Below are 57,671 nucleotides of genomic sequence, written 5' to 3' on the forward strand. Positions count from 1 at the left end.
TGTTTTCCCGGGAAGAGTTTCAGCATTGGTGTAAACTGAGTAATTACAAAATCCAATGTTTTCTTTCCAATCACCTCGTCCTTTACAGGGAATTTTAAAACATTCTTCAATGTTTCCTCAAATTCTCCCGGCTCGGCTAAATCAAAAGCACCTGCTTCACCAAACATTGCTGCAATGGCTTCTGCAAAAGTTGGACTACCTGCTTCTATTTTTATATTTACATGTGCAATAGTTTCGGGAGCCTCAAGCTTCACTATAACTTCCAACGGATTATCCTCGGTTACATCGTCACCTAAAATATAATCGAATTGTTTGCAAATAATTGCAGGTTTGCCTGCTTCCGGTTCCTCACCACCATTCGGGAAATCATCAATCCCCGGCTCTTCGGGACGAACGTTGCCATTTATATCTTCCACTTCACAACTACTATCTACTTTTATAGAAGCATCGGCACTTCCACCTGTATTCGGGTCACCGTCGGCATCATCCAAAGAATAAGCGACTGTTACGAGATAACCGATTGCAACATTTGAAACAGAACGTGTATTTTCAGTCTGTTCATCATCATCTTCAAGTGTACTCAAGAATTTAAAATCCACAATATTGCCAGTTTCTTCTGCAGGGAAATAAGCAGAACGAGTCTCGTCGTTTTTCTTAAAAGTCAGAGAATTATCTTTGTCCTTGTTCACAATGACTGTCACTTCCGTATCTTCTCCCAATATAGCCTTTAAGTCATCCGTGTAGCTAATATTCACCATAATACAATGGAGTTTACATTCTATTGTCGCAATATTAGTCACTTGGTCTTTTAAAATTTCAAATGTCTTGGAACCCTCACAATAAGGTTCGTCAAACACCGGCTTATTACTATTCGGAGCATGGGCTATAACTTTATACTTACCAACTTCCAATTGGAATATTTCAGGGATTTCACTGTATATCCATTCTGATACTAACGTTCCTTCTTCTGCCCTATAAATACCAACGATATATTTATTAATATCTACTGATGTAGCAGCACGACTCAGTGGAACGGCCTTTACATCTACATCCAAATTCAGTGAGGAAAGATTTAATTGTCCGTAGCCATTAGAGTCATTTCCAAAATCCATTTTTTCACGGTCGCAAGCGGAAAAGATAAAAAGGCTTACGATTAATGTTACTAATATATAAGTTATTTGTTTCATAATCATTGTATAACATTATTATTTTTCATATTCTAAACTAACGTCATCTATTGTCAAAATACTACCTATATGACGTGAATCACCATATCCTCCAAAAAGCCCCTTGTTACCTTTAACAGCTTTCACAGCAGGGGTATCTACTGTCGTAGATAAAAATTGAATCACTATAGAACTAGCTTTCTTTGTTGGTTCATCATACTTTATGGATATGCTTCCTTTTGTAAAACTGTCAACTGTACTATTAATCATTAATTCCCCACTACCTATTCTACTGCCATCAGATGCAAATACAATAACAGAAGGAACAGTATATTCATCATTATACGAATAATATTTATAAAAAAAGCACACGGATGTTGGACGTGAACAAAAATTCTTTCCTAGAATTTCTTTATGAGCATCTTCATCATATTCTCCTAGATATAATCCTCCAGCAGTTATTTGTTGCGGACTCGATCCTCCTCCTGGTCCCCAATTATTAAATCCCCATCCTATCGTAGCTATTTCCATTGCCGTATTTCCTCCATGTGACTCTATCACAAAATTCTTTTTATCATATTTATTCAAATGCCAAGTAGCAGTATGCAATTCTTCAGCATTCGTTGGTACAGTCCCTGGATAAGTAGCATAATACCAAGAATAATAGGTTCCGCTTAATTTCTGCGTTGTAGTCAAGTTTTGAGTATTCCACCATTGCTCAGCACTATTATAAGGGAAATAAGCATATATATCTTGCCCACCTAAAGAACTTCCTTCAGACCATCTCTTCTCCGCAAACCATTCTTCAAATCCTGAATTAGGAATTTGTATTTCTTCTTCTGTTTCAATATCCAACGGCTTAGAAGCCCCAATCACATCTCCTTCTCTATCCTTTTTTACAAACCGATATGTATATCCGATACCAGGAGTAAGTTTAGAAAGGGAAATTGTCGAACCTGACAAATTACACTCCTCTTTATTCCATACGCCTTCATTTCCATTCTTATCTTTTTTAGAACATTGAAAATCCCAGTCGTCAACACTGCCTGCTAACTGCAAAGTAGCCTGCTTTGTCCATACATCCCCCGGATACCGCAAACTCAAAGTCACCTCAGGTTCTCCCATCTCTGAAGCCAAAATATCTGTACGACGTAAATAACGAGCTTCAACCTGAATATCCGAATATTGAGATTCATCAAACTTAAATAGCAATTCATGAGAAATTCCCTCAGACTTAACATCGCTTGGCATCACTTGTTGCTCAGTTCCATCTTTCTTCAACCAATAAGTAACTTTAGTCGGATCACCATCAAGAGTCAATTTGGCTTTCATCTTCGTTGTTCCATATAGTACAGGCTCACCAGCACTCACTGCAAACTTATTATCACTACTGTGAACTCTAAATGTCAATGGCTCCTGATTTTCTTTTGCCAATTTATCAGTGGCTCTTAACTCAAAAACATGTTCGGCTTCTTCACTGTTATATTCCAGAAAAGGTATAACGTTTGTAAAGTCAATCTTCGCTATTTTATCTTTTTTTTCTCCTAATCCTACAATCTGCAAACCCAGTTTCTGCATAACACTCAATGTTTCCGCAGGAATATTAACCAAGTCTACCGTTTCAGGCCACCCTTGTTCTACCAACGAAGTTGAATGAGTAATTAAAGAGCAATTGGCTATTCCACCGGCAGCATGCAAATAAGCGTAGACTTCAGAAGCTTCGGCAGACTTGCCTTCTACAACAGTCATAACCTGATTCTCATTAAAACCGTTCGCCTGAAAATAAGGAGCAGGAGCACTTAATGCTTCATCTGAGATTTCAATGGTTACAGGCTTCTGATTAGGAATATCGTCACTAAATGAAATATTTAAAGATGGAGTGCCGGCATCTACGTCCAATGTGAGAATATAAGCGTGGCGTGCTTCAGCAGTGAAATCTTTTGCTTTTAATGTCACCTCTTGCGAATATCCCTCTTTCTTTCGGGCCTTTACACGGACAACCAAATTCCCCGGCTTGAAATAAGCATACCGCTCTTCGGAAGATGCATATTCTACAGTATTACCCAATGAAGTGGAAACTTCTGAGGTATAAGTAGCAAAATAATCCTTAAAAGCATCAGTATAAACAATTGCTAATTTAGCATTGGCCAAGTAGCAGGTAACTTCCACGTCCGTAGTTTTACCTTTAGTGATAGTAAAAGGCTGGTTTCCTTCATAATAGGGTAATTCAAACCCCTCACTATTCACATCACCGTATGCGGCTTTTGCCAGGTAATTGTTGCCAGAGCGAAGTGTAAGCTCATCATCAGACAGAAAATCTGCCAAAGTAGCCCATTGACCTCGAAGAGTTTCTCCCTTAAATATAGAAAAAGAGAAATCATTTACATCAGGAACTCCCAATTCTGTTCCATCATCCACCCGGGTATTGGTTCCCACTACCACCTCGGGATTTGCATTAACCTGTACATGTAATGTCCCACTTCCTTCACTACCTTCGTCACGTTCTGAAGAACAAGAAAAAAACAGAGGCAAAAGACATATACAAAAAGCTAGTTTCACTAGTTGTCTATTACTCATCTCTCTAGAATCTCTTAAATGTATAAAACCGAGCGCAAAAATACAGTTTTCCTTCTTTATAATAAAGTATCCAAAGAAAGTTTTATTCCTAAATATGAAAATAGGAACACAATTAGCATGTTATATCTAAAAAATAGACCATTTTAAAAGAGGCAAAACAGAAAAGTTCTGCCTTTCAGATGAAAAACAGAACTTTTCTTATTTGAGCGAACAATGTTAACAGAACTTTATTTATCAATGCCCGGCATCAGGACTACTCCGAGTTTTTTCTTTCCGTCCATCTTGACAATCATCGGTTTTTCGAAACGAACATGGCGAAGGAATTTGGTTTCCTCCACTGCCGGCTGTGCGTTGAGGAATTCCTGATTATAAACTCCATCATTCATAAAGGCGTTGATTGTGAAATACCCCACTCCAAAAGATGTCAGGTTCTGGAAGAAATGCGTACCCTGACTGGGGTCTACACGGTAGTTGGTCAATCCGGCTTCTACGATTACACGGGCGGCGGAGATATGCGGCCATTTTACCGGGATACCGAGCCATGTGTCACTGCTTCCCCAACGTCCCGGGCCTACGAGAACATAATTCTTACCTTCATTCAGGAATTGTTGGTTTATCTTCTCTATCTCCCAGGCAATGGTCTGGTTATTTGAAGCACTGTAACCGTCGGTCTTGACATAGATGACATCACAGATATCGTTCATAATCCCATGCCCTAACGAGTTATACGAACGAAGAAGAACGTCTTCATCCGGTATCTCGTTCAAGTCTTCGTCCAGCATTTCTTTACTATCCACGATAGGGCGGATTTGCAGGAGATAGAAAGTACCGGTTTTATCCTGTTCACGGCTCAACGTAGCTGCAAACTCTATTTCGACAGGACGGCGCATTTCCTGTTCACTATATTTCAATACCAATTGAAGAATACGCGCCAACGGGAAAACATCATGTTGCAGGATATTGGCGAAAGTTATCACTTTACGGCCACCCGGATAGAGTCCGTCACGGATAATCTGGTCATACGGATCGTATGTGGAAGCTATATATCGCAAAGCACCATCATTTTCCGCTTCTTTCACGTGAAGTTTCAACAGGTTGAAGCCGTCGTCGATAGAGAAATCGTGTCCTGCGTTCTTCAAGTCCAAAGCATAGAAACGGGTTTGGGTTTCTTTCAGGGCAATTTCCATTTCACTGGTTTGTAATACCTGGTTCGGGTGATAAGGAGAGAAACGGAGAGTCATGCCACCGTCTACAATATATTTACCTAATCCTAAAGCCAGGTTCACCGTTCCTTCTTCCGCTTTTTCATCACCTAGCGGATAATAATTCAATGACCGGGCTACACCGGACATGGAAGGATAATAACGGTCACCATACTGATTGCCAACTACTTCTTGCAGGATGACAGCCATTTTTTCCTGGTCGATTACATTGGAAGTAGCCTGCATATAAGCTTTACTGTCCCGGAAATATACCGAAGCATAAACACCTTTGATAGCGTCGGAAAGCATACGCAGCATTTCATAGCGGTCGTCCAGATAAGGTATCATATAGGTGTTATAGATTCCGGCAAAAGGCTGATAGTGAGAGTCCTCTAATAAAGAAGAAGAACGGATGGCAATCGGAGACTTCACTACATCGAAGAAAGTGAAGAAATCTTCTACCAGCCTGTCCGGCAATTTTGCTTTCAGGAAATATCTCAGAATCGTATCATCGTCCGCATCAGAAAGAGCTATCTGATACAAATTATTAGTATCCATAAATTCGTCGAATACATCGGTACAAAGCACTACCGTCTTGGGAATAGCCACCCGTGCATTTTCAAACTCGTCAAATTCAGGATAACGTTTCACCATATTGTCAATAAAAGCCAGTCCACGTCCCTTTCCGCCTAACGAACCATCACCAATACGGGCAAAATTGGAATAGCGGTCGAAACGGTCACGCTTAAAGACCGCAACGATACCCTGATTTTTCATCTTGCGATATTTCACGATAGCTTCGAAGATGATGCGGCGGTGAGCGTCCACATCTTGAAGGCTGCTCCAGGTGATTGGCTTCAAGAACTCTGCCACAGGGAACATAGCTCGCGAATAAAACCAGCGGGATACGTGATTACGGCTGATATGATATAAAAAAGATTCGGCAGGTACGGCAAATATGATATTCTGCAATTCTTTCAAGTTACGTACGTGAGCTATCTCCTCCCCCGTCTCGGGATTACGGAAAACAAAATCACCGAAACCGAAATTATCAGAAACGATACGTCGCAAATCGACGTCCATCTTCTTCGAGTTTTTATCAATAAAGCTCGCACCGTATTTCGCTGCATAAGAAGAGTTTTCCGATTCGGACGACTGGATAATCAAAGGTACAAACGGGTCGTTCTTACGAATTTCGGCACATAACTTGATACCTGCCAGACCGTCTTTCTCCCCCCGTTCCACTTTCGGGAAACGCACGTCTGTGATTACACCTAATATATTATTCTGATATTTGCGATAAATCTCCATCGCTTCCTGATACGTACGTGCCAATACAATTTTAGGACGTCCACGCATACGGAGCGTACGCTGATGCGCATTCAGGGCTTCCGTAGAGAATTCCTGACTTTGCTTCAAAACGAACTTATACAGGTTCGGAAGAATGGAAGAATAGAAACGGATACCGTCTTCCACCAAAAGAATCAACTGTACTCCTACTTCCTGCACATCATGCTCCAGATTCATCTTATCCTCCATCAACTTAATGATAGATACCAGCAAGTCGGTATTACCCAGCCAACAGAACACATATTCGAATGCACTCAAATCCTCATTGATGATTCGCTTTGTGATACCATGACTAAAAGGAGTCAGGATGACAATAGGAATATGTTCGTATTTCTCCTTGATATGCCGTCCGATATCGAAACTGTCGTTATCCCCCGTGCCCGGCATACAAATCACCAGGTCAAATGACATACTTTCCAACTGCGACAACGCTTCCTCTTCCGTAGACACCTGCGAGAATCGGGGCGGATAACGCAGAGATAATGAAGTATATTCATTAAAAATCTTCTCGTCAATGCGTCCGTCATCTTCGAGCATGAAAGCATCGTAAGGATTGGCTATTAACAACACGTTAAAAATCCGCCGGGTCATCAAATTGGCGAATTGCGTATCTTTGAAGTAAAGCTGGTTTAACTTATATTTACTGAGCATAAAATAATTCTCCTTTCTTATTCAAGTCGTCACTCTTCATTTGTTCAAGTCGTCATTCTTCAAAATCATATTTTGCAAAGTTAATTCTTTAAATCTCATTTTCCACCATACTTCTTTATAAAGTTTACTTGTTTATCTCCTATTATTTTGTAGATTTGTAACTTTAAGTTTATTCAAAAAGACTTTTTATTCACATGAAAAAAGTAACTTTATTAATGAGTGGAATCATGGTGATGTCATGCGCCCCCCAACAGAAAAAGGTGGTCTACCCCGAGACGGCAAAGGTAGACACAGTAGACGTGTACTTCGGTACACAAGTCCCCGATCCTTACAGATGGTTGGAAAATGACACTAGCGCAGCTACTACCGCCTGGGTAGAAGCACAGAACAGAGTAACAAACGAGTACCTGAGTCAAATTCCTTTCCGTGAAAACCTCTTGAAACGATTGACGGAACTGGCTGATTATGAAAAAATCAGTGCTCCGGTCAAGAAGCATGGGAAATATTATTTCAGCAAGAATAATGGTTTGCAGAATCAGAGTGTGTTCTACGTACAAGACTCCTTGGATGGCGAGCCCCGCGTATTCCTCGATCCGAACAAGCTGTCGGAAGACGGCACGGTAGCCCTCACGGGTCTTTACTTCTCCAACGACGGCAAGTACGCAGCTTACAGCATTTCACGCAGCGGTTCGGACTGGTCTGAAATCTACGTAATGGACACCGAAAGCGGAAAACTGCTTGAAGACCATATCGAATGGGCCAAATTCACCGGTGCCGCATGGCAGGAAGACGGCTTCTATTACAGCGCCTACGATGCTCCGAGCAAAGGAAAGGAATTCTCCAACGTGAACGAAAACCATAAAATCTATTACCATAAAATAGGCGAACCGCAATCGAAAGACAAACTGGTTTATCAGAATCCGGCTTATCCGAAACGCTTCTACACTTCCAGCACCAGTAAAGACGAACGTATCTTCTTCCTCACAGAATCCGGTGCCGGACGAGGAAACAACCTGTTTATCCGTGACTTGAAAAAGCCTGACTCTCCTTTCATCCAACTGACTACCGACCTTGACTACCAATATTATCCTATTGAAGTGATTGGTGACCAGATTTATATCTCCACTAACTACGGTGCACCGAAAAACAGAATCATGGTAGCCGACATCAACCGCCCGAAACTGGAAGACTGGAAAGAACTCGTCCCCGAATCGGAAGCTGTTCTTTCAAACGCAGAAGTGATTGGCGGCAAACTGTTCCTTACCTACGATAAGGACGCTTCCAACCACGCCTATGTTTACAACCTCGACGGCAAGCAATTGCAGGAAATCGAATTACCGTCGCTCGGCTCCGTAGGTTTCAGCGGCAACAAGGACGACAAGGAATGCTTCTTCGGATTCACTTCATTCACCATCCCCGGCGCTACCTATAAATATGACATGGACAACAATACCTACGAACTATACCGTGCTCCGAAAGTGCAATTCACCCCGGACGACTTCGTGACCGAACAAGTGTTCTATCCCAGCAAGGACGGCGTGAAAATCCCGATGTTCCTTACCTATAAGAAAGACCTGAAGAAAGACGGCAAGAACCCCGTATTCCTCTACGGTTACGGCGGCTTCGGCATCAGTCTCAATCCGGGCTTCAGCGCCACCCGCATCCCGTTCCTCGAAAACGGCGGAATCTACGCCCAGGTCAACCTTCGTGGCGGTAGCGAATACGGTGAAGACTGGCATGTAGCCGGAACCAAGATGCAGAAACAGAACGTATTCGACGACTTCATCTCGGCAGCCGAATACCTTATCGACCAGAAATATACCAATAAGGACAAGATAGCAATCGTAGGCGGCTCTAACGGCGGACTGTTGGTAGGCGCCTGCATGACGCAACGCCCTGACCTGTTTCGCGTTGCCATCCCGCAAGTAGGTGTGATGGACATGCTCCGCTACCACAAATTCACCATCGGCTGGAACTGGGCAAGCGATTACGGAACAAGTGAAGACAGCAAAGAGATGTTCGAATACCTAAAAGGTTACTCTCCGCTACACAACCTGAAACCGGGTACCAAATACCCTGCAACTCTTGTCACCACTGCCGATCACGACGACCGTGTAGTTCCCGCCCACTCATTCAAGTTTGCCGCTACCCTGCAAGCAGACAATGACGGCACGAACCCCACACTTATCCGTATCGACAGCAAGGCCGGACACGGCGCCGGCAAACCGATGGCGAAAGTACTGGAAGAACAAGCAGACATTTACGGATTTATTATGTATAACCTGGGAATGAAGCCGAAATTCTAAAGCACAACTTTCTATTTGTAAGCACATAGAAACCCCGTAGCCTGTTTTTTACATTACAGGTCACGGGGCTTTATGTTTTTCAGCAGAGAAATTTGACATTTTATCATTATTTAATCAAAATATCGGCTTGAAAATAATCGAATCTGAAAAATTTTCCTATATTTGCAGTGAGTTAGTTGACATTTTATCAGAATTAACCTTTTAAAATATAGTATCATGAACATCCAAAAAATCATGTCCTCTTTGGAGGCAAAGCATCCCGGTGAATCTGAATATCTTCAAGCAGTCAAAGAAGTCCTTCTCTCCATTGAAGATATATACAATCAACATCCTGAATTTGAAAAAGCCAAAATCATAGAAAGATTGGTAGAGCCCGACCGTATCTTTACTTTCCGTGTGACGTGGGTAGACGATAAAGGTGAAGTGCAAACCAACCTGGGCTACCGCGTACAGTTCAACAACGCTATCGGCCCGTACAAAGGTGGTATCCGTTTCCATGCTTCCGTGAATCTTTCCATCCTGAAATTCCTCGGTTTCGAACAGACATTCAAGAACGCACTGACTACCCTGCCTATGGGTGGCGGTAAAGGCGGTTCCGACTTCTCGCCACGTGGAAAGAGCGATGCTGAAATCATGCGTTTCTGCCAGGCATTCATGCTGGAATTATGGCGCCATCTCGGCCCGGATATGGATGTGCCTGCCGGCGACATCGGCGTAGGCGGACGCGAAGTAGGCTATATGTTCGGTATGTACAAGAAGCTGACCCGTGAATTTACAGGAACCTTCACCGGAAAAGGATTGGAATTCGGCGGTTCACTGATTCGTCCCGAAGCTACCGGTTTCGGTGGTCTGTACTTCGTTCATCAAATGTTGCAGGCAAAAAATATAGATATAAAAGGGAAGACAGTAGCCATCTCCGGATTTGGAAACGTTGCCTGGGGTGCAGCAACCAAAGCTACCGAACTGGGTGCGAAAGTAATCACCATCTCCGGCCCGGACGGATATATCTACGACCCAGATGGCATCAGCGGCGAAAAGATAGACTATATGCTTGAACTTCGTTCTTCGGCCAATGACATCGTTGCGCCTTACGCAGAAAAATATCCGAACGCAACCTTCGTAGAAGGCAAACGTCCCTGGGAAGTGAAAGCTGATATTGCGCTTCCTTGCGCGACTCAGAACGAATTAAATGGAGAAGATGCTCAAAATCTCATAAAAAATGACGTACTTTGCGTCGGAGAAATTTCCAACATGGGCTGTACGCCGGAAGCCATCGACCTCTTCATCGAACATAAGAAGATGTATGCCCCGGGCAAGGCAGTCAACGCAGGTGGTGTTGCCACTTCCGGACTGGAAATGTCTCAAAACGCCATGCACCTGAGCTGGAGTGCCGCCGAAGTGGACGAAAAACTCCACGCAATCATGCACGGTATCCATGCGCAATGCGTGAGGTACGGCACAGAACCCGACGGATACATTAATTATGTGAAGGGTGCCAACATTGCCGGATTCATGAAAGTAGCCCACGCAATGATGGGACAAGGCGTCATTTAGAAAGACTTTGTTTAGTTGTATTTGTATTTGTGGTTTGCGCTACTCGCCTCCTGTGACAGGACGCGGGTAGCGCTATTTTTTTGAAATTAACAATATTTTCAATGGAATTAATTATCTTTGTGGCATTGTAGGGTAAATAATAGATTGTGAAATTGTTATTCGGGATAATTAACTCACAACTAATAATTTATCACGCATAACTTTGTAAGAAATAATCATGTAACAAATAAATAAAGATGCTACAACCCGAATTAAAATTCCGCCGCGATAAAATTCGCAGTCTGATGGCGTTACAGGGCATTGACGCCGCGCTAATCACTTGTAATGCAAATTTAATTTATACCTATGGCTGCGTAGTCAGCGGTTATATTTATCTCCCTCTCCACTCACCTGCATTGCTGTTTTTCAAACGTCCCAATAATATCACAGGCGAACATGCGTTCCCTATCCGCAAACCCGAACAGATTGTCGATTTGCTGAAAGAACAAGGACTGCCATTGCCTGCAAAACTGATGCTGGAAGGCGACGAACTTCCCTACACGGAATATTGCCGTTTGGCAAGCCTGTTTCCTGAAGCGGAAGTTGTGAACGGAACCCCGTTAATCCGCCAGGCACGCAGTGTAAAAACCCCTGTTGAAATAGAAATGCTCCGCCGTTCGGGCATTGCCCACGCAAAGGCATATGACCTGATACCGAGCGTATATCGCCCCGGCATGACCGATGTCGAATTTTCTATCGAAATAGAACGCCTGATGCGTCTGCAAGGTTGCTTGGGCATTTTCCGCGTATTCGGACGCAGTATGGAAATATTCATGGGTAGCGTACTGACGGGAGACAACGCCGGCTATCCTTCTCCTTATGACTTTGCTTTAGGTGGTCAGGGACTTGACCCTGCCCTTCCGGGGGGAGCTAACAAGACTCCGCTGAAAGAAGGACAAAGCGTCATGGTAGATATAGGCGGTAACTTCAACGGATATATGGGCGATATGAGCCGCGTATTCTCCATCGGGAAACTATCGGAAGAAGCCTATGCGGCTCACCAAGTCTGTCTCGATATTCAGGAAAAGATTGCTGCCATGGCAAGACCGGGCGTTGCTTGTGAAAAACTATATGATGCTGCCATCGAAATAGTCACCGCAGCCGGATTCGCAGACAAATTCATGGGTACAGGTCAGCAAGCCAAGTTTATCGGTCACGGTATCGGTCTTGAAATCAATGAAGCCCCTGTCCTCGCCCCTCGCATCAAGCAGGAGTTGGAACCGGGAATGGTGTTTGCCCTCGAACCGAAAATCGTTCTTCCGGGTGTAGGCCCTGTCGGCATAGAAAACTCCTGGGTAGTCACTAATGAAGGAATCGAAAAGCTGACTAATTGCAATGAAGAAATTATCGAATTGAAATAATTCTTTCTCCCTATAAATGTGCTTGATTTTCAGTCAAGCACATTTTTTTGAAAAAAGAGACGCTTCGTGTACGGGTACTATTCTTTTCGATTGTATTTATTAATAGAAAGGTAAAACAGAAATTTATGGCAACAGAACCAACTAAGTTAACAAATACAATCAAAAAGATGCTGACCAAGGGATTGACAGCATCCGAGAAGATTGAACTGTCCGAAGAGAAACCCGTAACCCATTTGCAGAATAAACAATGGGAAAGCGATTCGTCTACCCATATCAAAGATCAGGTAGACCCCTCGGAAATATGGAACAACATAATCTCTACCTGTTGGCCGCACGAAAGAAAAGTTGCCCGTCGCAGACGTTATCTAAGAATCGGATACTCTGTTGCAGCAGTCTGCCTCGTACTCCTTATGGGAATGTGGACAGTCGATTATTTCACCAATCCCTATATTACCATTAACGCTTCTCTTGATAAGAAACTGACCGTAGCCACCTTACCGGACAATTCCAAAATATGGCTGAAAGAAGGAGCAAGCATACGCTATAAAAGCAAATTCATCAAAAATCGTGATGTAATACTCACAGGTGAGGCCTCTTTCGATGTCACGAAGTCCTCTCATCCTTTCCGCGTCCATTTTCAAGACGCTCAGATAGAAGTGAAAGGAACAGAGTTCAATATCAAATCAGGCAATAAACTCGCTGAAATCACCCTTTATACCGGAAGCATCGTATTCAGTGCCGAAGCACTTCAGAAAAGCATTGATATGAAACCTTCAGACCAAATCATCTACAACACGGTTACTCATGAAGTAACAAATAACGAAATAGATTTGGAAGACTACGACTGGCGTTCGGAAGAATACCGCTTTGTAGACAAACCAATGAGCGAACTTGTCGATTTGATTAATGAGTCTTATCACGCAAACATTAAAATACGCGATGCACAATGTGCCAGAAATCTTTTCTCGGGAACGATACGCAAAAGCGAGTCTCTGGAAGATGTATTGGACAAAATATGCATCTCCTTTAACTTAAAAATCAAAGCAGAAAAAGACAGTATCATTTTATACTAGTCAGTATCAGAACTATCTGAATTACATTTTTATTAACCCTTAAATATTTAATGCAATGAAAAAGACATTTTTCAATGCACTAATGCTATCGTTGTCACTATTAGCATTAGGCAGTTCGTGCAGTGACGGAGAAGAAACAGAAGCACTCCCGGTATTGGAAGTCGAAACCCAAACAATGAACTTTGAAACGAAAGCATCTTCGCAGGAGATTCAAATCACGACGAATATTCCTGATTTGAAAGTACAAGTGCAAGAAGATGCAAGAGACTGGTGTTCGGCAATCATTGACGGTGATAAACTGGTAGTATCCGTACTCGACAACCACAATGAAGGGGTACGCAGTACCACAGTCATTGTCTACCGGAAAGCTAAAAGCAGAAAAATCACAGTCAGCCAACTTGGTAACGGGCTGGCGATTTTGGTCGATCCGAAATTCTTTAAACTGGAAACCGGAGACGAAACCGAAATCAAATTCAAAGTCACGACCAATGTTGAAGGATTAGAAATTGCAAGTCCCAGTTGGGTTGTAGTGCCGGAAATTCACCCTGATGACAAAACTCGCGCAGCAGCCATGATAGACCATGAATATACGTACACAGTGGAAGGAAATATAACCACTGAGAAACGCCGTGGCACTATCGTAGTCAGTGCTGTTGATCCTGAATTAAATTTGAAAGTCGAGATTCCTGTCGAACAGGCAGGTCTGCCGGAATATGATCCGAGTGGAAGTGAAGATTTGGCGGAAGACATACAGATTACTCCTGACAGAGGATGGGCAAGTTCAAATAACGGAAGAAAGATAGAAGAAAGTTTTGATGGTAATACAAACGGGACTCGCTGGCACTGTGCTACCAACCAGCCATGTCCACATACCATTATTTATTACTTTAATAATCCTGTAGCCCTAGACTATATTAAATATTATTCCCGCCAGGATGGAAATAAAAACGGATATTTTGGTGAAACAGAAATATTATATTCCAACGACCCTGCCGCAAATGAAAACAGCCAATATACACATATCACCGATAAAGACTTTGGCGGAGAAGTATGTGTTGGGACACGTGTTGATTTCCCGCAAACAATAACGGCATGCGCTATCAAATTTATCATTAAGACAGGGAAAGGAAAAGGAAGCGGAAGCGGGAGCGAATTCGAAAACAATCTGGTAGCCTGTGAAGAAATGGAGTTCTTTCAAAAAGACACGAATATATTCGACTGGAGAATCTTATTCACAGACGAGACTTGTTCGGTACTAAAACCCGAAGCACAATCAGAAGACTATATCAACAATAATTGTCCATTCGATTTCTATAAAAATCTGGCACTTCACCTATTGAAAGGAACCTATGAGTCTGAATTCCGCATACAGACTTATAAAGCTTATCCCCATCCTGACATCCAGGCAGCGACCAACAAGACCAACCCTTACAGCCTGCTTGACAACCCTACGGGAATTGCAGTAGACGACAAAGAATCTTTAGTTGTGTTTGTAGGAGACATGCACGGCCAGGAAATAAGTCTGAAAGTGCAGAATTTGGATAAAGAGACGGAAGAGAAAGACGGATTCGGTGGTGATATCTACCCGTTAGTCAATGGATATAACAAACTAAAAATCAGCAACAAAGGCTTGGTATATGTAATGTACCACACTTCGACATTAGAAGAAGCTGAAACAGCCCAACCTGTTAAGATACACTTTGCATCGGGAAAAGTAAACGGTTACTTCGATTCGGGCAAACATACAGAAGATGACTGGTATAGATTAACAAATGCAGCCACTAACAAGCATTTTGACGTCTTAGGAAGATATGCTCACCTGACGTTTGAAACCCAACATTTCAGAAATACGACCAAAGAACTCATCGACCTCTATGATGATATCGTTTATGAAGAAATGAAATTTATGGGACTGGAAAAATACAATCGTATGTTCAGAAACAGAATGTATTTAAATGTCATGTATAAATCATATATGTATGCTACCAGTTACCATACAGCCTATAATAACAATACAATGGGACAGATAGGCTCAGCGGCCGCCCTCAAATCGAATGTATGGGGACCTGCGCACGAAATAGGACATTGCAATCAGACACGCCCCGGATTAAAATGGTTGAGCACCACAGAGGTTACCAATAATATCTGTGCCATGCATGTACAAACACTGTTTAGTGAGAAATATGGCTGCGAGATTCGTCTCCGCGATGAAAGTCTTGCCGGCAAAGGCTTTACTAACCGTTATGAAAAAGCAATGACCAGTACTTTCACCACTTCACAGGCACTAGTTACAGAATCCGACCCATTCTGCCGCCTTGTCCCTTTCTGGCAATTGGAGCTTTATATAAATAAGGTGTTAGGTCAAGAAGATTATTACAAAGACCTTTACGAACTACTTCGTACGGAAGACGATATCACATCCATTGGTGGTAATCAGATTGAATTTGTAAGGCGTGCGTCCCAAGTAACCAAGCTGGACTTGGCAGAGTTCTTCACCAAATGGGGATTCCTGAATCCGGTGAACCAGTTGGTAGAAGATTATGCTAAAGGACAGATGGTCATTACGCAAGAAGATGCCGACGCTATCCGTGCCAAGACAAGTACATATTCCAAACCGGCACATAACTTTGAATATATATGTGAGCACAATGTCGATATCTATAAGAAAGACGCTGCCATCCAAAGAGGAACGGCAACACGTACAGGCAACAAAATAACAATGACAGGCTGGCAGAATGTGGTAGCCTACGAAGTCTACCTGGGAAGCAAGCTGGTATTCGTTTCCCCCATGCAATCATTCACTGTCAGCACAGACTTGGCAACTTTGGACGGAACGACCAAAGTATATGCCATCCCCGCCAAAGGAAACAATAAAGTGGAAGTAACATTTTAAATAAAATAATAGCAGGAAAAGTAACATAAACACAAAACGACCGGCCTATTATCGCTTTTCTTAGGGGAAGTGGTAATAGGCTTTCTTTATTATATTATATTACATTATTGGGCTAAAAAGATAAGGAACAAAATTATATTCTTCTTCAAGTATTTCAGAGCACGAACAATATGCACTTCCACGGTACGTTCGCTAATACCCAGACGCTCTCCAATCTCACGGTAAGTCATTTTCTCAACCCTGCTAAGCATAAAACAATCACGCTGTCTTTCGGGCAAACTCTGAATCAAAGCATCTATGAACCTGCTTAGTTCCATAGCATACATCTTCTCTTCAGCTTCGCAAGCGTCATTAATGTTATCTTCCGTATAGGCATCTAATACGGAAGACTTGTAAAAATCCTCATTGAAACTCCTTCTTTTCTGATTGAATATAATATTGCGGGTAATAATAAAAAGATAACCTTTCAAACTTTCATTTTCCTTCAAGAAAGCACGGGTTTCCCATAATTTTACAAAAACGATTTGAACAATCTCTTTTGCATCTTCTATGGAAGAGATGTAAAGCCTGGCAAAGTTATACACTTTACTCCAGTACATCTCATACAGATAAGAGTATGCTTCATGATTATCTTCCTTGCTCAACAATGTTACAGCTTGCTCCTCAGTCATCATTAGTATTTATAAGATGCAGCTAAAGTACAAAAAAAATGCAAGAAAAGAAGAATAAGAAGAAAAAAAGATGGAAGTCGTGTACGGGACAAGGACAAATCAACTGTATTTATAACAGAGGCCTTTTAAAAATAGAATAGTTAAGTAAAATCATAATTAAGAAAAACACATGGAAAAAGAGAACTACCCTTAGAAATTAGAAAAGAGATAGAAGGAACAACACCTTCACCCTGTCATGATATTAATCTAATCTTGTATTAATCAATTTTTAAAACATGAAAAAAATACAATCCAGGAAATGGTACATGCGAATGACCATTTTATTCCTATTCATTATCCCGCTGTCGGTCAGTGCAGCACAGGAGAAAGTATCTGTAAAAGGAAAAGCTATCACTGTGAAAGAAGCAATTAAGCTTATTGAAAAGAACAGTACTTATTCTTTCTTTTTTAAGTCCACCGATTTGGATAACAATACCAAAAAAGACATCAATTGCGAAGGTAACCTTGACAAAGTATTGAGCGAAGTCTTAAAAGGTACTAACCTGAAGTATGTCATCAAAGGCAAAGACGTTATCTTATCGGTAAACGAATCGAAAAGCATTGCTCCACAGCAAAGTAAGAAAAAAGAAGAAATTATCGGTGTGGTTATAGACTATGCGACAAACGATCCGGTCATAGGAGCTACCGTTCAGATAAAAGGTGCCGGAACCGGAGTCATTACTGACATTGATGGTAAGTTTAAAGTCAATGCTTCTCCCGAAGATATCCTGATGGTATCTTATATCGGTTATCAGACAATGGAAAGAAAAGTCGGCAAACAAAAGTTGATCAATATAGAATTGAGAGAAGACAGCAAGGCCTTGGACGAAGTAGTTATCACCGCTTTTGGCGTGGGACAGAAAAAAGCCAGTATGGTAGGTTCCGTACAGCAGATCAAGCCAGCCGAATTACAAGTTCCGTCTTCCAGTTTAAGCAGTAGTTTTGCCGGACGTCTGGCAGGTGTTATCTCCGTACAGTCCAGTAGCGAACCAGGTGCTGACGGAGCAAATTTCTGGATTCGTGGTAAATCCAGTCTCAATAGTAATAGTGCTTTGATTGTATTGGATGGTGTAGAAATCAGCTCCAGCGATTTGAATGCATTGGATCCTGAAGTAATCGAAGGATTTTCCGTCTTGAAGGATGCTACCGCTACGGCATTATATGGTACTCGTGGAGCCAACGGTGTCATGATCGTGACAACCAAACGAGGCGAAGACGTATTGAAACCCATTATTAACATCCGCTTGGAAGGTTCCGTTCGTCAACTTACTAACGTACCGGAATTTGTAGATGGTGTAGAATATATGAGACTCTACAACGAAGCCAAGTTGACACGCGGTGACAATGAAGGTTTATATTCTGAAGATAAAATTGCGGGAACAATCGCCGGAACCGATCCGCTGAAATATCCGAATGTCAACTGGTATGACGAAATGTTCAACAAACTGGCTTTTTCAGAACGGGCAAACCTGAATATACGTGGAGGTAAAAAAGCGGTTCATTACTTTATGAGTGCAGCGATCAAGAGGGATGGCGGTAATATGAAGTCATTGAGCAAGGACTATTTCTCCTACAATAATAGCATCTCCGTTATTCGCTATGATTTCGTCAATAACTTGGATATTGACGTAACCAAAACGACTAAAGTATCTATGGGATTGAATGCCAGCATTCGTAACTGGAACGGCCCTACACAAGATGCCGATAATATTTTCAATTTAACACGCACCACATCTCCCGTTGATTTCCCTGTTCTATTTCCTGCGCAGGAAGGCGATACCTATATCCGTTGGGGTGGTATGAGTGGAGGCAGCAACGGCAGAGGTGGGTATAACAACCCTGTTGCCGAATATGTAAAAGGATATAAATCCAATGAATCGAGCACATTCCAAGCCAAATTGCGTCTGGAGCAAGACTTAAAATTTATTACTAAAGGATTAAAGGCCAAGGCGCTTGTTTCTTTCAAAAATTATTCAACTACTGTGGTATCACGTACTGCCAGCTACAACCAGTTTCAATACGCGACGAATAGCGATAATTTGGAAATGGTCGGTAGTGAACAGTCTACTAATCTAGATATTGAAGGCATAAAAAATTCCACCGGTACTCGCAAACTATACCTTCAAGCATATTTGGATTATACCCGCACTTTCGGCAACCATGATGTCAACGCCATGTTCTTGTATAATCAGGATGAAACATCGAATAACAAACCGACAACGTTGTTTGAATCCTTACCTCAAAGAAAACAAGGTATTGCAGGCCGTCTCTCCTATGGCTATGATAATAGATATCTGATTGAAGGGAACTTCGGTTACAACGGTTCAGAGAATTTTTCCAAGGGACACCGTTTCGGCTTTTTCCCTTCCATTGCCGTAGGCTACAATATTTCAGAAGAAAAATTCTGGAAACCACTGTCAAACATAGTGAATCATTTGAAATTGAAAGCTTCTTACGGACTTGTCGGTAACGACTATAGTTCATTGCGTTTCGCTTATTTGGAAACGATTGCTCTGAATGGAGCTCCCAAATACACTTTTGGAGACAAGATGAATCAAGGCACTGCCGGTCCGGTATGGACCCGATATTACAATCCGGATCTCCAATGGGAAGTAGGAAAGAAATTAAATGTAGGATTCGATATGAGTTTGTTCCATGATGTAAATATTTCATTGGACGTATTCAAAGAACGCCGTGAAAAGATTTATCTGTCACGCTCTAACAGTACTCCGGCTTTTATCGGCACAGGTTCGACTAGTATTTACGGCAATGTAGGAGAAGTTGATAATAGAGGGGTAGACTTCACGATAGATTACAACAAGCAAGTCAACAAGGATCTGTTTGTATCTGTCAAAGGAACATTTACCTATGCTCACAATGAAATCATATCCTATGACGATCCGCCTTATCAGACCTCACCCCAACTGTCAAGAGTGGGACATTCCATTGACCAATTAAAAATGTATGTAGCCGAAGGACTTTTCACACAAGAAGAATTAGACAGTCCGGATACGCCCGGACAAACGTTGGGATATATCCCGCGGGCAGGTGATATCAAATACAAAGACCTCAACGGAGACGGACAAATAGATACAGACGACCAAACTTATATAGGAAATACGACCACTCCGGAAATCATCTATGGCTTCGGTAGTTCTATCAAATACAAGAAATGGGATATGTCTTTCCTCTTCCAGGGAGCAGCCAGACGTTCATTGATGATGAACGGTTTCCATCCTTTCGGCAGCAATGCCAATAGAGGGGTAATGGACTTCATAGCCAAGGATCATTGGACAGAAGATAATCCGAACACGAACGCCACCTACCCTCGCCTGAGTGTAACCGACAATTCCAACAACAATGTAAATTCAACCTATTGGTTGCGCAATGGCGCTTTCCTGAAACTGAAGAATGCAGAAATCGGTTATACCCATAAATTCTTCCGCGTATACTTATCCGGAAGCAATTTGTTGACATTCTCTCCATTCAAATACTGGGATCCTGAAATGGGCGGTGGCTCCGGCATGAGCTACCCTACCGCACGCACTTTCAACATCGGTTTTCAATTTACCTTTAAATAATCAGTTATTATGAAAAGATTAAAAAACATATTAATAGCATTGTCTGTTGTATCATTGACCGGTTGTGACTACCTGGATATCGTTCCGGATGAACAAACAACCGAATACAACATGTACGACACTCCGACAAAAGCAAAGAATTATTTGAACGCTTGCTATGGATACATCCCCAACTCACGCGCTTCCGAAGCCCTTGATAAAATGACAGGAGGAGAAGTAGCCATCGCCAATGAAGAAAAGAATGACTGGTCTAAGTTTGCCAGGGGATATTATTCACCGGCTGCTCCCACCCTGGCAAAGACATATTGGGAATCATGTTATAATGGAATTCGTACTTGCTGGCAATTCTTGTCTGTCGTAGATAAAACGCCCAAGCTTCCGGAAGAAGATCTGACTTATTATAAAGCAGAAGCGCATCTGTTGATTGCATATTACCACTGGCTGATATTGCGGGCATTCGGTCCGGCTGTCATTATAGACCATGCGTATCCCGAAACGACGCCTTATACTGAATATCCCGAACGTTCCAGTTATGACGAGTGTGTGACGTTCATAGACAAACAAATTCAATTAGCAATAGATGGAGGCTTGAAAAATGACGGACAGTTTTTTGAGACTACCGACTATGGACGTCTCACCAAATGGTGTGCCTTGGCATTACGTTCACGTATGTACTTATATGCCGCTTCTCCCCTGTTCAACGGGAATAGCGAGTTTTACAGCAACTTTAAAAACAGCAAAGGCGAACATTTGATTTCTCAAGAATATAGCGTTGAGAAATGGAAAAAAGCGGCGGAAGTTACCAAAGACGCAATTGATCAGATGACAGCGGCCGGCTTCAGACTATACAATAAGGATGACGCAGGAAAAGCCGTAGCCGCCAGACCGGGAATGAATGACCCATATGAACGCGCTGTACGTTGGGCATTTATAGATAATGACGGAAATAACAATGAAGTGATATGGGGAGATACACGTCCGGAAACAGCCTATATGATTTCCAATCAATCGGCGCCTTATCAGCAGAAAAATGACAATGGATTCAAGAATGCCTGGAGCCTGATTGCTCCAACTATAGAGACCGTGAAACGATTCTACACAAAAAATGGACTGCCAATCGATGAAGATCCGGATTGGGAATATTCTGACAATTGGAATGAGACTAGCCTGCTGACAGCTAAAAACTACTCTCATGACCCGGACTATCTGGCAGGTTGTCCTGCTGCCGGTCTTAAGAAATATGCTGCAGGCGCACCATTACTGAATGATACCGTGTTAAATCTGAATCTCGGACGTGAACCTCGTTTCTATGCATGGATCGGTTTCCATAATGGTCCTTTTGAAATCAGTAACTTCTATGGAGTCGCCATTACAGGCAATCAAGCGAATCGAATAGTCAAGTTAGATCTCAAATATAAGCAAGAACAAGGTTGGGATGGCCGTTCTACCAATTATTCGATAAGCGGATATTTGAATAAAAAGTGCGTTAGTCCGCTATATGCGAAAGGTCCCGGAGCCGATAATTATCCATATCCGGTATTCAGAATGGCAGAAATGTATTTGAATTATGCGGAAGCCCTAATTGAAACACAAGATGAGACTAACTTCGCAGAAGCAAAGACATATATAAATCTAGTTCGCGCTCGTGCCGGCATAAAGGGGGTGGACGAAGCATGGAAAAACTCTAAATCAGGCGCAGCATACGCAAATTCTTATAAGGGTCTGCAAGCCATCGTTCGTCAAGAGCGCCAGATTGAATTTTATATGGAAAACCACCGCTTTTGGGATTTACGCCGCTGGAAAAATGCAGAAAGTCTGGGAGAAATACCGGAAGGTATGAATATCAGCGGAGCAACCGACGAACTATTTCTCGGCACAATCAAAAAACTGAACGTGATCCGCAACTTTGCACAAAAGAATTACCTGATGCCTATTCCTGTCAGCGAAACAGATAAAGTCCCTCAAGTCATTCAGAACCCGGGTTATTAAGAGCATATTTATCCTTATTACTCAAACTACAACAAACAACTTTATTATCCATGAAGCCATGTAGCAATCATATTAATGGATAATAAAGTTGTTTTTAACAAAATAGAATAATACATTTGCAATTCTATTAACCCTTTAATAAAAACTATAGAATGAAACACCCCCTATTATTCACAGTTTTATCTTCTACAGTCTGTGTCACTACAGCAACCGCAACGAACAAAACGCCGGAAAACACAACACCGACAAAGTCAAAAGCCCCTAACGTCGTATTCATCTACGCTGACGACCTCGGCTACGGAGACTTGCAATGCTACGGAGCCAAAAACGTAGAAACGCCCAACGTCAACCGGCTGGCCAAGTCGGGTATTCTTTTTACCAATGCCCACGCCACAGCCGCCACCAGTACTCCTTCCCGCTACTCCATGCTGACAGGAGAATACGCATGGCGTAAAAAAGGAACGGACGTAGCTGCCGGAAATGCCGGAATGATTATCCGTCCCGAGCAATACACGATGGCAGATATGTTCAAAAGTACGGGATACACTACCGCTGCCGTCGGCAAATGGCATCTCGGGCTCGGAGACAAGGCGGGAACACAGGACTGGAACGCTCCCCTGCCCTGCGCACTGGGCGATTTGGGCTTCGACTACCATTACATCATGGCTGCCACAGCCGACCGCGTTCCCTGCGTGTACATCGAAAACGGGAAAGTAGCCAACTACGACCCCAGCGCCCCTATCGAGGTGAGTTACCAGAAGAACTTTGAAGGTGAACCGACCGGAAAAAGCAATCCCGAAATGCTATATAATCTTAGACCCAGCCACGGACACGATATGTCCATCGTTAACGGAATTTCCCGTATCGGCTACATGAAAGGCGGCGGAAAGGCACTCTGGAAAGACGAGAATATAGCGGACTCACTAACCACCCACGCCATCCAATTCATTGAAGAAAACAAGGACAAGCCTTTTTTCCTTTACTTCGCAACAAATGACGTACACGTTCCCCGCTTCCCTCACGACCGTTTCAGAGGAAAGAATCCGATGGGGTTGAGAGGTGACGCCATCGTACAGTTCGACTATTGCGTCGGCGAAATACTGAACACACTGGAGAAACTGGGATTGAGGGAAAACACCCTCATCATCCTTTCAAGCGATAACGGCCCGGTAGTTGATGACGGATATGATGATAAAGCGGAAGAACTCCTCAACGGACACAGCCCCGCAGGCCCCCTGAGAGGTAACAAGTACAGTGCTTTCGAAGGCGGAACCCGTATCCCTGCCATCCTTAGCTGGCCTGCCGGAGTGAAAAAAGGCATGACTTCAGACCTGTTGGTTTCACAAATCGACTGGTTGGCTTCGCTCGCTTCACTGACGGGAGCCATTATGCCCAAAAACACCGCTCCGGACAGCTACAATTTCCTCGGAAGCTGGCTGGGCAAAGACAAGAAAGACCGTCCGTGGGTTATCGAGCAGGCTTCCAACCACACACTGTCCGTCCGCACCAAAGACTGGAAATACATCGAACCCAGTAACGGGCCGAAAATGATTCAGTGGGGACCGAAGATTGAAACCGGAAACTCCAAAGAACCTCAACTCTACAAAATGCAGGAAGTGAAAGAGGTGACCAACTATGCTTCCCAAATGCCTGAAAAAGTGACCGAACTGCAAAATATTCTCCAAAGTGTACGCGACGGAAAGGATATTATAGGCAAATAATTCCGGATACTCATACATTCAACCTTAAAAAACAGACATTCAACCTTTAAAAATAAAACAACCTAATGGATTATAAATCAATCTCAATAATTGGCGGCACACTGCTCTTATCCGCCCTATCCGCCAACGCACAGAAAAAGAATGCCCGACCTAATATTATATTTATCCTCTGCGATGACATGGGATACGGAGATTTGGGCTGCTACGGCCAGCCGTTCATACGCACTCCCCATATAGACGCTATGGCAAGCGAAGGCATACGTTTCACTCAAGCGTATGCGGGCAGTCCCGTCAGCGCTCCTTCGAGGGCTTCGTTCATGACAGGACAACACAGCGGTCACTGCGAAGTACGCGGCAACAAGGAATATTGGGGAAATTCCCCCATCATCATGTACGGAAACAACAAAGAATATTCCGTAGTGGGACAACATCCTTACGACCCCGACCACATCATCCTGCCGGAAATCATGAAAGACAACGGCTATACCACAGGTATGTTCGGCAAATGGGCGGGCGGCTACGAAGGCTCCTGCTCCACTCCCGACAAACGGGGCATAGACGAATATTACGGCTATATCTGCCAGTTCCAGGCTCACCTCTACTACCCCAACTTCCTGAACCGATACAGCAAAGCGCTGGGCGACACAGGCGTAGTACGCGTCATCATGGACGAAAACATCAAATATCCGATGTACGGTCCCGACTACCAGAAACGTCCGCAGTATTCCGCCGACATGATTCACGAGAAAGCAATGGAGTGGTTGGACAATCAGGACGGCAAGCAACCGTTCTTCGGGGTATTTACTTACACTTTGCCTCATGCGGAACTGGTTCAGCCGGAAGATTCTCTTCTGAACGAATATAAGGCAAAGTTCGACCCTGACAAAGTATTCAAAGGCAGTGAAGGCTCACGCTACAACGCCATCACGCATACACACGCCCAATTTGCAGCCATGATTACCCGCCTGGACTATTACGTGGGTGAGGTTCTGAAAAAGCTGAAAAAAAAAGGACTGGACGAGAATACATTAGTCATCTTCTCCAGTGACAACGGCCCTCACGAGGAAGGCGGAGCCGACCCTACTTTCTTCGGCAGAGATGGAAAACTGCGCGGACTGAAACGCCAGTGTCACGAAGGCGGCATACGTATTCCGTTTATCGCCCGTTGGCCGGGACGTGTACCCGCAGGTGAAGTAAACGACCATATCTGTGCTTTCTACGACTTAATGCCTACTTTCTGCGATGTAGCCGGCATCAAGAACTACGAAAAGAAATACCGCAACAAGGAAAAAGAGGTGGATTATTTCGACGGTATCTCTTTCGCCCCGACCTTGCTAGGCAAGAAGAAACAGAAACAGCATGACTTCCTGTATTGGGAATTCAATGAAACGAACCAGATAGCGGTACGCATGGGCGACTGGAAACTAATCGTCAAGAAGGGAAAGCCTTCCCTCTACAATCTGAAAACGGATATTCACGAGGACAACGATATAGCACTCCAACATCCTGAGATCGTGGAAAAGATGAAAGCTATCATCTTTGAGCAACATACTCCGAATCAACATTTCTCTGTGACGTTGCCCAAATAGATGATTTATAGTTAAGACATAAGAACAAAAGAACATATTATTTTTGAGAATTATAATTTATCATTGCTTGATAAAAAGTACTCAAAAATAATATGTTCTTTTGTTCTTATGTCTTAAACTTCCAATATATCAGCCCACAGGCGTCATCCCCATCTTCTTCGCCCGCTCCATCAGAAAAGCATAGGCAGCTTCATATTCATTGGGAATCACACCGTCCAGAATGGCATCCTTTATCGCGCTTTTCAGCACACCCACTTCCCGGCACGGTTGCAACCCGAAGATTTCCATAATCTCCTCCCCGCTCACAGGCGGCTGAAAATTACGTACCCGGTCTTTTTCTTCCAAGTCCTTCAGTTTCTGACGCACCAACTGGAAGTTATTCAGGAAACGCTGCTTACGTTCCATATTCTTAGAAGTAATATCCGCTTCGCAAAGCATCATCAAGTCATCAATATCATCGCCCGCCTCGAAGAGCAAACGACGCACCGCCGAGTCCGTCACCACATCATCCGCAATGACAATAGGGCGCATATGCAGGCTAACCAGCTTCTGCACATACTTCATCTTCTCATTCATTGGCAGCTTCATCTTCCGAAAGATAGACGGAATCATCTTCTCACCTATGAAATTATGATTGTGGAACGTCCATCCCGCCTTCGGCTCCCAACGCTTCGTGGCAGGCTTGGCAATATCGTGCAGCAATGCCGCCCAACGCAACCAAAGATTATCAGTCTTCTTGCTGATATTATCCAACACTTCCAACGTATGATAAAAATTATCCTTGTGCGAACGCCCGTTCCGCGTCTCCACCCCTTGCAAAGCTGCAAATTCCGGGAAAATCAAAGGCAGCAACCCACTACGGTCGAGGTCGATAAACCCTTTGGATGGAATCGGTGAAAGAATAATCTTATTCAGTTCATCCGCAATGCGCTCACGGGATATAATCCCAATCCGCTCCTTATTGCGGCAAAGAGAATCGAAGGTATCATCATCAATATAAAAGTTCAACTGCGTAGCAAAACGGATACAACGCATCATGCGCAACGGGTCGTCACTAAAAGTAATATCCGGGTCGAGAGGAGTACGAATCGTCTTCTCCTTCATATCTTCCAACCCGCCGAACGGGTCTACCAATTCACCGAAACGTGCCTTATTGAGACAAACTGCAAGGGCATTAATCGTAAAATCCCGACGGTTCTGGTCGTCTTCCAGCGTACCGTCCTCTACAATCGGTTTGCGCGAATCCCGCTGATACGATTCTCTGCGTGCACCGACAAATTCGACTTCCGTACCTTTATATTTTACCTGTGCCGTTCCGAAATTCTTGAAAACAGAAACGTGCGCCCCCCGTCCCAAATGCCGGCCGAGCGCTTCCGCCATTGCAATTCCACTGCCTACAACTACTACATCTATATCTTTAGAGGGACGTTGCAGAAAAATATCGCGAACATAACCGCCTACCACATAGCACTCCAAACCGAGCGCATCCGCCGTTTCGGCTATCTGTCCGAAGATGGGTTCGCTGAATTGCTGCTTCAATTCCTCTTGAGTCAACTCTATCATTCCTTTTAGTTATACGTTTTGAGGGTGCAAAATTACAAAAATAAGGGATATATTTGTACTTTTGCCATTAATAAGTGAACAATGCACCATAAACAGGCCGTCTGTCCTGAATCGTAAACTGTAAACAATAAAATAGTAAATAAGACTTGTGATGAAAAAACTGATTATCCTCTTTTGCGGCACGCTGGCACTGGCTGCCTGCGGCAACGGGCTTGAGAAAAAAGCCAATGAGAAACTGGCAGTTGCCAAAGCTGCCTACGAACGTGGCGACTACGAAGAAGCCAAGTCGCAAATCGACAGTATCAAAATCCTCTACCCCAAAGCCTTCGAAGCACGCAAAGCGGGACAGGCACTGATGCTCGATGTAGAGACTAAGGCACAGCAGAAGACACTCGCTTACCTCGACAGCGCCTTCCAGGCAAAGACCGGGGAATTCAACGCTATCAAAGATAAGTTTATCCTTGAGAAAGACGCCGAATATCAACAGGTAGGCAATTACCTTCACCCTGCACAGACTGTTGAAAAGAACATGCACCGCTCCTTTCTCCGCTTCCAGGTGGACGAACTGGGCAACATGAGCATGACTTCCATCTATTGCGGCGCAGGCAATATCCATCATGTAGGTGTCAAAGTAGTTGCCCCCGACGGCAGCTTTGCCGAAACTCCGGCTTCCAAGGACAGCTATGAAACAACCGACATGAATGAAAAGATAGAGAAAGCGGACTACAAACTGGGAGCGGACGGAAACGTTATCGGATTCATCAACCTCAACAAAGACAAAAATCTTCGCGTTGAATACCTCGGCGACCGTGCCTACAAGACAACCATGAGCCCGACCGACCGCCAGGCTGCGGCATCTGTCTACGAGTTGGCACAGATTCTTTCCGCCATGCAGCAGATTAAGAAAGAACAAGAAGAAGCCAATCTGAAAATCGAGTTTATCAATAAGAAAAAAGAACGGAAAGCGCAGGAAGAGGTTGCCGACTAATAGAACCAAAGATTAAAATATTAAGGCACGGATTACACAGCGGATTACACGGTTTTAGCTAATAAAAAGAACCGCGAAATCTGTGTAATCCGTGCCTTAATATATAAATATGGATGGTTAATGTTATTTGAGTAACCTGCCACCGCCTCACTTCACCCTTCTATTCAACTGATTATTAGCCTTTTCCAGCTTCGACTTCCCCACCCGTTTTCCGGAACTCTTCTTTTTCCCTGCTCCGGACTTTGCCTTTCCGGCAAAGGGATTATTACTTTTTTTGATTGGCATAGCTTACTCCTTATTCTCCTTCATAAAACTCGCCCAAGAACCAGCGAGCCACAAAATCCCAATTCTCCTGCAACAGCGCCTTTCCGTTCTCGAACGGGAACTGTGCGTCCGGCAGCAGATTATGCTCCATTCCATACTTCAGCAAGTCGAACGGACACAACCCTTCTTCGCAGAACATTTCATACGCCTCTTCCTCAGCCTCTTCGACACTATAAAACGGATTATTCTTATCAGCAAAAAACTGAGCCACATCAGGGCCTATCAACAACCCTTTCGGATTGCCATAAACAACGAAATTATCGAACTCCGCCAAATCCGGCAACAGAGCATCTTCCTCATCTTCCCACTTCAAAGAATTTACAAAGAAGAATTTCAGAGCATTGTATGAACCAAAGAACATGAGCGACTCTCCATTACTTGCCTCGAAGAAACGTTCCACATTCGTCGGCATCTTCTCTCCCGGCAAAGCCACCGGCAGAGGTTCGCGCTTCTTCTGCATCAGTTCCGTCTCCATCATCCACCCCGGGGCGAGATACTCACTGATAGGAGCCGACTCGAAAACAGCATCCAAACGCTCGTAAAGTACATCCGCAAACTCCAGCAAATCCTTGTCCATCGGATTCTCCACCCAGTCGAAATCATCACCGACCGGCGAATTGATAGCCCACAGCAGGAAAGCGATGTCCTCACGGTTGATTTCATCCGGCAAGTAGTCCTCAGACAGCGGATAGAACGGTAGGTAACAGCCGTAATTCTCCTTATGCCAATGAATGAACTCCCGCCAGTGTCCAGCGTCCGCCACGCAATCTTCCAGATACAGGGCACACGACAAAGCCACCCGCCGCTGGTCTTCCACCATTTCCCTGCCTTGATACATATAAGAGTTCGCCACCAACGGCAACAGTTCGTTAGCCAGATTAAGATACCACTCATCCGTGGCCATCACCTTCGCACGACCATGTATCTCAGTCCATGCCCGCATATAAATCTTCTGTTCCTTCATTGTTACAGTCGTTACAATGTTTCAGTCGTTACAATCGTTTCAAAGCCAGTTTAATCACCTTTTCTACCGGAGCATCCGGCTCTTCCTTCAATATCGCCATCACCACCTTCTGCGAAGGCGCAGCGGCAAAACCGAGCATCGTCAATGCGGCCACAGCCTCTTCCATCACTTCCGCGTTGGCAGCTTGCAGCAACATGCCACCCGCACCGGCAACACCGCCGGCAGCAGACATTCCCATCGTCTTGATTTTATCCTTCAAGTCGACAATCACACGCTGCGCAGTCTTCAGCCCGATACCCTTCACCGTCTTCAGCATATTCGCGTTCTCGGTACTGATTACATTCACCAGTTCGGCAGGCGAAAGAGCGGAGAGAATCATACGCGCCGTATTCCCGCCAATGCCCGAAACAGAAATCAGCAGCAGGAAAATCTCCCGCTCCTGCTTCTCGGCAAAGCCATAAAGCACATACGCATCCTCACGAATCGCCTCATAAATATACAACTTACAGGTTTTCTTTCCCTGAATAGCCGAATAAGTATTCAAGGATATATTGGCGGCATACCCCACCCCGTTACAGTCAATCACTGCGGTTGCCGGACTAAGTTCGGCAAGCTCGCCTCTAACATACTCTATCATAATGCCCACAAAGATAAAACTTTCCCGCACAGATTCTCCTGTTTTTTACAGATTATTCTTTTCCGTAGCCCGACAGTTAAAATCTGAGGGTATCAACCGGCGCATTTCATGCAAACTGTAGCGAATCTAAAAAAAATAAAAATAATGCCGCCCGTAAACAATCCTTCCTTATATTTTGTTTACTTTTGTGGCAGAAATAAAGAAAAATGTTCATATAAAACCAAGAAAAGAATGAAAAAAGTAAGAGCCGCCATCGTTGGCTATGGCAACATTGGACACTATGTACTTGAAGCGCTACAGGCAGCGCCTGATTTCGAAATAGCCGGAGTCGTTCGTCGTGCAGGAGCAGAGGACAAGCCGGAAGAGTTGGCAAACTATGCAGTAGTAAAGGACATTAAAGAGCTGGAAGGCGTAGACGTGGCAATTCTTTGCACGCCGACCCGCAGCGTTGAAAAATATGCAAAAGAATACCTGGCTATGGGCATCAATACCGTAGACAGCTTCGATATTCACACCGGCATCGTTGACTTGCGCCGCACACTGGATGCAGCCGCCAAAGAGCACAAAGCCGTATCCATCATCTCCGCAGGCTGGGATCCGGGAAGTGACTCCATCGTGCGCACCATGCTCGAAGCGATTGCCCCGAAAGGTATCACCTACACCAACTTCGGCCCGGGTATGAGTATGGGACACACCGTAGCCGTGAAAGCCGTCGACGGAGTGAAAGCCGCTCTTTCCATGACGATCCCTACGGGCACAGGTATCCACCGCCGCATGGTGTATATCGAACTGAAAGACGGATACAAATTTGAAGAAGTAGCCGCCGCCATCAAGGCAGACCCGTACTTCGTGAACGACGAGACACACGTGAAACTCGTTCCGAGCGTAGACGCGCTGCTCGACATGGGACACGGTGTAAATCTCACTCGCAAAGGCGTATCGGGAAAAACTCAGAACCAGTTGTTCGAATTTAATATGCGCATCAACAACCCCGCACTGACCGCACAGGTATTGGTATGTGTGGCACGCGCTTCGATGCGCCAACAGCCGGGATGCTACACTATGGTGGAAGTGCCGGTAATCGACCTTCTTCCGGGCGACCGTGAAGAGTGGATCGGACACTTAGTATAATATTTTATCCATCCGGTAAATAAAAAAATAGAGAAAGGTGCACTGCCTTTCTCTATTTTTTTTATCTTTGCGAGAATAGTACTAAAAAAACACACTAACAATGGGAAAACTATTCATTCTCTGCGCATTACTATTCCAACTCCTGTCGCCCGTTTACTCGCAGCAAACAGCCACAGACGTCATCACCCCCAGTATGAAATACGGCAAGCCCACCATGGAAGAGCTGAAGATGACCACCTACGCACCGGACACCGCCGCAACCGCCGTCGTACTGTACTCCAGAAACAACGCCCGCTACGACCTGCTGAACAATGACTTCCGGCTCGTGTACACTTATGAGATAAAAATAAAGGTACTGAAATCCGAAGGTGCGTCTTATGCGGACATCATCATACCTTATTATTCGAAAGAAAGAGGGGGCGGCACCATGAAAGAAAACATCACCCAACTCGACGCTTCCGCCTACAACCTCGAAGACGGCAAGATAGTCCGCACCAAGATGAAGCGCGACCTCGTCTTCGAAGAAAGGCTCAACAAGAGTTATATGCAGATAAAATTCTCCATCCCCGCCGTCCGTGAGGGAACCGTATTCGAGTACAAATACCAGCTCAATTCCGACTTCTATTACAGCATCAACCACTGGGAAGCGCAGAGAAGCATCCCCGTCATCCACACGCAATATGACATCACCATCCCCGAATATTTCCTGTTCAACCTCGACATGAGAGGCTCACATTCACTGAACATGAAAGACCAGTCAGAAAGCCTTTCCTACACGCTCCACTACCAAAACGGCCAAGTGGAACAGCTTCTCTGTACCGGACGCCACCTAAGCTTTACCGGCAAGCAACTGCCTGCTCTCCGCCCCGACAAATACGTATGGTGCGCGGACGACTACATGAGCGGTGTCGGCTTCGAACTGCGTGGAATCAACTTCCCCGGCTCACTCTACAAATCGTTCACCAATACCTGGGAGACTATCGACAAGATGCTGCTCGAAGACGAGGACTTCGGCTCCCTGCTCAAAATGCGTAATCCCTACCGCGACGAGATGACTGCACTGGCGCTCGACAAACTGACCGACAGGCAGGACAAGATTGCCGCCATCTACACCTTCCTCAAAAAGAAAATGTCATGGAACGGACAATACGGACTTTACGGCAGCGAAGTGAGAAAAGCGATAAAGAACGGAACCGGCAGCAACGCAGACATCAACTTCGTACTCATGAGCATGCTGCGTGACGCGCAGATTCCCTGCTATCCGGCCGTGATGAGCCGCAAGACGTTGGGGATTCTTCCACTCTCGCACCCTTCCATCCAAAAGTTGAACACGTTCGTAGTCGGCATAGCGGACACGGACAGCACTTTCGTATTCCTCGACGGCTCCGTCACCAACGGATATATGAACACGCTGCCACCCGTACTGATGGTAGACCGCGCCCGTCTCCTCAGCAAAGCGGACGGGGGTAACTGGATAGACCTCAGCCAACTCGGCAAGAACCAAATCCGCTCGTCCATCAAAGCGCAGATTCATCCCGACGGACGAATAACGGGAACCCGCCAGACCGGATACACCGGACAGTACGCCGCCAACTTCCGCAGAAACTATCATGCCGCCAAGGACAGCGCGGAATTTATCACCAAACTGGAAACGGAAGAAAACATCAAAGTGAAAACATTCTCAACCACAGACGTGAACGCTTTCTCTTCCATCGTAAAGGAGAGTCTCGAATTTGAAAAACAAGCGAACGTGAACGACAATCTGATTTACATCAACCCGATGATTTTCTTGCACGTCAGCAAATGCCCGTTCACCCAGGCCGAACGCCAACTGCCGCTGGAAATGCCTTATGCCGAACAAATCATTCAGGTGACCAACCTCACTATCCCCGAGGGATATACCGTCGACGAACTGCCGGCTCCCTTGAATGCGTTTACGGAAGACAAACAGGGATTCTGCCGCTACCTCGTACATCAGAACGGCAACCAGCTTATCATCACCTACTCGTTCAGTTCCAACAAACTGATTTATCCCACCAGCGAATACAAGTTGGTGAAATCGTTCTGGGAACTGATTGCCGAGAAAAACAACGAGATATTAGTACTCAAAAAAATATAGCCGGCGTAGCGCCGGAGCAAGGTTTCCATTCGGTGTATTAGTATTTTAGGCACGGATTACACAGATTACGCTGTTGCTTTATATAATCATATTTCTTAAAACCGTGAAATCCGTGTAATCCGTGCCTAATTTAAAATTATCATTCATGTGACATAGCACTTACAATGCTCAATCTTTATATATTATGAAACATCCCAATCAAACCAACTTGATAAAGCACTTCCTAAAGAAAGTACCCGCCCTGTCTTATGTCGTTTTTTGCCTATGTTCTTTGGCAACGCCCGTCCGAGCACAAGACATGATGAAGGATGCCAATTCCGTCGTCACGGACGCCCGGACAGAAATCCTCTGCAAGTCAATGACCCAATCCGTAGAAAAGGAAAGCCGGACTATCACCATACTCAACCGTAAAGGACTGGAAGATGCCGCCTTCTATTGCGGATGCGACATGTTCCGTTCCCTGCAGAAATTCTCCGGAGAAATCATCAACGCTTCAGGACAGACTGTACGTAAGATAAAGAAATCCGACCTTCAAAAGAGCGAATACAGTTCCTCGCTCACCACGGACGATTATTTCTATTATTACGAGTGCAACTACCCTTCCTTCCCCTTCACCGTGAAATATGAATGGGAAATGAAATGCAACAACGGGCTGATCGGTTACTCCACCTTCATCCCGCAAACGAGCTTCAGCCAAGCCGTAGAAAAAGCGACCTACCGCATCGAACTTCCTGCCGGACAAGGTTGCCGCTATCGTGAATTGAACACGCAGGAACTGGAAACAACAAACAAAGGCATTGAAGGTCAAATCACCGAAAGCAAAGGCACAGAAGGCCAAGGCATCAAAGTGAAGGAATCCACCGGTGCCGAAGGGCAACAAGTCATCGAAGTGACCGCCCTGAAATTACCTCCCATCCTCAAAGAGCCTTTCGGCCCGAGCTTTGCGGAGTTGTTTCCCCGCGTCTACTTTGCTCCTTCCGCTTTCAAGTACGACAAATCCGAAGGAGACTTGAGCACCTGGCAAAAATACGGAGAATGGCAATACAAACTTCTCGACGGACGCGACCTGCTCACCGAGCCTTTCCGCGCCAAGCTGCACGAACTGACCGCCAACTGCTCCACCGACCGTGAGAAAGTGAAAGCCGTCTACGATTATCTCGCCAAGACCACCCGTTACGTCAGCATCCAGTTAGGTATCGGCGGTTTGCAGCCTATCGCCGCCACCGATGTCTGCCGCACAGGGTTCGGTGATTGCAAAGGCTTGTCCAATTACACTCGTGCCATGCTGAAAGAATTGGGCATCCCCTCTACCTACACCGTCATCAGTACCACGAACGAACGGCTTCTCCCCGACTTTTCGAGCGCCAACCAGATGAACCACGTCATCCTGCAAGTTCCGCTCCCGCAGGACACGCTCTGGCTGGAATGCACCAATCCGCAACTTCCTTTCGGCTACGTCCATCAGGCCATTGCCGGACACGACGCACTGCTGATAGAACCGACAGGTGGCAGGATACACCGTCTGCCTACCTATCCCGATTCGCTGAACACGCAACGCATCGTTGCCGACATCACGCTCTCGCCCACGGCTGAAGCTAAAATATCGGTCAACGAAATATCCCGGCTATTCCAGTACGAAAGCGAAGCAGGCATCGTCTATCTGCCACCCGACAAACAGAAAGACCGCATCCGTAGGGACATCAACCTGTCGCAGGCTGACATTCTGAACCTGCAAATCAAAGAATGTAAAGAGACGGCTCCATCCATCACGTTCAACTATTCCGTCAGCAGCAACCAGTACGGGAACAAGACGGGAAACCGCCTGTTTATCCCTGCCAACATTTTCAGAAAAGGGTTCAGCGTCCCTTCCGTCACGAAGCGCACGTATCCCATCCACATCAACTACGGCTACTCGGACACGGACAGCATCCGCATCCATCTGCCGGACGGATATGCCATCGAGGGACTTCCCAAACCGATTGACGTAACGGGCAAATTCGGGAGTTTCCATTCCACCGTTGAGGTGAAGGAGAAGGAGATTTGCATCGTTCATCATTTATTCATGCCGAAAGGTATTTACGCTCCCGATGAATACCTGGCATTCATCGCTTTCCGCAAGTTGGTTGCGGGACAATACAGTGGCAAAATCATCTTAAAAAAGGAATAAGGGAAACCATACGTTACGGAAAATAAAAGTATCTTTGCGACTCAGCAAATCAAAAAAAGAAAACATTGAAGAACAAACGATACAGTAACGGAGAAGAATGGGCGAATACGCTTAGTCATGGGGCAGGTATCCTGCTCGGGGTTGTGGCAGGATATTTCCTGTTGGCGAAGGCTTCTGGAAACGCCGAGCCGCAATGGGCAGTACCTTGTGTCATTGTCTATCTGGTGGGTATGCTGTCGTCTTACGTCAGTTCGACGTGGTATCACGGCAGTCGCCCGGGGAAGTTGAAGGAATTGCTCCGCAAGTTCGACCACGGTGCTATCTATCTGCATATTGCAGGTACTTATACGCCTTTCACACTGCTCACCCTGCGCCATGCAGGCGGTTGGGGTTGGGGAATATTCTCTTTCGTATGGCTGTCGGCCGCTGTCGGCTTCGTCCTCAGCTTTAAAAAGCTGAAAGAGCACAGCAACCTCGAAACTGTCTGTTACGTAGGTATGGGTGCTTCGATATTGGTCGCTCTGAAACCTTTATTGGATCAGTTGGAGCTGGCAGGTGCCACCCCTGCTTTTTGGTGGCTGATAGGCGGTGGCATTTCTTATATCGCAGGAGCTATTTTCTATTCATTGCGCAAACCTTATATGCATGCCACTTTCCACTTGTTTTGCCTGGGCGGAAGCATAGGGCACATCATTGCCATATGGCTGATTCTGTAACGAAGGGTAGGGATAAAAAAAAGGCTATCTATCCCAGACAGCCAATCTTTGTTAACCTTAAATCTAATACTATGAAAAACACAGTACAAAGATACGGACTTTCTGCATATCTCCAAATTTACGGAGCCGATCGGGGTGATTTATAACACGGTTTAATAGAATACAGGGGTTCGTTAACATTTAACGTTGTTAGGTTAAAAATTAACGAATACAATTTAAGATTTTCAAGCGTAAGACCTGTTTTTTATTTAAGTTGTTCCTCAATATCTTCAATGCTTGGCAGGCTGCTCTTAAAATCTTCCGGAAATATTTTGGATAATTCATATTCCGAAATACCGATGGGTTGGCTGGAAGCTTCTAACGAATATCTTGCGAAAACATCATCTTTTGTTTTGCAAATCAGCAATCCAATTGTTTTATTATCCCCATCTTTTCTCATTATATGGTCTACCGCAACTACGTAAGAGCCAAGTTGTCCAAGAAATGCCGGTTCAAACTTAGTTGTCTTCACTTCTATGACAACATAGCTATGAACATCGACATTATAGAAAAGCATATCAAGAAATTGTTCGGTTTCGCCAATTACCAGACGATACTCCCGCCCCATATAGGCAAATCCCGTCCCAAGTTCCATAAGAAACTTTTCAATATTCTTTATCAATGCATCTTTCAACTCTTTCTCATTATATTTGCTTGTAATACCAACGAAATCAAAATTGTAGGGATCTCTAGTCATTTCCTGTGCTAAATCACTTTCCACTGCCGGTAAAGTGTTTCTAAAATTAGTGATGGCTTTACCTTGCCGCTCATATAAATCCGTATCAAGGAAATTAAGTAGAAGTGCCCGCGACCAACCTTTTTCTATTGTTTGCTGCACAAAGAAAAAAGATTTCTGTGGATCATATTTTTTGTCAAGAATAAAGCGTATATGCCCCCACGGAATACAACAGACGGTGTCCTTTATGAATTGCGCCACATCTTGTGGCGTGATTTCGTCTTTCAATGAATCAACAGTTTGCGCCACAAGATGTGGCGCAATTGCAATCTCTCTGGAAAACAAAGTATACATCTGCTTCATATATTGCAGATTACGAACCGAGAAACCTTTTACATCAGGGAATATGGCTTGCAAATCCTGACTAAGTCCCTTATAAAAGTCATTCCCCCATTTACTTTCAGCTTTTTTAGTAACAATATCTCCGCCAAGTGACCAGTAAAAATGAAGCATTTCTGAGTTCACCTTTACTGCAGCCTTTATTTGGCTCTTTCTGAAACGTAAGCTAAGTTCGCTTATCCACTCTGTATATTCTTTATCTATCTTTAAAAGTTTGCTCATATTCACTTGCTATTTTTGCAAAGGTACTAATTTATCCACAAGCAAAGAAGATCTCCACCATAAGAATAGCCAAAGTAATTAAGGGAATTATAGAGGAAACAAAAAAGCCCCATTATCCGTTATATTTATACCACCACATAAAGGAAAATTTCAATGGACTGGGAAAATGATCTGATAAAGCATCTTCAATGGTCGGATACCATTATCAACCGTGAAGCGAAAGAACACGTAGCCCGTGAGATTGCCGCAATAGCCAAAGACGGTGAAACCGTCGGAGCCGGCTCCGGATCCACCGTCTACCTGACGCTGTTCGAACTGGCACGGCGGATTCGCGAAGAACACTTGCGCATCGAAGTTATCCCCGCGTCCAAAGAAATCGCCATGACCTGCATACAGCTAGGTATCCCCCAAACGACCCTTTGGAACAAACGTCCCGACTGGACTTTCGACGGAGCGGACGAAGTAGACCCGCAGCAGAACCTTATAAAAGGTCGCGGCGGAGCCATGTTCAAAGAGAAACTGCTCATCCGGAGCAGTCGCAAGACATTCATCATCATCGACTCCGGCAAACGGGTCGACCGGCTGGGAAGCAAATTCCCTGTCCCCGTGGAAGTATTTCCCGATTCACTGACTTACGTAGAAAGCGAACTACAACGACTGGACGCTTCGGAAATCATCCTGCGCCCCGCCCACGGAAAAGACGGGCCAATCTTTACGGAAAACGGCAACTTCATCCTCGACACCCGCTTCAGCTCCATTGACGATTCCCTCGAAGAGGGGCTGAAGAAAATCACCGGTGTCATAGAAAGCGGACTGTTCATAGGTTATGACATTGAAGTTATCGTAGCGGAATGAAAATCCGTTGACACGACATTTACGCTTATTTTTAACATTTCCACCTTCCTTACATTGTTCCTACTTTTGTCCCCCGACTTAAGGAACCGACCATTCTATGCGCATCTGTCGCCACTACTATTCTCCCTTCTTTATCTCACAAAACACATTATAATAAATAAAAAACAACTCATTATGGAAACAACCGCCCCATCGTCGCAACCCGCAACCAGACAATTCTCCTTTTCTTTTTTCAACAACCTGTGGAGCAAAGAATCCACCATCATCACCCTGCACGACCTCTACCTGCAAGAAACGAGCCCCCTATGGAAGCCCAAAACCGAATCGTACCGGAAACTGAAAGGCCGTCCCGACCGCGAAAACGAAGCCAAGATGACCAAGGACTCGATGCCCGTCGTCATCGTCGAAGGCATCTGCCGCCCTCATTGCAGCCACGCAGCCGCCAACCTGGAAAAGATGAGCAGCCTCGCCATGTACGACCTTGACCACTGCGGACAGCGGACTTTGGAAATCAAAGCCCTCATCTGCCGTCTCCCCTACGTGACCTACGCCCACAACAGCATCTCCGACGAAGGCCTGAAAATCATCGTCTACCTCGATGTCAACACCCCCGAAGAGTATCCCCTCGCCTACGCCATCTGCCAGCAAACACTGCAACGCATCGCCGGACATCCCTGCGACGAGCAGTGCGCCCGCATCACCCAACCCTGTTCCTGCGTATGGGATCCCGACGCTTACTACAACCCTGCTCCCGAACCTTACCCTTGGCGTGAGGAACTGGCTACCGACCCTTCCCTGGCACAACTCGTCCACTCCCCCCGATATACATATACCAACGGCAACAGTACCCCCTACCCCACAGGCATCAACGGCAAGTTCTCTCCCATCCCGCCCCTCACCGAAGCCTGCGGATATATCGAAGCCTTCGTCCACACCTTCTTCCAGTACCACCCCTGGCAGAAAGGAAACCGACACGAATCCATGCTCGCCTTGGGAAGAAGCGCACGACGTAAGGGATTTTCAAAAGAGGAACTTGAAAAATTAACATCTGTTATGGCAGCAGAAATTTTAGGGAACGGATATACCCGCCAAGAATTACAGAAAGACTTGTCTTCTGGATATCAATACGTTGACTTATCATACAAGCCCGAAAACACCCCTAATCTACTGCCAACACTGCCAACTGCCAACTATGGGCAGAATTATCCGGAAAATACCACCGCCGATGAAGAGGAACTGTCAATAAAAGACGAAGAACTCCGCTCTTCATCACCCTGTATTCCGGCAGAGGTTTACCGGCATCTCCCCTCATTCCTTCAAAGAGCCCTCACAGCCGCCCGCACCGACCGCGAACGTGACATTCTCCTGCTGGGCATACTGGCGAACCTGAGCGGATGCATGCCCAACGTAACCGTAAGTTTCGACCAACGTTACTACAGCCCTCATATTTTTCTTCTCGTCATTGCTTCATCGGCTTCCGGAAAAGGACTTCTCACACTAGCAAGCAGGCTTCCCGAATCCATCAACAACTATCTGAAAGGAGAGAACAAAAAGAAAAAAGAAGCCTACGAACGTGAATTGGAGACTTGGGAGAAAGCCAACCTGCCCAACAAGAAAGGAGCATCGCCTGCTGCTACCGCTCTCCCTTCCATGCCCGAAAAACCCGAATACCTGTATCTCTGCGGCGCCCCCAACACATCCAAGAACCAGTTAATCAGGCGTCTGAAAATCAACGGCAAACTCGGGCTCATCATCAACGCCTCTGAACTTGATATGATATCCGGTGCCATGAGACAAAAGTGCGGACATCATGACGATGTGTTCCGCGCCGCCTTCCACCACGAACCCGTATCAACGGACTACAAGGTAGACGACCAGATTATCTGTGCCGAAGACCCGCATCTGGCTCTCTCGTTCACCGGCACCCCCAACCAGCTTGCTTTCTTCATCCCTTCTTTGGGCAACGGGCTGTACAGCCGCTTCGTCATACTCACCGCCGAATCACGCTGGAAGTACCGTTCCGCCGCGCCCATCAGAGGCAAGGAAGACTACGACACTTTCTTCAAAAAACTCAGCGGTGAAGTGCTCGATATGTTCTTATTCCTGCAACAGTCGCCTACGGAAGTCACCCTGAGCGACAGCCAGTGGGAAGAGCATACCGCCTACTTCTCCCGACTTCTGGACGAAGTAGCCAGTGAAAAGGCCGATGCTCCCGGGTCTATCGTGCTTCGTGCCGCATTAATCGTGGTGCGTATAGCCAGTATCCTCACCGCCCTGCGCAAGTGTGAAGGAACTTTGCAGATGAAAGAGTATATCTGCTCGGATGAGGATTTCCATGCGGCAATGGGCATTGTGAAGACCACCACCAGCCACAGTCTGCTGCTCTCTTCTTCACTGCCGGGAGATGATGTGAAATCCAAACCATTGAAATCTTACTTCCGCATAGGGCCTGTAATCAATCAGATTAACAAGAAATTTACATACAAAGAATTCATCGACAAGGCACAGAAAATTGGCATCAGCGAAAGAAGCGCATGTAGATATCTGAAACATGCGATAGAGAATCAATATATTGATAAACAAGAGAATACGTATATACGTATCAAAAAAATCACTGACAAATAAGCCCATAGTTGGCAGTTGTCAGTAGTGGCAGTAAAACGGGTAGATGAAAACAGTATTTAATATGTACGTTTGTGCAGTATAAAGACGTATCTGCCGAACAGAAACCAAGTACTTGACCCATAGCGGACAAGTAGTAGAACCAACGAAGTGAAGTACAACAACCGGACAAACCAAGTACAGACTCAAGCCAAAAGATGTACCGGAAGAAGAAGGGAGAAGTACTTCATTTTTTTATCGCATTTTTCCTCAAGGCTCTCCCAGATAGCGGACTATCTGTTCCACCTCTTGACGCAGAAAGCGATGCCGGCGCGAATTGTATCCGATATCGCGCAATGCCTGCACCAACTGTCCGCATCCGTTAATCCACCGTGTCAGTGTTTTCATCGCCGTTTCTTCCGAACGGCCGGGACAGTAGAGCAACGCCAGTTCGACTTTGTCATACGCTCTCAATTCAAAATTTTTCTCTTCTTTCGTTGTGTTCATTATTGTTATTTATTGGTATTATATAATGGTATAAAGATAGTAAGAATCCGCCTAATTGTCAAATAATACAACCTTTATTTTCTTATAGATATAGACATTAAAAGACATTATCCGACAATAACAGACAATACCGGACACCTGCGGACAAATACCGACATCCCCCATCCCCGTTGCCGTACCTTCGTAGTGTCATAAGCAAGGAACCACTTATGAGACTATTAGACAATTAATAATTAACGATTAAAAATCAAAGAATTTTATGGCAAAAGTATTTTCATTCACCAGCGTGCTTCGTAAAAACATGCTGGACAAGGAAAAGCCGGATATGTATTACGCCCTGACCAAGTCGAGCGGCGAGATAGATATCGACGAGATGGCGGAACGCATCCAGCGTTCGAGTACCGTGAACTGGGCGGACGTGCTCTGCGTGCTGCGTGCGCTCCAGACGGAAATGATAGAGAGTTTCAAAAAAGCGGAAATCGTCCGTCTGGGTGGCCTCGGTTCGTTCTATGTCACGCTGCGCAGTTCGGGCGCACTCATCCCGAAAGACGTGAAAGAGGGACTGATTAAAGGCGCCCGCGTCCGTTTCCGTCCCGGTAAGGAAATCAAGAATGCGCTGAAAACGCTGGAATACAGCAAATATAAACCTGAAAACAACGACGGAGACAAAAGCGACCCGGAAAAACCGGGCGGAAATCCCGACCCGAATCCGGGTGGTGATGACGGCGAGACTCCGGATCCGGCAGCATAACCGGCTGGCAGGTAACAAAGTAACGGACACTCAACAAGCTCCATTATGAGAAAGATTGACTTAATCGTGATTCACTGTTCCGCCACACGCGCCGACCGTTCGCTCACCCCGGACGACCTCGATTTGCAACACCGCCGCCGTGGCTTCAACGGGACAGGATACCACTATTATATCCGAAAGGACGGGACGGTTCATCTCACCCGTCCGATTGACCGCATCGGTGCACACGCCCGCGGTTTCAACGCTCACTCGATAGGTATCTGTTATGAAGGCGGACTGGACTGCCGGGGACGCCCGGCAGACACACGGACACCGGCACAATGGTCTTCACTATGGCAATTGGTAAACCGGTTGAAAGAAAAGTTTCCCGGCTGCCGGGTGTGCGGACACCGCGACCTATCGCCCGACCGCAACGGAAACGGAGAGATAGAACCGGAAGAGTGGATCAAGGCGTGCCCGTGCTTTGAGGTGAAAGATGAGTTTTCAGGAAAAAAGTAATCAACCATTTAACGTATCGGAAAGGAGGTGTATAAAGTTATGGCAATGAAAAAAGGCCTTTGGGACATGATTCTGAAAGTAGTCATCGCAGTGGCTTCGGCAGTAGCAGGCGTTTTGGGCGCTAATGCAATGAATCTGTAAAAAAGATAAAGAGTGAAAGCGGCATAGAAATGAGGATAAATACACATTTGTATGCCGCTTCATTATTCGAAATAATAACTAACAATAAACCAATTAAGAAAAAGATAATCGGTCATTGAAATAAAAAAAGAAAATATGAAAAGAAAAAATAGTTTTTTACTGAGTGCTCCCAGCCGGGAATATTTTTGGCTTTGGCTGTTAGGAGTTCTTTTGTATATCCCAGAAGTATCCGCTCAGGATTTTAATCCCATTTACAATAATGTCAGTAATGCCCCATCCTTCTATCCGGTATCTCCGGAAGCTGCCACTCTGTTCAAAAGAACACCGGAAGGAATGGACTATGCCCGTGGCAGGGCTAGCATTCGTATCCCCCTTTATGAGATTAAAACAGCGTCATTCACTCTCCCCATTACCTTGAACTACACGACAGGTGGTATCCGCGTGGCAGATGTGAATGGTGCGGTGGCCATCGGATGGAAACTGGAAGCTGAACCGATGATAACCCGTGAAATTCGCGGCGAGCCCGACGAACATCATTTCCTGACGGACAAGACAGAGATGGAAAAGAACTCAGAATTCTTTCGCGCAAAAGTAGCGCTAGGTAATGCGGATATATGTCCTGACATGTTTCATTATCGCACATTAGGCATATCGGGAAAATTCCAGCTTGAAGCCGCGAAAAATTATGAGTTCCACCCTTTCCTTATAGGCGACGAGTATGTCAAACTCTCTGTACCGGACAACGTGACTACCTATAACTTTAGAGAGATAGATCTTATAGATAATAACGGTACTCATTATCATTTTGGTGACAATGGTACAAACACCGGATGCGAACTGACTTCCGGCGGCTATGGCACTGCGGTTACAACTTGGAAAGCCACGGAGATCACATCCAAAGACGGAGAAAAAATCACGTTCGGCTATGACTACCGGAAAAATGAAGAGTTTCATGTCAATCAGTTCGATTACTATGCTTTCGAGGATAACGAAGATATTCCAATGTATACTCACCCCCTTGTCCCCATCGCTCCCGGATATTGGCAAGGAAGTGCAGGCAATGCATTTTACAACACATTTGTGGGTGAAGACGAATCAGGCTGTAGTTTTGTGAAATCCTCCTCTAGCGACTTTTCTGAAAACTACCCCATCGGTTCTTACGTAAGCACTTGTTATGCATCTCGTATTGACTTTCCCAATGGTTATGTAGAATTCCTTTATCCCACGAAAGGGGATTTACGTGAAGTGCGGGTATATGACGCTTCCGGAAAATTGCTGAAAAGCGTATCTCTTATAAAAGAAATCTGCCGCGATGGTAAAATACTGTTGAAAGAAATTCAAATGAAAGACTCCTCTAATACAGGAGTGGAAAAATATTCGTTCAATTATTATAAAGGTGGTTACGGTTATTCCATATATTCCAAAGATGTGGATTATTGGGGATATTATAATGCACGTGGAAACACCGACCTTGTCCCACGCCAAACCGTCCAATTTTTAGATGGTAATAATGTAACTGTTCACACAACTACTATCGGTGGTGCCGACCGTTCTGCCAATTATAGCACCACTCTTGCTTACGCATTGCGAGAAGTGACTTATCCCACAGGGGGTAAAACCGCATATACATATGAGCCTAATTATGTATTCGACAATATAGAAGGCTATATCGAGAAAGTGACGGGCGGCGGACTCCGCCTGGCAGCCATTACAGATACGGATGTCGACGGTAAAGTTCTCAATAAACGGAAGTTCACCTATTACCTGTCAGAAAACTACGATAAAGATGAAGGGGAAGGCGTGGGAAATATGATGTTCTCTTTCTCTCCCGAGCAGTATACCGAGCACATGAGAAAGACTTATCTCTTTGACGTATACTACGCTCTTTTTTCCAATTCCCGCTCCTATACCCTGTATTCGTCCAACCCCACGGACGTATCCGACAGGGACATTTACTACGGCATGGTCGTGGAAGAAGCGGACGGTAACCATACGGTTCACACTTTTCATAATGACAATTTTTATACGGAAGATGGTTATGAAAACGAGAACGGCGAATGGGTAAACCCTCGTTTCTGTTACTCTCCCAATACGGACATCGAGCATTCCATTGTGTACACTCATGAAATGAGCACCTCATACATGGATGGTGACAGCATCCGAGACATGAAAACGAAAGATCCTTCTCTCTCTACAACTTACGTCATGAAAATGAATTCACTGGTAAAAATAGTGAATGTCAGTTCCAGTTCCTCATACGACCCGGGGGTAATCAATCATTATGCCAATTCCTATGATTACAACGAACAGTTATGGTACGCAGGTATTAAGGATTATATGGCAAGCAGCACATTCGTCACCCCACAAGGAAAAGTTCAAGAATTCACAAAAAAAGACTACAATACTTCTTGCCGTCTACTCCGTTCGGAAACACAGACTACCGCCACAGGAGACATTTACAAGACTGAATACAAATATCCTTTTGACTATACGGATGCCTTGTCTGTAAGAATGACAGCCAAAATGCTGAACAATTATCCGGTAGAACGCCGACATTATAAGAACGGTATTTTGCAAAAGATGTTCAAGTATACATACCGGATTTCGTCTGAAACAAACAGCGGCTATTGTTTGAGTAAAATATCAGAAAGTTCCAACGCCGGGTGTACTCAATTTGAAGATATTGAAACGTATAACAACTATCTCTCTTCAGGGCGTCCATTGCAAATGACCCGCCGTGACGGGACACCTGTCTGCTTCATTTGGGGATATTCCCATCAACAGGCACTGGCTGTCATCGAGAATGCCACCTTGCAACAGGTGAAGCAATATCTAAATTATGACTTGGAAACTTTAGCGGCAGATACCACCTGTCCGAATGCTGTCTATACGGCACTCGATAGTCTTCGCAGTTCATTACCCCAAGCGAGGATAACCACTTATCGATACCGCCCCCTGACGGGCGTCACTGAAGTGAAAGGCCCCGACGGCAGAAGTGCCTACACCGATTACGACTCAGCGGGACGCCTGCAACGTATCAAAGATACGAAAGGACATACACTGACGGAATATGAGTATCAGATGATAAACCAATAATTGTACACTATCAAAAAAGAATAATTTATGAAAAAGGTACTATTTACAATAATCTTCCTAACGTCATTCCTGACAATGGAAGCACAAAATACAAGTTACAACTACATCCGTACACGTGACTTCTGCAATGAAACAGGAACAAAGAGCGTTAACACATTCGCCTACTTCGACGGTATCGGAAGAAAATATCAGGATATTCGCCAAGGAGCGTCTACCAACGGGAAAGACTTGTCCGTTGCCCGGCAATATGACGGTATGGGACGGGAAATGGACGTATTCCTACCTGTGCAGGGATACACTACCGGACTTCCACTATCCATGCAGGATTTACAAGCGGGACTACTCCGGCTCTATGCCGACAGTATGGCGTACACCCACACCACCTATCAACAAGGGATGGCAAATCGCGTGTCTTCAGTAACCGGCCCCGGTGCGGCATGGCATATGACAGACAAAGCCGTGAAAACAGAATACTTGAGTAACAGCACGACGAATGATTCACTGATTTGCCGCAAATATCAGATGCTCAATGAATTTGAATTCAAAAATGCAGGAAACTACCCCGATGCCCAGCTTTATGTCACCAAGATTGTAGATGAGGATGGAAATGTATCACTAACCTTCGTCGATTCACAGCAACGGTTATTACTGGCCCGTTCCTACGACCGGACTACAGGCGAAGCAGGCGATACTTATTATATATATGACGCTCACGGGAACCTCTGCAAAGTACTGCCACCGAACGCATCCGATTTAGACGGGAAATCAAGTCGAAATTATGCGTTAATTACGCCCAGTATCAATGACTATGCATACAGTTACAAATACGACGCCTGTCAGCGGCAGACCTCACGCTCGCTTGCTTCCAGAGCTCCGGAATCGACAATATATGACAGAGCCGGGCGTCCTGTATTGGAACAGGACGGGAATATGGAGGAGCAATCTAAATGGAAGTATACGTACTATACACCTTTTGGTGAAGTAGCAGAGACGGGTATTTGCCACCTTAATTACGAATTGACAGAAAAGCTTCGTGAATATATCCATAACTTTTATGCCACAGCCACTTACGTGAAAGGAGAAGGCTACAAGTATGTTACATTACCCATCACACGTGAAGAAGTCATGACCATTAATTATTATGACAGTTATGATTTTCTTCATACTCCGGAGTTTACGGATGACGCACTGTTGACTGCCGGACGATGGAACGCCAAAGGCAGGCTGACAGGAAGTAGTACTTCCATATTCAACAGCAGTGACCGGATATATACAGTATATCACTACGACGATTTTGGACGGATTTCATGTACATTGTCCACCAACCACCTCAGCGGTCACGATATTGTGAGTACCACGTATACTTTCAACGGACTGCCTCAAACCGTAGAAACAATACATACCTCCGCCTACACTTCTCAACGACCTGTGACCGAGAAGTATACTTATCACTATGACGACTGGGGAAAGCTACTGAAAACCGAGCATACATTCAACGGAAAAACAATTACGTTGTGTGAACAGGCATATGATGCCGTAGAACGCCTGGTAACAAAGAAAACAGACACTCCATCCCCTTCCGCTACCTATTCATATAATCTCCGAGGATGGCTGACCGATATCAATCATCCTAAGTTCAAACAGCATTTATATTATACGGATGGTATAAATACTCCTTGCTTCAATGGCAATATCAGCAGCATGACCTGGCAGTCGGACAAGGAATCAACTCTTCGGGGATACAAGTACACATATGACGGTCTTTCACGGCTCAAGAGTGCCATCTACGGGGAAGGAACGGAGCTATCAATGAATACCGACCGTTTCAATGAAGAAATTCCCGAGTATGACAAACAAGGCAATATCCTAAGGCTGAAGCGCTACGGAAAGACGTCGCAAGGAACATACGGATTGATAGACAACCTATATTGTACTTTTTACGGCAATCAATTGATGACCGTAGATGATTACAACTCTCAGTCTGTCTATGACGGTGGTTTCAGCTTCTTAGATTTGGCAACTGATGACTTCGAATATTTTTATGATCAAAATGGTAATTTAAAAAGAGATTTAAACAGAAATATTAATGCAATTGGATATAATTCATTAAATTTGCCAGACAGAGTAGGATTTCAGGTCGGTGGTGAAATCATCAATCTGTATGCCGCAGACGGTTCGAAGCTTCGGGCAATTCATATCAGTGATAGAGATACTCTGACAACCGACTACTGTGGCAATGCGATCTATGAAAATGGTGTTCTGTCGACACTACTGACCGAAGAAGGCTACATCTCGCTTTCGGATACAACTTATCATTACTTTGTTCAAGATAATCAGGGAAACAACCGCGTGGTCATCAGTCAGAATGGTGATGCTGAAGAAGTAAACCATTACTATCCCTTTGGGGGGATTTTCGAGTCATCTTCAAATGTTCAACCTTACAAGTATAACGGTAAGGAACTGGATACTTTCAAAAAGTTGAACTGGCACGATTACGGAGCGAGAATGTATGACGCGACATTGGGAAGATGGCATTCTATTGATCCGATGGCCGAGAAGTATTATGCTTCCAGTCCGTATAATTATTGCGACAATAATCCTATAGGAAGAAGCGACCCGGACGGGAAAGACTGGATTAAAGATCGTTTTGACTACTATTTGTGGGATGAAAATTCGGTCAACAGAGAGACCACTCGCGAAGGATGGGACTATGTAGGAACTGAACTTCCCGATGATGTAGGACGTTACCGGATTTTGGAAGAAATTGACGGTAATCTGTATCATAAGAATACAATCAATCCTTTTGCTTCTTTCATAAATTGGGTGTATGGCGAAAACCTGATGGTGGAGAAGAAAGCCTACAATCCCGCAGGAGAGCATATGATGCAGCAGGGGATTGAGACTGGGGCGGAGTTTGCGGTCGGAGAAATTAGCGGAAAAGTTGGAGCGAAAATCTTTTCTAAAATATTCAAAGCGAAAGGAACAAATGTTGTTTATCAAGGCGTAGATGCTGATAATATAATTAGATATATAGGTATAACAGAACGTGATCCTATTGTGCGTTTTACAGAACATCTAAGCTCTAAGACTATTAGATCAACATTAAAATATGACGTAATAGAGGGATACACAAAATTAACGAGAGAACAAGCCAGATATTGGGAACAAACTTTCATCAATAAATATGGCTTGGGAAAAAATGGCGGACAATTATACAATAAAATAAATTCAATATCTCCTGATTTTTGGAAACAATTTGGTATAAAAAAATGAAAAGAATACGGACAAGCATTGGCAATGTATTTTCTGTGAAAATATCAGAAAACGAAAAGAAGTACTTTCAATTGATAGCTTTTGATTTGACTCAATTAAACAGTGATGTTATCAGGGCATTCAAAAAAGTATATGGAATCAATGAACAACCACCATTATCTGAAATAGTTAATGGGGAAGTTGAGTTCTATGCACATTGTGTGACTTTATCTGGAGCAAAACTTCAATTGTGGGAGAAAGTTGGAAGTATCCCGGATGTAGGAGATATTAAACATATTATATTCAGAGGTTCTCGAGATTCCGGAAGAAAACTGGGAGAAGAACCGGTTAAAATTTCACAAAGATGGTATGTATGGCATATTGGAGATGATGATTTTAAATATGTAGGCAAACTACGTGGAAAAAATCGGGAAGCAGAAATTGGAATGGTAATGACACCGTACGATATTATAGATCGAATAAAGACTGGTAAATATAATTTCTACTATCCGGGCTTCGAATAATTGATTTTATTAATATATCTCATTATATTACCCTGATATGAGTTGATTATAAAATAACTAATTAATATCAGGGTATTTCTTTGAACATTATATTATTTAGTTGTTTTATATAAATTGCCCAACTTTACATAATCATACAAAGTTTGATAATTGACATTGGTATGAACTATAATAAATTTAGTAATTATGAAATTTGAAGATTACAATTGGCATGATTTGGAAATAAAAGGGATTACAATCGATAGAAATAATCCCGGAAAAAATGACGTGATTGAATTTACAATAAAATTGAGAAATGGCAGTATATCAAAATTACTATTTCAGGATGTTTATTGGGCTAATTTATCACTAAATTTTGGTATCGTGGCTTCTGAGACCATTAATAGAGTTTACATAGCTTCTGAAGATGATCTTGATTTACTTAATTTTAAGAATCAATGGAAATCTATACTCAAAAATAATATCGAAGATTACAAAATGTATGTATTTGAATTTAATTCTACATATAGTATTATAAAGATCATTGCTAATAATATTTCATTTCCTCTTCCATGAATTATCGAAATAACATAGTATAAAAATGAAACAGATAAGAACAAGTATTGGCAATGTGTTTTCTGTGAAAATATCAGAAAACGAGTATCAGGATATTATAGTTCTAAAATGGCTAACACTAACATGATAGTGCGGAATTATGTTAAAACATTAACATACGAACAACAGTATAAATTTGGAATAGAAACATTAAAAAAATTTGGATGGAAACCATGACAACAGAAGAGATAAAAGAATATTTTGTGAAATATGTAAACCTACAGAGTAATGCGTTAGATGAAGGTTGTTCAAAAAAAGCAAATCAATATCATAAAAAGATATTGAATTTATACCACTTAGCAAAAGAACAAAATTGTATAAAAGAGGTGTTTGAAAATTTTCTAAATAATAGTGACGAAGCCATCAGACTTTGGGCAGCTGGATTTTGTTTAAAGTTATGCCCTACCTTATCTGAAAAGGTTTTAATAAATATCACAAAATCATCCGACCCTTTCAGAAGCATATCTGCACAGGCAACATTGGAATTCTACAAAACAGGTCAATGGGATAAAATTGTGGACTAATCTCTTTTTTTCTTGGTAATCTACGTTATTGCTACGCCTTGCAGTAATTTTACTAGAAATATCCTCTAATCATAGATTAGGCAAAAAGTAACAGACGAACGAATGTGTTTTCCGTTCGCCTGTTCGCTTTTTCTAAATTTCAATCCATCTCCTGAATCTTCCGAAGCTGTTCTTCTTTCAAAGCTCTGTACTTCTTCGAATGCGGATTGATTTTAGTGATTCTCCCACTGACAGCCTTTAATAACTTCTCATCTTTCTGCTGATCCTGAAGCTCCTGCATCTCTTCCTTCGGAGTAACCCTTTCAACATAAGATGGACATTTCTTCTTGAACATTTGATACTTATCCGTACCTCTAAGCTGGTGAACAAGCAACTTTTTAATCCGTTTAAGAATCAGTTGTTCGACAACAGAATAAGGGACACCTATTGACCGACATCCAAACAAGTCAAAGAATCGTACCAAATAATCCTCTAGCTGCTGTAAACAAGAAATGCGGGCAGCAACGCTAAAAGGATTCTGTTCCGGCAATACGAATCTAAAATGAACGCGTTTCAGTTCATTCACACTCTCTATAATTCCAACTGGCATAGTCTTGTCTTGCAATTGGAAAGCTATAAGCTTTACGAGACGAACAATAGTCCTTTGCTCGTGAACTAAATAGGGTTTATCAACCTCATGATTATAAAAATCATAAAAACTGTCCAGCATCTGTTCTAAATCCGTCAAATTATACAGACGAATACGTGCCATGCAAATAGGTGAAGTCTTCACTTGTTCTTCTAATTTATTCATATCAAAAAAGTTTTTAATTCATTATTACATACACATAAACTGTGGCTGGTACATACAGAGTTCCAGTATCTCTGTGTTTTTTTAGCAATCAACTTATAAATGAATCAGAAACTTCAAACCGAATTATTTTCTTAAAAGTTTTCCAAAACGGAAAACTTTCTGTATCAGCGAGAAAGAAAAGTTTCCCGAAATTTAATGTTAAAAGCTAACCGGGGTATTGGATTATCTTCTATCTTTGTATCCGTTTTCGGAGCTAAAAGAGGTTTAGTCAATGAGGGAACGCTGTGCAAATCGGCGACAGTACCCGCTGCTGTAATTCTCTGTGAATCCGCACACTATGTCACTGCACCGGTAGGTGTGGGAAGGCGCTGCGAGGGAGGGATAAGTCAGAAGACCTGCCGGAATCGAAATAAACCATATTATTAATCACTTTCGGGAGTTAAAGTTATGAACTACGCGGAAATTTGTATCATCAAACGTGATGGTAAAAGAGAAGATTTCTCTATCAGTAAGATTAAGAATGCAATCAGCAAGGCATTCAATGCAACGGGGATTCAGGATGAACAGCAGTTGGTGGCTGACATCACGATGAATGTAATCAGTCAGTTTGCCAACCCTACGATTACCGTAGAGGAGATTCAGGATTTAGTGGAAAAGGCATTGATGAAGGTGCGGCCGGAAGTGGCGAAGAAGTATATCATCTATCGCGAATGGCGGAATACGGAGCGGGACAAGAAAACCCAGATGAAGCACGTGATGGACGGTATCGTTGCCATTGACAAGAACGACGTCAACCTGAGCAACGCTAACATGAGCAGTCACACCCCTGCCGGACAGATGATGACTTTCGCATCTGAAGTGACCAAAGATTATACTTATAAATATCTGTTGCCGAAGCGTTTTGCCGAAGCGCACCAGTTGGGCGACATTCATATCCACGACCTGGATTATTATCCGACCAAGACAACGACTTGCATCCAGTATGACATGGACGATCTTTTCGAACGTGGATTCCGCACAAAGAACGGTAGTATCCGTACCCCGCAAAGTATTCAGAGCTATGCGACACTGGCTACTATCATTTTCCAGACTAATCAGAACGAGCAACACGGGGGACAGGCAATTCCCGCTTTCGACTTCTTCATGGCGAAAGGGGTGGCTAAGTCTTTCCGCAGACATCTGGCTTCTTTCATCAATTTCTATGTAGCGATGGAGAATGGCAGTCAGGCAGACGAGAAGGCAATCCGCACGTTAATCAAGGAATATCTTCCGTCTATCAAATCGACTGAGGCAGAACGCGAGACATTACGCATCGCATTGATAGCGCTGCAAATCATTATAGACAAGGAACACCTGGCACGCATCACGGAGAAGGCATACCAGCAAACCCGCAAGGATACGCACCAGGCAATGGAAGGATTTATCCACAACCTGAACACGATGCACTCACGCGGCGGTAATCAGGTGGTATTCAGCTCTATCAATTACGGAACGGACACTTCTGCGGAAGGCCGTATGGTGATTGAGGAATTGCTGAAAGCTACGATTGAGGGCTTGGGTACACGGGGCGAGGTGCCTGTATTCCCGATTCAGATTTTCAAGGTAAAGGACGGGGTATCTTACTCGGAAAAGGATTTTGAGAAAGCGATGAAAGCGGAGAACATAGAGGATGCGATGAAAGACAGTTACGAAGCTCCGAACTTTGACCTGTTGCTGAAGGCTTGTCAGACTACCGCGAAAGCGCTGTTCCCGAACTTCATGTTCCTCGACACGCCTTTCAACACGAATGAGAAATGGAAAGCGGACGACCCGAAACGTTATATCTACGAATTGGCTACGATGGGTTGCCGCACACGTGTATTTGAGAATGTGGCGGGAGAAAAGTCTTCTTTGGGACGTGGTAATCTTTCTTTCACTACGCTGAATATGCCGAGACTGGCTATCGAAGCCCGCATCAAGGCTGAAAACCTGATAGAGGACGAACGCAATGCGGATGCTATCGAGCAGAAAGCGAAGGAGATTTTCATCGAGTCTGTACACACGATGTCTGCTTTGGTGGCCGACCAGCTTTACGAGCGTTATCAATATCAGCGCACAGCACTGGCTCGTCAGTTCCCATTCATGATGGGAAATAATGTATGGAAAGGTGGCGCAGAGTTGAATCCGAACGAGCAGGTAGGCGATGTATTGCGCAGCGGTACGCTGGGAATCGGATTTATCGGCGGACACAATGCGATGGTGGCTCTTTACGGAAAAGGACACGGACACAGCCGGAAGGCATGGGACACACTGTATGAAGCGGTGATGGAGATGAATAAGGTAGTGGACGAATACAAGGAGAAATATAATCTGAATTACTCTGTATTGGCTACTCCGGCGGAAGGGCTTTCAGGACGTTTCACGAAGATGGATCGCCGGAAATACGGTAAGATTCCGGGAGTGACGGATCGTGATTATTATGTAAACTCATTCCATGTGGATGTGAAAGAGCCGATCAGCATTGTGGAGAAGATTAAGAGCGAAGCTCCTTTCCATGCCATCACACGTGGCGGACACATCACGTATGTGGAACTGGACGGTGAAGCGCAGAAGAATGTACGTGCCATCGCTAAAATTGTGAAGGTGATGCATGACGAGGGAATCGGCTACGGTTCTATCAATCACCCGGTGGACACTTGTCACAACTGCGGTTACAAAGGAGTGATTTTCGACAAATGCCCGGTTTGCCAAAGTGAAAGTATTCTTCGTATGCGTCGTATCACGGGTTATCTGACGGGCGACTTGAGTTCATGGAACTCTGCCAAACGGGCGGAAGAAAAAGACCGTGTGAAACATCTGTAAACCAATGAATTTATTAGGAACTTATCCTGAAACAATAGTGGACGGTGCAGGCATCCGGTATTCTATTTATCTTGCCGGATGCGCTCACCACTGCCACGGTTGCCACAACCCGGAAAGTTGGAATCCGAAAGCGGGGGAACTGTTGACGGAAGAGAAGGTTTCGTCTATCATCAAGGAGATTAAAGCGAATCCGTTGTTGGACGGGGTGACTTTCTCCGGTGGGGATCCTTTCTTTCATCCCGAAGAATTTCTGTCGCTTGCCAGGCGGGTGAAAGAAGAGACGGGGATGAATGTGTGGTGCTACACCGGGTACACGTATGAGGAGATTCAGGCGGAACCACGGTTGAAAGCCATTCTTCCATACATTGATGTTTTGGTGGACGGACGTTTCGAGCAGTCGCTCTTTTCTCCTTATCTGGAGTTTCGGGGGAGTAGTAATCAGCGGATTCTGAAATTGAGGTAAACCTGCAATAGAACTTACACTGAAATTGAAGTAAATCTGAAGTTGAGATCAGGACTTCTCCACCACTAAAAAAACTTATTTTTCAAAGAAAACAAAAACACCTGTATGGTTGTTTTGTTTACTTTTACGGACAAAAGAGATTTCTACAAGAATAAGTTTTTTATGGTACAAACAATAAATACAACTCATAATATATCTGACGAATCCGACGGATTGCCGATGCCTAAACGTATTTGGGCGGTAGTATCCGTCGGATTCGCTCTTTGCATGTCGGTGTTGGACATCAATATAATCAATATCGTGCTGCCTACGCTTTCGCACGACTTCGGAACCACGCCCGCCGTGACGACATGGATTATCAACGGCTATCAGTTGGCAATCGTCATATCCCTGTTGTCCTTTTCCGCTTTAGGCGAAATAATAGGTTACCGGAAGGTGTTTCTTTCGGGCATCGGATTGTTTTGTATCACTTCGCTGATTTGTGCGCTGTCCGATTCGTTTTGGACGCTGACGGTGGCACGTATTTTTCAAGGGTTCAGCGCTTCAGCTATTACAAGTGTGAATACGGCGCAGTTACGGTATATTTACCCGAAAAGTCAGATTGGGCGAGGGATGGGAATTAATGCGATGGTGGTGGCTATATCGGCGGCAGCCGGGCCTTCCGTGGCGAGTGGAATTCTTTCCATTGCCAATTGGCATTGGTTGTTTGCTATCAATGTGCCGTTGGGAATTACGGCGCTGGTACTGGGTATCAAGCATTTGCCGAAGCAGGAAGAGCTTTCGAAACGGAAGTTCGATTATATCAGCGCCATAGCGAATGCGGTTACTTTCGGGTTGCTGATTTATACGCTGGATGGGTTTGCGCATCATGAGAAAATGGATTTCCTTGTTGTCCAGTTGGTGGTGTTGGCAGTGGTCGGGACGTATTATGTGCGTCGGCAGTTGACACAGGCGACCCCACTCCTACCGCTCGATTTGCTGCGGATACCGATTTTCCGGTTGTCTATCCTGACTTCCATTTGTTCGTTTATTGCGCAGATGTCGGCAATGGTGTCTTTGCCGTTTTTCCTTCAGAATACGTTAGGGCATAGCGAGGTGATGACCGGGTTGCTGCTCACTCCGTGGCCGTTGGCAACGCTTGTCACGGCACCGTTGGCGGGATATCTCGTCGAACGGATTCATCCGGGGATATTGGGGAGCATCGGGATGGTTCTGTTTGCCGTCGGGCTGTTCTCGCTTTCAAGCCTGACTGCCGAGTCGTCTGATATCAGTATTATTTTGAGGTTGATGTTATGCGGTGCGGGATTCGGGCTGTTTCAGACGCCTAATAACAGTACGATTATCTCTTCAGCTCCGACACAGCGTTCGGGCGGAGCCAGTGGAATGTTGGGGATGGCTCGCTTGATGGGACAGACAACGGGAACGACGTTGGTGGCTTTGCTTTTCAGCTTTGTCACACATGACCGGAGCACGGCTGTCTGCTTGATGGTAGGAAGCGGATTTGCTGTTGTGGCGGCTATCGTCAGCAGTTTGAGGTTGTCACAGCCTTCTACGCTAAAAAGCAAATAACGTCAGTTCGATATAAGAGCAGTCCACATGGTTACGTTAAATAGAAACGTACAATCCAAACAAGTTAAATTGAAAATGAAAAGGCACGGATTACGCGGATTTCACGGTAGTTAATCATTTATGATGTGATTAACCAAAACCGTGAAATCCGTGTAATCCGTGCCTAAACCTATTTTTTAGAAGTTAGAAGAAGAACCTCAATATATCATTAAAATTCGCCCAAATCAGCAGGCCGAAAAGCAAAACCATACCGGTCATCTGGGCATACTCCATGAACTTGTCGCTTGGTTTGCGACGGGCTATCATTTCATAGAACAGGAACAGGACGTGACCACCGTCAAGTGCGGGGATGGGCAGGATGTTCATGAAAGCCAGGATAATGGAAAGGAAGGCTGTCATGTACCAGAATTGATGCCAGTCCCATGTTGCGGGGAAGATACTGCCTATGGTTCCGAAACCACCCAGTTGCTTCGCTCCTTCTTTGGAGAAAAGGTATTTCATGTTGCCAACGTAACCTTTCAGGGTTTTTACACCGAGGGATACACCGGCGGGGAAAGATTCGAGGAAAGCGTATTGTTTCTTCACCATTGGCAGCAGACGGTCTGTCACCAGGCAGGCGGATACTCCCATAAGGTAGGCGGAGTCTACACGCATGCTTAATGTGTCTGTCGCGCCACCACGTACGTAGGTCAGTGTGATGAGACGCGGGTCGATGCTGTCTTTGAGCAGAGTGGCTTCGTTTTTCTTACGCTCTGCCATCGTTTCTTTGAAGTCGGAGAAGGAGATTGGTTTTCCGTTCAGGGCGATGATGCTGTCACCCGGCAGGATGCCTGCCTGTGCGGCGGGAGAGTTCACCATTACACTGTCGATAACGTATGGGAAACGATAGGATGCAAAGCGGACGCTGTCTGCCAACAGGCGTTGCATCAGGTCTTCGGGAATGTAAACAGATGCT

Annotated in this window: 38 protein-coding genes, 1 pseudogene and 1 riboswitch (2 of these 40 running past the window's edge); of the genes and pseudogenes, 27 read left to right on the forward strand and 12 right to left on the reverse strand. The window is 44.5% G+C overall.

What is annotated here, in order from left to right:
• From AB5443_RS04305 to AB5443_RS04315, 3 genes are all read right to left on the reverse strand, one after another.
• A protein-coding gene (locus AB5443_RS04305; protein WP_303003513.1) for a DUF4493 domain-containing protein crosses the window boundary here: on the reverse strand, nt 1–1,187 show its 5' portion. 82 nt of this gene lie to the left of the window's left edge; only the first 1,187 of its 1,269 coding nucleotides appear in the window; its start codon is at nt 1,185–1,187; its stop codon lies off the left edge, out of view.
• A gap of 18 nt (nt 1,188–1,205) precedes the next feature.
• Nucleotides 1,206–3,743 carry a DUF4493 domain-containing protein gene (locus tag AB5443_RS04310; protein WP_073344534.1) on the reverse strand — a complete coding sequence of 846 codons (2,538 nt, stop codon included), beginning with the start codon at nt 3,741–3,743 and terminating at the stop codon, nt 1,206–1,208.
• A gap of 227 nt (nt 3,744–3,970) precedes the next feature.
• Entirely contained in the window at nt 3,971–6,946 is a 2,976-nt protein-coding gene (locus AB5443_RS04315) for a PEP/pyruvate-binding domain-containing protein (protein ID WP_195663348.1), read from the reverse strand.
• A 194-nt stretch (nt 6,947–7,140) separates the two neighbouring features.
• Here AB5443_RS04315 and AB5443_RS04320 point away from each other — a divergent pair, with 194 nt between their 5' ends.
• The 5 genes from AB5443_RS04320 (at nt 7,141) to AB5443_RS04340 (ending at nt 16,172) form a co-directional block, all read left to right on the forward strand.
• Nucleotides 7,141–9,252 (forward strand): prolyl oligopeptidase family protein, encoded by a 2,112-nt coding sequence (locus AB5443_RS04320; protein ID WP_368114106.1) that lies wholly within the window; start codon nt 7,141–7,143, stop codon nt 9,250–9,252.
• 216 nt (nt 9,253–9,468) lie between these two features.
• Nucleotides 9,469–10,806, forward strand: a complete 1,338-nt coding sequence (gene gdhA / locus AB5443_RS04325; protein WP_368114107.1) for an NADP-specific glutamate dehydrogenase — start codon at nt 9,469–9,471, stop codon at nt 10,804–10,806.
• A gap of 236 nt (nt 10,807–11,042) precedes the next feature.
• A complete protein-coding gene (locus AB5443_RS04330) occupies nt 11,043–12,206 on the forward strand; it encodes a Xaa-Pro peptidase family protein (RefSeq protein ID WP_073344528.1) in 1,164 nt (387 codons plus the stop codon).
• A gap of 125 nt (nt 12,207–12,331) precedes the next feature.
• Nucleotides 12,332–13,279 (forward strand): FecR family protein, encoded by a 948-nt coding sequence (locus AB5443_RS04335; protein WP_277133998.1) that lies wholly within the window; start codon nt 12,332–12,334, stop codon nt 13,277–13,279.
• A gap of 55 nt (nt 13,280–13,334) precedes the next feature.
• A complete protein-coding gene (locus tag AB5443_RS04340; RefSeq protein ID WP_277133996.1) occupies nt 13,335–16,172 on the forward strand; it encodes a M60 family metallopeptidase in 2,838 nt (945 codons plus the stop codon).
• A gap of 104 nt (nt 16,173–16,276) precedes the next feature.
• Here AB5443_RS04340 and AB5443_RS04345 read toward each other — a convergent pair whose 3' ends face one another.
• A complete protein-coding gene (locus AB5443_RS04345) occupies nt 16,277–16,843 on the reverse strand; it encodes an RNA polymerase sigma-70 factor (protein WP_195663396.1) in 567 nt (188 codons plus the stop codon).
• A 275-nt stretch (nt 16,844–17,118) separates the two neighbouring features.
• Here AB5443_RS04345 and AB5443_RS04350 point away from each other — a divergent pair, with 275 nt between their 5' ends.
• The 4 genes and pseudogenes from AB5443_RS04350 to AB5443_RS04365 all read left to right on the forward strand — a co-directional run bounded on the left by AB5443_RS04350 (nt 17,119) and on the right by AB5443_RS04365 (nt 25,762).
• On the forward strand, nt 17,119–20,463 hold the full coding sequence (locus AB5443_RS04350; RefSeq protein WP_277133994.1) for a TonB-dependent receptor: 3,345 nt from the start codon (nt 17,119–17,121) through the stop codon (nt 20,461–20,463).
• 9 nt (nt 20,464–20,472) lie between these two features.
• Entirely contained in the window at nt 20,473–22,452 is a 1,980-nt protein-coding gene (locus tag AB5443_RS04355; RefSeq protein WP_277133992.1) for a RagB/SusD family nutrient uptake outer membrane protein, read from the forward strand.
• Nucleotides 22,453–22,712: 260 nt separating this feature from the next.
• A pseudogene (locus AB5443_RS04360) lies at nt 22,713–24,173 on the forward strand (arylsulfatase); the annotation flags it as partial.
• Between the two features lie 65 nt (nt 24,174–24,238).
• Nucleotides 24,239–25,762: an arylsulfatase gene (locus tag AB5443_RS04365; protein ID WP_277133988.1), complete on the forward strand. Its 1,524-nt coding sequence runs from the start codon at nt 24,239–24,241 to the stop codon at nt 25,760–25,762.
• Nucleotides 25,763–25,891: 129 nt separating this feature from the next.
• On the opposite strand, the gene AB5443_RS04370 is transcribed toward AB5443_RS04365, so the two are convergent.
• Nucleotides 25,892–27,325 carry a CCA tRNA nucleotidyltransferase gene (locus AB5443_RS04370; protein WP_277133986.1) on the reverse strand — a complete coding sequence of 478 codons (1,434 nt, stop codon included), beginning with the start codon at nt 27,323–27,325 and terminating at the stop codon, nt 25,892–25,894.
• A 151-nt stretch (nt 27,326–27,476) separates the two neighbouring features.
• Between AB5443_RS04370 and AB5443_RS04375 the strand changes: the two genes are divergently transcribed.
• Complete coding sequence (locus AB5443_RS04375; protein WP_195408163.1) at nt 27,477–28,313, forward strand: hypothetical protein; 837 nt, start codon at nt 27,477–27,479, stop codon at nt 28,311–28,313.
• A gap of 147 nt (nt 28,314–28,460) precedes the next feature.
• On the opposite strand, the gene AB5443_RS04380 is transcribed toward AB5443_RS04375, so the two are convergent.
• From AB5443_RS04380 to ruvA, 3 genes are read right to left on the reverse strand one after another with little or no spacing between them, the layout of a single operon-like run.
• Nucleotides 28,461–28,598, reverse strand: a complete 138-nt coding sequence (locus AB5443_RS04380; RefSeq protein WP_277133984.1) for a hypothetical protein — start codon at nt 28,596–28,598, stop codon at nt 28,461–28,463.
• 10 nt (nt 28,599–28,608) lie between these two features.
• On the reverse strand, nt 28,609–29,601 hold the full coding sequence (locus AB5443_RS04385; RefSeq protein WP_277133982.1) for a DUF3843 family protein: 993 nt from the start codon (nt 29,599–29,601) through the stop codon (nt 28,609–28,611).
• Nucleotides 29,602–29,629: 28 nt separating this feature from the next.
• Complete coding sequence (ruvA, locus tag AB5443_RS04390; protein WP_044654431.1) at nt 29,630–30,238, reverse strand: Holliday junction branch migration protein RuvA; 609 nt, start codon at nt 30,236–30,238, stop codon at nt 29,630–29,632.
• Between the two features lie 231 nt (nt 30,239–30,469).
• Between ruvA and AB5443_RS04395 the strand changes: the two genes are divergently transcribed.
• From AB5443_RS04395 to AB5443_RS04410, 4 genes are all read left to right on the forward strand, one after another.
• Nucleotides 30,470–31,369: a diaminopimelate dehydrogenase gene (locus AB5443_RS04395; RefSeq protein ID WP_195663357.1), complete on the forward strand. Its 900-nt coding sequence runs from the start codon at nt 30,470–30,472 to the stop codon at nt 31,367–31,369.
• 100 nt (nt 31,370–31,469) lie between these two features.
• A complete protein-coding gene (locus AB5443_RS04400) occupies nt 31,470–33,488 on the forward strand; it encodes a DUF3857 domain-containing protein (protein ID WP_368114108.1) in 2,019 nt (672 codons plus the stop codon).
• 184 nt (nt 33,489–33,672) lie between these two features.
• Entirely contained in the window at nt 33,673–35,655 is a 1,983-nt protein-coding gene (locus AB5443_RS04405) for a transglutaminase family protein (protein WP_277133977.1), read from the forward strand.
• A gap of 65 nt (nt 35,656–35,720) precedes the next feature.
• Complete coding sequence (locus tag AB5443_RS04410; protein WP_022138892.1) at nt 35,721–36,371, forward strand: hemolysin III family protein; 651 nt, start codon at nt 35,721–35,723, stop codon at nt 36,369–36,371.
• 244 nt (nt 36,372–36,615) lie between these two features.
• Here the strand turns inward: AB5443_RS04410 and AB5443_RS04415 are convergent, their stop codons facing one another.
• Nucleotides 36,616–37,707 carry a YhcG family protein gene (locus AB5443_RS04415; RefSeq protein ID WP_277133974.1) on the reverse strand — a complete coding sequence of 364 codons (1,092 nt, stop codon included), beginning with the start codon at nt 37,705–37,707 and terminating at the stop codon, nt 36,616–36,618.
• Between the two features lie 153 nt (nt 37,708–37,860).
• On the opposite strand from AB5443_RS04415, the gene rpiA reads away from it, so the two are divergent.
• A complete protein-coding gene (gene rpiA / locus AB5443_RS04420) occupies nt 37,861–38,562 on the forward strand; it encodes a ribose 5-phosphate isomerase A (protein ID WP_277133972.1) in 702 nt (233 codons plus the stop codon).
• Between the two features lie 174 nt (nt 38,563–38,736).
• The gene (locus AB5443_RS04425) at nt 38,737–41,187 is read left to right on the forward strand and encodes a DUF3987 domain-containing protein (RefSeq protein ID WP_073344514.1); all 2,451 of its coding nucleotides are present in this window, start codon (nt 38,737–38,739) and stop codon (nt 41,185–41,187) included.
• Nucleotides 41,188–41,433: 246 nt separating this feature from the next.
• Here AB5443_RS04425 and AB5443_RS04430 read toward each other — a convergent pair whose 3' ends face one another.
• Entirely contained in the window at nt 41,434–41,670 is a 237-nt protein-coding gene (locus AB5443_RS04430) for a DUF4248 domain-containing protein (protein WP_022138895.1), read from the reverse strand.
• 259 nt (nt 41,671–41,929) lie between these two features.
• Between AB5443_RS04430 and AB5443_RS04435 the strand changes: the two genes are divergently transcribed.
• From AB5443_RS04435 to AB5443_RS04470, 8 genes are all read left to right on the forward strand, one after another.
• Nucleotides 41,930–42,421, forward strand: coding sequence for an HU family DNA-binding protein (locus AB5443_RS04435; RefSeq protein ID WP_073344512.1), 492 nt, complete (start codon nt 41,930–41,932; stop codon nt 42,419–42,421).
• Between the two features lie 45 nt (nt 42,422–42,466).
• The gene (locus AB5443_RS04440) at nt 42,467–42,919 is read left to right on the forward strand and encodes an N-acetylmuramoyl-L-alanine amidase (protein WP_277133967.1); all 453 of its coding nucleotides are present in this window, start codon (nt 42,467–42,469) and stop codon (nt 42,917–42,919) included.
• A gap of 45 nt (nt 42,920–42,964) precedes the next feature.
• Nucleotides 42,965–43,060, forward strand: coding sequence for a smalltalk protein (locus AB5443_RS04445; protein ID WP_022138898.1), 96 nt, complete (start codon nt 42,965–42,967; stop codon nt 43,058–43,060).
• 135 nt (nt 43,061–43,195) lie between these two features.
• On the forward strand, nt 43,196–46,156 hold the full coding sequence (locus AB5443_RS04450) for a hypothetical protein (RefSeq protein WP_277133964.1): 2,961 nt from the start codon (nt 43,196–43,198) through the stop codon (nt 46,154–46,156).
• 27 nt (nt 46,157–46,183) lie between these two features.
• Complete coding sequence (locus AB5443_RS04455; RefSeq protein WP_277133962.1) at nt 46,184–49,429, forward strand: RHS repeat domain-containing protein; 3,246 nt, start codon at nt 46,184–46,186, stop codon at nt 49,427–49,429.
• Nucleotides 49,426–49,932, forward strand: a complete 507-nt coding sequence (locus AB5443_RS04460; RefSeq protein WP_277133960.1) for a hypothetical protein — start codon at nt 49,426–49,428, stop codon at nt 49,930–49,932. Before AB5443_RS04455 ends, AB5443_RS04460 begins: the two co-directional genes overlap by 4 nt.
• 186 nt (nt 49,933–50,118) lie before the next feature.
• Complete coding sequence (locus AB5443_RS04465; protein ID WP_277133958.1) at nt 50,119–50,487, forward strand: hypothetical protein; 369 nt, start codon at nt 50,119–50,121, stop codon at nt 50,485–50,487.
• A 203-nt stretch (nt 50,488–50,690) separates the two neighbouring features.
• Nucleotides 50,691–51,050: a hypothetical protein gene (locus AB5443_RS04470; RefSeq protein WP_277133956.1), complete on the forward strand. Its 360-nt coding sequence runs from the start codon at nt 50,691–50,693 to the stop codon at nt 51,048–51,050.
• 139 nt (nt 51,051–51,189) lie between these two features.
• Here AB5443_RS04470 and AB5443_RS04475 read toward each other — a convergent pair whose 3' ends face one another.
• Nucleotides 51,190–51,843 carry a hypothetical protein gene (locus AB5443_RS04475; RefSeq protein WP_277133954.1) on the reverse strand — a complete coding sequence of 218 codons (654 nt, stop codon included), beginning with the start codon at nt 51,841–51,843 and terminating at the stop codon, nt 51,190–51,192.
• Between the two features lie 231 nt (nt 51,844–52,074).
• A riboswitch (cobalamin riboswitch) is annotated at nt 52,075–52,261 on the forward strand.
• 29 nt (nt 52,262–52,290) lie between these two features.
• On the opposite strand from AB5443_RS04475, the gene AB5443_RS04480 reads away from it, so the two are divergent.
• From AB5443_RS04480 to AB5443_RS04490, 3 genes are all read left to right on the forward strand, one after another.
• The gene (locus AB5443_RS04480) at nt 52,291–54,684 is read left to right on the forward strand and encodes an anaerobic ribonucleoside triphosphate reductase (protein WP_277133951.1); all 2,394 of its coding nucleotides are present in this window, start codon (nt 52,291–52,293) and stop codon (nt 54,682–54,684) included.
• Nucleotides 54,685–54,688: 4 nt separating this feature from the next.
• Nucleotides 54,689–55,147 (forward strand): anaerobic ribonucleoside-triphosphate reductase activating protein, encoded by a 459-nt coding sequence (nrdG, locus tag AB5443_RS04485; protein ID WP_022139386.1) that lies wholly within the window; start codon nt 54,689–54,691, stop codon nt 55,145–55,147.
• A gap of 162 nt (nt 55,148–55,309) precedes the next feature.
• Complete coding sequence (locus AB5443_RS04490; protein ID WP_277133947.1) at nt 55,310–56,716, forward strand: MFS transporter; 1,407 nt, start codon at nt 55,310–55,312, stop codon at nt 56,714–56,716.
• Between the two features lie 183 nt (nt 56,717–56,899).
• Here AB5443_RS04490 and rseP read toward each other — a convergent pair whose 3' ends face one another.
• Nucleotides 56,900–57,671, reverse strand: the 3' portion of a protein-coding gene (rseP, locus tag AB5443_RS04495; RefSeq protein WP_195407678.1) for an RIP metalloprotease RseP. It continues 584 nt past the right edge of the window; only the last 772 of its 1,356 coding nucleotides appear in the window; its start codon lies beyond the right edge, outside the window; the stop codon is at nt 56,900–56,902.

This window comes from Bacteroides sp. RTP21281st1_H5_RTP21281_210402, assembly GCF_040918965.1.
GTDB lineage: Bacteria > Bacteroidota > Bacteroidia > Bacteroidales > Bacteroidaceae > Bacteroides > Bacteroides congonensis.

What these genes read in the sequence shown, in the direction of transcription:
- AB5443_RS04310 (WP_073344534.1), bottom strand. Translation starts at nt 3,743, where the DNA reads ATGAGTAATAGACAACTAGTGAAACTAGCTTTTTGTATATGTCTTTTG.
- AB5443_RS04315 (WP_195663348.1), bottom strand. Translation starts at nt 6,946, where the DNA reads ATGCTCAGTAAATATAAGTTAAACCAGCTTTACTTCAAAGATACGCAA.
- AB5443_RS04320 (WP_368114106.1), top strand. Translation starts at nt 7,141, where the DNA reads ATGAAAAAAGTAACTTTATTAATGAGTGGAATCATGGTGATGTCATGC.
- gdhA (WP_368114107.1), top strand. Translation starts at nt 9,469, where the DNA reads ATGAACATCCAAAAAATCATGTCCTCTTTGGAGGCAAAGCATCCCGGT.
- AB5443_RS04330 (WP_073344528.1), top strand. Translation starts at nt 11,043, where the DNA reads ATGCTACAACCCGAATTAAAATTCCGCCGCGATAAAATTCGCAGTCTG.
- AB5443_RS04335 (WP_277133998.1), top strand. Translation starts at nt 12,332, where the DNA reads ATGGCAACAGAACCAACTAAGTTAACAAATACAATCAAAAAGATGCTG.
- AB5443_RS04340 (WP_277133996.1), top strand. Translation starts at nt 13,335, where the DNA reads ATGAAAAAGACATTTTTCAATGCACTAATGCTATCGTTGTCACTATTA.
- AB5443_RS04345 (WP_195663396.1), bottom strand. Translation starts at nt 16,843, where the DNA reads ATGACTGAGGAGCAAGCTGTAACATTGTTGAGCAAGGAAGATAATCAT.
- AB5443_RS04350 (WP_277133994.1), top strand. Translation starts at nt 17,119, where the DNA reads ATGAAAAAAATACAATCCAGGAAATGGTACATGCGAATGACCATTTTA.
- AB5443_RS04355 (WP_277133992.1), top strand. Translation starts at nt 20,473, where the DNA reads ATGAAAAGATTAAAAAACATATTAATAGCATTGTCTGTTGTATCATTG.
- AB5443_RS04365 (WP_277133988.1), top strand. Translation starts at nt 24,239, where the DNA reads ATGGATTATAAATCAATCTCAATAATTGGCGGCACACTGCTCTTATCC.
- AB5443_RS04370 (WP_277133986.1), bottom strand. Translation starts at nt 27,325, where the DNA reads ATGATAGAGTTGACTCAAGAGGAATTGAAGCAGCAATTCAGCGAACCC.
- AB5443_RS04375 (WP_195408163.1), top strand. Translation starts at nt 27,477, where the DNA reads ATGAAAAAACTGATTATCCTCTTTTGCGGCACGCTGGCACTGGCTGCC.
- AB5443_RS04380 (WP_277133984.1), bottom strand. Translation starts at nt 28,598, where the DNA reads ATGCCAATCAAAAAAAGTAATAATCCCTTTGCCGGAAAGGCAAAGTCC.
- AB5443_RS04385 (WP_277133982.1), bottom strand. Translation starts at nt 29,601, where the DNA reads ATGAAGGAACAGAAGATTTATATGCGGGCATGGACTGAGATACATGGT.
- ruvA (WP_044654431.1), bottom strand. Translation starts at nt 30,238, where the DNA reads ATGATAGAGTATGTTAGAGGCGAGCTTGCCGAACTTAGTCCGGCAACC.
- AB5443_RS04395 (WP_195663357.1), top strand. Translation starts at nt 30,470, where the DNA reads ATGAAAAAAGTAAGAGCCGCCATCGTTGGCTATGGCAACATTGGACAC.
- AB5443_RS04400 (WP_368114108.1), top strand. Translation starts at nt 31,470, where the DNA reads ATGGGAAAACTATTCATTCTCTGCGCATTACTATTCCAACTCCTGTCG.
- AB5443_RS04405 (WP_277133977.1), top strand. Translation starts at nt 33,673, where the DNA reads ATGAAACATCCCAATCAAACCAACTTGATAAAGCACTTCCTAAAGAAA.
- AB5443_RS04415 (WP_277133974.1), bottom strand. Translation starts at nt 37,707, where the DNA reads ATGAGCAAACTTTTAAAGATAGATAAAGAATATACAGAGTGGATAAGC.
- rpiA (WP_277133972.1), top strand. Translation starts at nt 37,861, where the DNA reads ATGGACTGGGAAAATGATCTGATAAAGCATCTTCAATGGTCGGATACC.
- AB5443_RS04425 (WP_073344514.1), top strand. Translation starts at nt 38,737, where the DNA reads ATGGAAACAACCGCCCCATCGTCGCAACCCGCAACCAGACAATTCTCC.
- AB5443_RS04430 (WP_022138895.1), bottom strand. Translation starts at nt 41,670, where the DNA reads ATGAACACAACGAAAGAAGAGAAAAATTTTGAATTGAGAGCGTATGAC.
- AB5443_RS04435 (WP_073344512.1), top strand. Translation starts at nt 41,930, where the DNA reads ATGGCAAAAGTATTTTCATTCACCAGCGTGCTTCGTAAAAACATGCTG.
- AB5443_RS04440 (WP_277133967.1), top strand. Translation starts at nt 42,467, where the DNA reads ATGAGAAAGATTGACTTAATCGTGATTCACTGTTCCGCCACACGCGCC.
- AB5443_RS04445 (WP_022138898.1), top strand. Translation starts at nt 42,965, where the DNA reads ATGAAAAAAGGCCTTTGGGACATGATTCTGAAAGTAGTCATCGCAGTG.
- AB5443_RS04450 (WP_277133964.1), top strand. Translation starts at nt 43,196, where the DNA reads ATGAAAAGAAAAAATAGTTTTTTACTGAGTGCTCCCAGCCGGGAATAT.
- AB5443_RS04455 (WP_277133962.1), top strand. Translation starts at nt 46,184, where the DNA reads ATGAAAAAGGTACTATTTACAATAATCTTCCTAACGTCATTCCTGACA.
- AB5443_RS04460 (WP_277133960.1), top strand. Translation starts at nt 49,426, where the DNA reads ATGAAAAGAATACGGACAAGCATTGGCAATGTATTTTCTGTGAAAATA.
- AB5443_RS04465 (WP_277133958.1), top strand. Translation starts at nt 50,119, where the DNA reads ATGAAATTTGAAGATTACAATTGGCATGATTTGGAAATAAAAGGGATT.
- AB5443_RS04470 (WP_277133956.1), top strand. Translation starts at nt 50,691, where the DNA reads ATGGAAACCATGACAACAGAAGAGATAAAAGAATATTTTGTGAAATAT.
- AB5443_RS04475 (WP_277133954.1), bottom strand. Translation starts at nt 51,843, where the DNA reads ATGAATAAATTAGAAGAACAAGTGAAGACTTCACCTATTTGCATGGCA.
- AB5443_RS04480 (WP_277133951.1), top strand. Translation starts at nt 52,291, where the DNA reads ATGAACTACGCGGAAATTTGTATCATCAAACGTGATGGTAAAAGAGAA.
- nrdG (WP_022139386.1), top strand. Translation starts at nt 54,689, where the DNA reads ATGAATTTATTAGGAACTTATCCTGAAACAATAGTGGACGGTGCAGGC.
- AB5443_RS04490 (WP_277133947.1), top strand. Translation starts at nt 55,310, where the DNA reads ATGGTACAAACAATAAATACAACTCATAATATATCTGACGAATCCGAC.